Source organism: Aurantimonas sp. C2-5-R2 (genome assembly GCF_036549495.1).
In the GTDB taxonomy this organism is placed as follows: Bacteria; Pseudomonadota; Alphaproteobacteria; order Rhizobiales; family Rhizobiaceae; genus Aurantimonas; species Aurantimonas coralicida_A.
In genome coordinates, this window is the sequence record NZ_JAZHLJ010000016.1 from 1 (window position 1) to 56804 (window position 56804).

57 protein-coding genes (1 of these 57 running past the window's edge) are annotated in these 56804 nt (G+C 63.9%); 29 read left to right on the plus strand and 28 right to left on the minus strand.

Going from position 1 to position 56804, the window contains the following annotated elements:
- The 3 genes from VQ044_RS09690 to VQ044_RS09700 form a co-directional block, all read right to left on the minus strand.
- Positions 1-681: ATP-binding protein (locus tag VQ044_RS09690; RefSeq protein WP_331827666.1), on the minus strand; the 681-nt coding region annotated here is incomplete at its 3' end.
- A 995-nt stretch (positions 682-1676) separates the two neighbouring features.
- Positions 1677-3488: a chloride channel protein gene (locus tag VQ044_RS09695; protein WP_327647024.1), complete on the minus strand. Its 1812-nt coding sequence runs from the start codon at positions 3486-3488 to the stop codon at positions 1677-1679.
- 57 nt (positions 3489-3545) lie between these two features.
- The gene (locus VQ044_RS09700; RefSeq protein WP_327647026.1) at positions 3546-3731 is read right to left on the minus strand and encodes a hypothetical protein; all 186 of its coding nucleotides are present in this window, start codon (positions 3729-3731) and stop codon (positions 3546-3548) included.
- On the opposite strand from VQ044_RS09700, the gene VQ044_RS09705 reads away from it, so the two are divergent.
- Complete coding sequence (locus tag VQ044_RS09705) at positions 3730-4794, plus strand: serine/threonine protein kinase (RefSeq protein WP_327647028.1); 1065 nt, start codon at positions 3730-3732, stop codon at positions 4792-4794. The two genes, VQ044_RS09700 and VQ044_RS09705, sit on opposite strands and share 2 nt — an antisense overlap.
- A 68-nt stretch (positions 4795-4862) precedes the next feature.
- Here the strand turns inward: VQ044_RS09705 and VQ044_RS09710 are convergent, their stop codons facing one another.
- Complete coding sequence (locus VQ044_RS09710; RefSeq protein ID WP_327647029.1) at positions 4863-5897, minus strand: NAD-dependent epimerase; 1035 nt, start codon at positions 5895-5897, stop codon at positions 4863-4865.
- Positions 5897-7183 (minus strand): nucleotide sugar dehydrogenase, encoded by a 1287-nt coding sequence (locus VQ044_RS09715; RefSeq protein ID WP_327647030.1) that lies wholly within the window; start codon positions 7181-7183, stop codon positions 5897-5899. Before VQ044_RS09715 ends, VQ044_RS09710 begins: the two co-directional genes overlap by 1 nt.
- 623 nt (positions 7184-7806) lie before the next feature.
- Between VQ044_RS09715 and VQ044_RS09720 the strand changes: the two genes are divergently transcribed.
- Positions 7807-8295, plus strand: a complete 489-nt coding sequence (locus VQ044_RS09720) for a tetratricopeptide repeat protein (protein WP_327650915.1) — start codon at positions 7807-7809, stop codon at positions 8293-8295.
- 9 nt (positions 8296-8304) lie between these two features.
- Complete coding sequence (locus tag VQ044_RS09725) at positions 8305-8964, plus strand: hypothetical protein (protein WP_327647032.1); 660 nt, start codon at positions 8305-8307, stop codon at positions 8962-8964.
- A gap of 287 nt (positions 8965-9251) precedes the next feature.
- Here VQ044_RS09725 and VQ044_RS09730 read toward each other — a convergent pair whose 3' ends face one another.
- Entirely contained in the window at positions 9252-9641 is a 390-nt protein-coding gene (locus tag VQ044_RS09730) for a hypothetical protein (protein WP_327647034.1), read from the minus strand.
- A 127-nt stretch (positions 9642-9768) separates the two neighbouring features.
- Here VQ044_RS09730 and VQ044_RS09735 point away from each other — a divergent pair, with 127 nt between their 5' ends.
- From VQ044_RS09735 to VQ044_RS09785, 11 genes are all read left to right on the plus strand, one after another.
- On the plus strand, positions 9769-10584 hold the full coding sequence (locus VQ044_RS09735; protein ID WP_327647035.1) for a helix-turn-helix domain-containing protein: 816 nt from the start codon (positions 9769-9771) through the stop codon (positions 10582-10584).
- Positions 10585-10777: 193 nt separating this feature from the next.
- Positions 10778-12295 carry a type II and III secretion system protein family protein gene (locus VQ044_RS09740; protein WP_327647037.1) on the plus strand — a complete coding sequence of 506 codons (1518 nt, stop codon included), beginning with the start codon at positions 10778-10780 and terminating at the stop codon, positions 12293-12295.
- Complete coding sequence (locus tag VQ044_RS09745) at positions 12276-12566, plus strand: hypothetical protein (RefSeq protein WP_327647039.1); 291 nt, start codon at positions 12276-12278, stop codon at positions 12564-12566. Before VQ044_RS09740 ends, VQ044_RS09745 begins: the two co-directional genes overlap by 20 nt.
- A gap of 196 nt (positions 12567-12762) precedes the next feature.
- Positions 12763-13569 carry a Flp pilus assembly protein CpaB gene (gene cpaB, locus VQ044_RS09750; RefSeq protein WP_327647041.1) on the plus strand — a complete coding sequence of 269 codons (807 nt, stop codon included), beginning with the start codon at positions 12763-12765 and terminating at the stop codon, positions 13567-13569.
- A gap of 17 nt (positions 13570-13586) precedes the next feature.
- Complete coding sequence (locus VQ044_RS09755; RefSeq protein ID WP_327650913.1) at positions 13587-14867, plus strand: AAA family ATPase; 1281 nt, start codon at positions 13587-13589, stop codon at positions 14865-14867.
- 90 nt (positions 14868-14957) lie between these two features.
- Positions 14958-15392, plus strand: coding sequence for a TadE/TadG family type IV pilus assembly protein (locus tag VQ044_RS09760; RefSeq protein WP_327624172.1), 435 nt, complete (start codon positions 14958-14960; stop codon positions 15390-15392).
- The gene (locus tag VQ044_RS09765) at positions 15389-15781 is read left to right on the plus strand and encodes a TadE/TadG family type IV pilus assembly protein (protein ID WP_327624173.1); all 393 of its coding nucleotides are present in this window, start codon (positions 15389-15391) and stop codon (positions 15779-15781) included. The genes VQ044_RS09760 and VQ044_RS09765 overlap by 4 nt, the downstream gene beginning before the upstream one ends.
- A 255-nt stretch (positions 15782-16036) precedes the next feature.
- Entirely contained in the window at positions 16037-17458 is a 1422-nt protein-coding gene (locus VQ044_RS09770) for a CpaF family protein (protein WP_327624174.1), read from the plus strand.
- Positions 17459-17460: 2 nt separating this feature from the next.
- Positions 17461-18468, plus strand: a complete 1008-nt coding sequence (locus tag VQ044_RS09775; RefSeq protein WP_327647043.1) for a type II secretion system F family protein — start codon at positions 17461-17463, stop codon at positions 18466-18468.
- A gap of 8 nt (positions 18469-18476) precedes the next feature.
- Positions 18477-19448 (plus strand): type II secretion system F family protein, encoded by a 972-nt coding sequence (locus tag VQ044_RS09780; protein ID WP_442872897.1) that lies wholly within the window; start codon positions 18477-18479, stop codon positions 19446-19448.
- 2 nt (positions 19449-19450) lie between these two features.
- Entirely contained in the window at positions 19451-20836 is a 1386-nt protein-coding gene (locus VQ044_RS09785) for a pilus assembly protein TadG-related protein (RefSeq protein WP_327647047.1), read from the plus strand.
- Positions 20837-20866: 30 nt separating this feature from the next.
- On the opposite strand, the gene bhcD is transcribed toward VQ044_RS09785, so the two are convergent.
- The 4 genes from bhcD to bhcA are packed head-to-tail and all read right to left on the minus strand — an operon-like array spanning position 20867 to position 25198.
- Positions 20867-21832 carry an iminosuccinate reductase BhcD gene (gene bhcD, locus VQ044_RS09790; protein ID WP_327624178.1) on the minus strand — a complete coding sequence of 322 codons (966 nt, stop codon included), beginning with the start codon at positions 21830-21832 and terminating at the stop codon, positions 20867-20869.
- Positions 21833-21841: 9 nt separating this feature from the next.
- Entirely contained in the window at positions 21842-23005 is a 1164-nt protein-coding gene (gene bhcC, locus VQ044_RS09795) for a 3-hydroxy-D-aspartate aldolase BhcC (RefSeq protein ID WP_327624179.1), read from the minus strand.
- Between the two features lie 12 nt (positions 23006-23017).
- On the minus strand, positions 23018-23992 hold the full coding sequence (gene bhcB, locus VQ044_RS09800) for a beta-hydroxyaspartate dehydratase BhcB (protein WP_327624180.1): 975 nt from the start codon (positions 23990-23992) through the stop codon (positions 23018-23020).
- 15 nt (positions 23993-24007) lie between these two features.
- Positions 24008-25198: an L-aspartate--glyoxylate aminotransferase BhcA gene (bhcA, locus tag VQ044_RS09805; RefSeq protein WP_327647049.1), complete on the minus strand. Its 1191-nt coding sequence runs from the start codon at positions 25196-25198 to the stop codon at positions 24008-24010.
- Between the two features lie 218 nt (positions 25199-25416).
- On the opposite strand from bhcA, the gene bhcR reads away from it, so the two are divergent.
- The gene (gene bhcR / locus VQ044_RS09810; protein WP_327647050.1) at positions 25417-26259 is read left to right on the plus strand and encodes an HTH-type transcriptional regulator BhcR; all 843 of its coding nucleotides are present in this window, start codon (positions 25417-25419) and stop codon (positions 26257-26259) included.
- 191 nt (positions 26260-26450) lie between these two features.
- On the opposite strand, the gene VQ044_RS09815 is transcribed toward bhcR, so the two are convergent.
- On the minus strand, positions 26451-27923 hold the full coding sequence (locus VQ044_RS09815; protein ID WP_327647051.1) for an NCS1 family nucleobase:cation symporter-1: 1473 nt from the start codon (positions 27921-27923) through the stop codon (positions 26451-26453).
- A 179-nt stretch (positions 27924-28102) separates the two neighbouring features.
- Here VQ044_RS09815 and VQ044_RS09820 point away from each other — a divergent pair, with 179 nt between their 5' ends.
- The 11 genes from VQ044_RS09820 to VQ044_RS09875 all read left to right on the plus strand — a co-directional run bounded on the left by VQ044_RS09820 (position 28103) and on the right by VQ044_RS09875 (position 37786).
- Positions 28103-28951, plus strand: coding sequence for a MurR/RpiR family transcriptional regulator (locus VQ044_RS09820; RefSeq protein WP_327647052.1), 849 nt, complete (start codon positions 28103-28105; stop codon positions 28949-28951).
- 139 nt (positions 28952-29090) lie between these two features.
- Complete coding sequence (puuE, locus tag VQ044_RS09825; protein WP_327647095.1) at positions 29091-30488, plus strand: allantoinase PuuE; 1398 nt, start codon at positions 29091-29093, stop codon at positions 30486-30488.
- On the plus strand, positions 30485-31351 hold the full coding sequence (locus VQ044_RS09830) for a bifunctional allantoicase/(S)-ureidoglycine aminohydrolase (RefSeq protein WP_327647055.1): 867 nt from the start codon (positions 30485-30487) through the stop codon (positions 31349-31351). Before puuE ends, VQ044_RS09830 begins: the two co-directional genes overlap by 4 nt.
- A complete protein-coding gene (locus VQ044_RS09835) occupies positions 31348-31863 on the plus strand; it encodes an ureidoglycolate lyase (protein WP_327647057.1) in 516 nt (171 codons plus the stop codon). The genes VQ044_RS09830 and VQ044_RS09835 overlap by 4 nt, the downstream gene beginning before the upstream one ends.
- A gap of 332 nt (positions 31864-32195) precedes the next feature.
- Positions 32196-33854, plus strand: a complete 1659-nt coding sequence (ccoN, locus tag VQ044_RS09840) for a cytochrome-c oxidase, cbb3-type subunit I (protein ID WP_327647058.1) — start codon at positions 32196-32198, stop codon at positions 33852-33854.
- A gap of 6 nt (positions 33855-33860) precedes the next feature.
- On the plus strand, positions 33861-34595 hold the full coding sequence (gene ccoO, locus VQ044_RS09845; RefSeq protein WP_327647060.1) for a cytochrome-c oxidase, cbb3-type subunit II: 735 nt from the start codon (positions 33861-33863) through the stop codon (positions 34593-34595).
- 5 nt (positions 34596-34600) lie between these two features.
- A complete protein-coding gene (locus VQ044_RS09850; RefSeq protein ID WP_327624192.1) occupies positions 34601-34771 on the plus strand; it encodes a cbb3-type cytochrome c oxidase subunit 3 in 171 nt (56 codons plus the stop codon).
- Positions 34762-35643, plus strand: a complete 882-nt coding sequence (ccoP, locus tag VQ044_RS09855) for a cytochrome-c oxidase, cbb3-type subunit III (RefSeq protein WP_327647061.1) — start codon at positions 34762-34764, stop codon at positions 35641-35643. Before VQ044_RS09850 ends, ccoP begins: the two co-directional genes overlap by 10 nt.
- Positions 35644-35888: 245 nt before the next feature.
- Positions 35889-36668 (plus strand): DUF2189 domain-containing protein, encoded by a 780-nt coding sequence (locus VQ044_RS09865; protein WP_327647062.1) that lies wholly within the window; start codon positions 35889-35891, stop codon positions 36666-36668.
- 66 nt (positions 36669-36734) lie between these two features.
- Positions 36735-37421: a 5-formyltetrahydrofolate cyclo-ligase gene (locus tag VQ044_RS09870; protein WP_327647064.1), complete on the plus strand. Its 687-nt coding sequence runs from the start codon at positions 36735-36737 to the stop codon at positions 37419-37421.
- Positions 37418-37786, plus strand: coding sequence for a DUF488 domain-containing protein (locus tag VQ044_RS09875; RefSeq protein WP_327624197.1), 369 nt, complete (start codon positions 37418-37420; stop codon positions 37784-37786). Before VQ044_RS09870 ends, VQ044_RS09875 begins: the two co-directional genes overlap by 4 nt.
- 13 nt (positions 37787-37799) lie before the next feature.
- Here VQ044_RS09875 and VQ044_RS09880 read toward each other — a convergent pair whose 3' ends face one another.
- A complete protein-coding gene (locus VQ044_RS09880) occupies positions 37800-38285 on the minus strand; it encodes an Rrf2 family transcriptional regulator (RefSeq protein WP_327647066.1) in 486 nt (161 codons plus the stop codon).
- Between the two features lie 221 nt (positions 38286-38506).
- On the opposite strand from VQ044_RS09880, the gene VQ044_RS09885 reads away from it, so the two are divergent.
- The 3 genes from VQ044_RS09885 to VQ044_RS09895 are packed head-to-tail and all read left to right on the plus strand — an operon-like array spanning position 38507 to position 40581.
- Entirely contained in the window at positions 38507-38674 is a 168-nt protein-coding gene (locus tag VQ044_RS09885; protein ID WP_327624199.1) for a hypothetical protein, read from the plus strand.
- Between the two features lie 10 nt (positions 38675-38684).
- Positions 38685-39380 (plus strand): NnrU family protein, encoded by a 696-nt coding sequence (locus VQ044_RS09890; protein ID WP_327647068.1) that lies wholly within the window; start codon positions 38685-38687, stop codon positions 39378-39380.
- Between the two features lie 13 nt (positions 39381-39393).
- The gene (locus VQ044_RS09895; protein ID WP_327647070.1) at positions 39394-40581 is read left to right on the plus strand and encodes an NnrS family protein; all 1188 of its coding nucleotides are present in this window, start codon (positions 39394-39396) and stop codon (positions 40579-40581) included.
- Between the two features lie 85 nt (positions 40582-40666).
- On the opposite strand, the gene VQ044_RS09900 is transcribed toward VQ044_RS09895, so the two are convergent.
- The 16 genes from VQ044_RS09900 to ahbB all read right to left on the minus strand — a co-directional run.
- Complete coding sequence (locus VQ044_RS09900) at positions 40667-42262, minus strand: gamma-glutamyltransferase family protein (RefSeq protein WP_327647072.1); 1596 nt, start codon at positions 42260-42262, stop codon at positions 40667-40669.
- Between the two features lie 35 nt (positions 42263-42297).
- The gene (locus VQ044_RS09905; RefSeq protein ID WP_327647073.1) at positions 42298-43806 is read right to left on the minus strand and encodes a tripartite tricarboxylate transporter permease; all 1509 of its coding nucleotides are present in this window, start codon (positions 43804-43806) and stop codon (positions 42298-42300) included.
- Positions 43807-43824: 18 nt separating this feature from the next.
- Positions 43825-44346 carry a tripartite tricarboxylate transporter TctB family protein gene (locus VQ044_RS09910; protein ID WP_327647074.1) on the minus strand — a complete coding sequence of 174 codons (522 nt, stop codon included), beginning with the start codon at positions 44344-44346 and terminating at the stop codon, positions 43825-43827.
- A 35-nt stretch (positions 44347-44381) separates the two neighbouring features.
- Positions 44382-45344 carry a Bug family tripartite tricarboxylate transporter substrate binding protein gene (locus VQ044_RS09915; RefSeq protein WP_327650912.1) on the minus strand — a complete coding sequence of 321 codons (963 nt, stop codon included), beginning with the start codon at positions 45342-45344 and terminating at the stop codon, positions 44382-44384.
- Positions 45345-46123: 779 nt separating this feature from the next.
- Positions 46124-46519: a bacteriohemerythrin gene (locus VQ044_RS09920; protein ID WP_327647075.1), complete on the minus strand. Its 396-nt coding sequence runs from the start codon at positions 46517-46519 to the stop codon at positions 46124-46126.
- A gap of 21 nt (positions 46520-46540) precedes the next feature.
- A complete protein-coding gene (locus VQ044_RS09925; RefSeq protein ID WP_327624207.1) occupies positions 46541-47038 on the minus strand; it encodes a hypothetical protein in 498 nt (165 codons plus the stop codon).
- On the minus strand, positions 47035-48606 hold the full coding sequence (locus VQ044_RS09930) for a cytochrome b N-terminal domain-containing protein (protein WP_327624208.1): 1572 nt from the start codon (positions 48604-48606) through the stop codon (positions 47035-47037). Before VQ044_RS09930 ends, VQ044_RS09925 begins: the two co-directional genes overlap by 4 nt.
- Entirely contained in the window at positions 48603-49427 is an 825-nt protein-coding gene (locus VQ044_RS09935) for an SCO family protein (protein WP_327647076.1), read from the minus strand. Before VQ044_RS09935 ends, VQ044_RS09930 begins: the two co-directional genes overlap by 4 nt.
- Positions 49415-50284 (minus strand): heme o synthase, encoded by an 870-nt coding sequence (gene cyoE, locus VQ044_RS09940; RefSeq protein ID WP_327624210.1) that lies wholly within the window; start codon positions 50282-50284, stop codon positions 49415-49417. Before cyoE ends, VQ044_RS09935 begins: the two co-directional genes overlap by 13 nt.
- Before the next feature lie 10 nt (positions 50285-50294).
- Positions 50295-52028, minus strand: a complete 1734-nt coding sequence (locus VQ044_RS09945; RefSeq protein ID WP_327624211.1) for a cbb3-type cytochrome c oxidase subunit I — start codon at positions 52026-52028, stop codon at positions 50295-50297.
- A gap of 11 nt (positions 52029-52039) precedes the next feature.
- Positions 52040-52573: a hypothetical protein gene (locus VQ044_RS09950; RefSeq protein WP_327624212.1), complete on the minus strand. Its 534-nt coding sequence runs from the start codon at positions 52571-52573 to the stop codon at positions 52040-52042.
- A 9-nt stretch (positions 52574-52582) separates the two neighbouring features.
- Positions 52583-52744, minus strand: a complete 162-nt coding sequence (locus VQ044_RS09955) for a hypothetical protein (protein WP_327624213.1) — start codon at positions 52742-52744, stop codon at positions 52583-52585.
- A 236-nt stretch (positions 52745-52980) separates the two neighbouring features.
- The gene (locus tag VQ044_RS09960; protein ID WP_327647077.1) at positions 52981-53712 is read right to left on the minus strand and encodes a sirohydrochlorin chelatase; all 732 of its coding nucleotides are present in this window, start codon (positions 53710-53712) and stop codon (positions 52981-52983) included.
- Positions 53696-55246, minus strand: a complete 1551-nt coding sequence (locus VQ044_RS09965; RefSeq protein WP_327647078.1) for a cytochrome D1 domain-containing protein — start codon at positions 55244-55246, stop codon at positions 53696-53698. Before VQ044_RS09965 ends, VQ044_RS09960 begins: the two co-directional genes overlap by 17 nt.
- Positions 55221-56429, minus strand: coding sequence for a heme d1 biosynthesis radical SAM protein NirJ (gene nirJ / locus VQ044_RS09970; protein WP_327647080.1), 1209 nt, complete (start codon positions 56427-56429; stop codon positions 55221-55223). Before nirJ ends, VQ044_RS09965 begins: the two co-directional genes overlap by 26 nt.
- Positions 56429-56804, minus strand: the 3' portion of a protein-coding gene (ahbB, locus tag VQ044_RS09975) for a siroheme decarboxylase subunit beta (protein WP_327647082.1). Its footprint extends 116 nt past the window's final position; only the last 376 of its 492 coding nucleotides appear in the window; the start codon falls outside the window, past its right edge; its stop codon occupies positions 56429-56431. Before ahbB ends, nirJ begins: the two co-directional genes overlap by 1 nt.

Genomic DNA, 56804 nt, shown 5'->3' on the forward strand with positions numbered 1-56804 from the left:
AATGACATGATACCCGATTTCCGCGGGTTTGGGCGTCCCGGGTGAACCATGGAGGCTGGTCTTGGCAGGGTTTCGAAACGGCCTCTTAGCCTGATCTTTTTCAAGCTCCTTCGCACGGTTTACCGCTCCGACCCGCTGCAGTCGGATGACCCTCAGCGCGTCTGGCGCTGCGCTGAGCAAGCCCAGAAGGAGGTCCGGACTATGAGTTGCTATGAAAAGCTGAGTATTTGGCGCCCGTTCTTTCGCAATGAATTCGCCGATAAGCCGCGCCTGTGGCGGATGTAGAAAGGCCTCCGGCTCGTCGAGCATCAAGATCGACGGATCGTCCATCGCGAGCAGATGGAGGATCATCGTCGCGAAGCTTCGCATTCCGTCGCCCTGTTCGTGAAGAGGCACGGTCTGATCGCGAAGGCGCTTGAGATAGGAGGTCGAAACCCTGTCTTCTCCCTCGGCAGGCCTGGCGGCATCGCCCACAAATAGTGGCACGACGCTACCGCCGCCCCGGAAGACGATCAAATCCTTCCCGAACGCGCGTCGAAAATAGCCACTGATCCGCTGCTCCAGCGCATCGTCGGCTGCAAGCAAATGAATAGGGTGCGACGGATCCTGCTCGAGTGTATTGATCGAGGGGACGGGATCACTTTGCGTTATTCGCGTCTCAGAGTCCGTTTCGAAACTCACTGCGGCGGGTTCAAAGGCCCCTCGGATGGTCGCTCCGCAATGACATGATACCCGATTTCCGCGGGTTTGGGCGTCCCGGGTGAACCATGGAGGCTGGTCTTGGCAGGGTTTCGAAACGGCCTCTCAGTCGACAACCTTCTCAGGAAGATGGCCGTAAATATACTGATATTACTGGACCATTCGCTAATTATGAGCCTTGATAACATTCGATAACCTAGACCAGAATACCAAGTGTCCGCCCCTTCGAAGGTCTCTCGACTACGGTGTTTAACAAATTCTGCGACATCGTCGCCCGTGCCGGACTGCCTGAGTGATACAGTCCGGAATACCTTCCCCTTCTTTTGAGAAAACGCGTCCTCTATCTCTCGGAGCGCCGCGCTCTTAGAGTCCGTTTCGAAACTCACTGCGGCGGGTTCAAAGGCCCCTCGGATGGTCGCTCCGCAATGACATGATACCCGATTTCCGCGGGTTTGGGCGTCCCGGGTGAACCATGGAGGCTGGTCTTGGCAGGGTTTCGAAACGGCCTCTTACCGGCGTTATTCGGTCCAACGAACACAACGATATCGCTCTCGCCAAGCTGTATCTTGGTGCCATCCGAGAATTCCAGTTCGCCAACGTTGACCGACACCGCATCTCGGTCCGAACCCGACATATCCTCCAATCTCCATTCCTTCCTGAGTGCGTAGCCGCTGCATGCAACCACCGTTCTACACCGCCGTGCCCGCTTGCAACATGGCCCGTGCGCTGGCTCACAAACGAACGACCGCTGTCGGCTTCGCATCCAACCGCAGAAACGGCGAAAATGGTCGCCATACCAACGACCGCTTAGAGGCCGTTTCGAAACCCTGCCAAGACCAGCCTCCATGGTTCACCCGGGACGCCCAAACCCGCGGAAATCGGGTATCATGTCATTGCGGAGCGACCATCCGAGGGGCCTTTGAACCCGCCGCAGTGAGTTTCGAAACGGACTCTTAGCCGCAATCCAGCCGCCCCCCTCACCCGTAATGGTTCTGCACCACCGCCTTGGCGATTTCCTCGCGGCTGATGATGCCGGCGATGTCCTCGGGCCGCGGCAGGCCGCGCACGTCGTTGACGACGATCGCGTAGGAGCGGTTCCTGCGGTTCATGCGGGTGACGACGGTGTTCAGGTTGTTCTGCGTCGAGGCGATGATGAACTCGGTCGAGCCGATATCGGCGAGCGTCTGGCTGGCAAAACGGTCGGCGCGATAGGGGATCGTGCCGAACCGCACGAAGCCGGTGATGCGGTTGCCGTCGGTCAGGATCACCCGTGTCGTCTCGACGTCGATGTGCTTGAGCGCGTCGCTCACCGTCATCGACCCCGGCAGTATCTCGAAGCTCGTTTCCATCACCTCGCTGACCGGCTGGACCAGGAACATGTTGGTGGTCCGGTCGGTCGGGATCGGCCGGCCCCGCCGTCTGAGCTTGATGGTGTAGATGTCGGACTGGATCAGCGCGCGGCGCACGCCGATGGCGATGGCGACGGCCAGCACCAGCGGCAGGATGATCTCGTAGTCGCGGGTCATCTCGAAGATCATGACGATCGCGGTCATCGCTGCGCTGGTGGCGCCGCCGACCATGGCGCCCATGCCGATGACGGCGAAGGTCTCGACGCTGAGGCCGGCGTCCGGCGCCACCATCATCCCGAGCGCGCCGACCGCCCCGCCGAGAGTCGCGCCCATGAACAGGCTCGGCGAGAAAATGCCGCCCGAGGCGCCCGATCCGAGGCTGACGCAGGTGGCGACGAGCTTGCCGGCGAACAGCAAAAGCAAGAGCAGCGCGCTGGTGTGGCCGCCATCGATGATGTCCTGGATGGTGGCGTAGCCGACGCTGTAGATGTGGTATTGCCCGCTGCTCAGCAGGAACACATAGCCCATCAGCCCGACGCTGGTCATGCCGATGATGTTCTGGATGTAGGGATTGAGGTTGGACTCCTCGAACACATCCTCGGAGGCGGCCAGCAGCTTTACGAAGAGCCATGCCGCGACGCCCACGACCACGCCGAGCAGCGCCGCCAGAACCAGCTCGGCGCCGTTCACCGCCTCGGTCTGCCCGAAAGCGCCGAGCGGCAGCAGGAACGCCGATTCAATGCCCATGGCCAGACGGAAGACATAGGTCGAGGTCGCCGTCGCCACGACCACCGGCAGGAAGGTGCGGGCCGAGATCTCCGGCAGCAGCACCTCGGAGGCGAACAAGACGCCGCCGAGCGGCGTGTTGAAGGTCGCCGCGATGCCGGCGCCGGCGCCGGCCGACAACAGCGTGATCTTCTGATGCCGGACGAGTCCGAGCGCTCGGGCGAAGGTCGAGCCGAAGGACGAGCCGATCTGGATGATCGGCCCCTCGCGGCCGACCGAGGCACCGGTGCCGATCGAGATCGCCGAGGCCAGCGACTTCACCACGGCGACGACGCCGCGCACGTTACCGCCATTGTGATAGATCGCGTACATCACCTCGGGCACGCCGTGCCCCTTGGCCTCGGGCGCGAAGCTGCGCACCAGCCAGACCACGATCAGCCCGCCGATCACCGGAACCAGGATGATCCCGGCGCCCCACGGGCTGGGAGCGCCATAGGCGTTGGGATCGAAATCGATGCTGATTCGGCCGTAGAAGGCGAAATTGTAGATGAAGGCGATCAGATATTTGAACACGATCGCACCGAGGCCGGCGACGATGCCGACGACCAGCGCCAACAGCAGCATGAGCGGCAGCGCGACCTCGCGCTCCGGCGGCGCCTCCGCCTCCGGTGCGATTGGCGCAACGGAAGGGACGGAGGGACTCTCGACGGACATGGGCTTCGACTGACGGTGACGAGGTTGGTAAGGCGGGCGGCAAGTCTGTCTTGTATTTCATTGTCGCCCCGCGATGGAAAGGGCAGCGGCGCGAAGAATGCCGGTCAATACGAATGGATCGTTAAGTCGGGTCACCCCCGGCTTTCCTTTCGGCGATCCCCGGTCGATAATGGCACCCATATCGAACGTGAGATCCGGCGAGGCGGTCGCCAGTGCGAGACGTTCCGGTTTGACGAGGCCCATGCAGCGATCACACCCCCATCTGCCCTCTCCGTTCGTCGCCGGCACGGTCCTCAAGCGCGACATATTCGGCGAGATCGCCTTCGGCCATCTGGAGAACGCGCCCGACACGGCGGTGACGCGCCGCCGCGTCAGCCGTTCGGCGCGCTGGGCGCGGCCGCTCGCCTGGCATCTGGCCGGTCGTGAAATCCGGGCCCTGGATGCCCTCGACGCGGTGGCGGGAACGCCGAAACTACTCGGCGTCGACGAGAGCGCGCTCTACCGTTCGTGGATCGAGGGCACGCCGCTGCATGTCGCCAAGCCGGTCGGCAACGTGGCTTATTTCCGTGACGCCAAGCGACTTTTGCGGCAGGTCCACCGCGCCGGCATCACCCACAACGACCTCGCCAAGCCGCAGAATTGGCTGATCACCCCCGACGGCAAGGCGGCGCTGATCGACATGCAGCTCGCCACCATCTTCGCCCGCCGCTCCAAGCTGTTCCGCCTCATGGCGCGCGAGGACATCCGCCATCTCCTCAAGCAGAAACGCAGCTTCTGCCCGCAAGCGCTGACCCCGGCGGAAAAAAAGCTGCTGGCCACCAAGAGCCTGCCAGCGCGGCTGTGGATGCAGACCTTCAAGCCGATCTACAACGCCATCACCCGCGGGCTGTTCAACTGGTCCGACGGCGAAGGCACCCATGACCGCATGGATACCGAGGGTAAGGCGATCGGCGCGCGGCTGGCGTCCGACCCGGCGATCCTCGCCCATGCCCTGTCACCCTTTCCCTATCCCAAGCGCCAGGGGGTCGGCATTTACGCCTTTGTCGAAACCGCTCCCGGCAATGACGCGCCCGCTCTGGAAAAGCGGCTGCTCGCCGCCGCCGCGCCGCGCCCGGATGTCGTCCAGGCGGTCGAGCGTCTCCCCCGCGACGCGGGCGGCCGGGTGCGCGAGGACTTGCTGCGGCTGGTCGCGATCAACCAGGTCGACCGCATCGAGGCACTGGCCGGCGACGCCGACGCCCTCGCCGCGACCCGCGCCATCGCCGCCAATCGCCGCAATTTCACTGACCGTCGCCTGAAGGGATAGCGAGGACGATCTCGCCTGATATCCGCGCCGCTTTGCGGCTGAGGCGTGTCCTCGGGGCTCCTATCCTCTCAGCTCCCCGCGCCACCATCATAGTAGCGCCGATACCAGTCCACGAAAGCTTGCACTCCTTCGCGCACCGGCGTCGCCGGCCGGTAGCCGATCGCCCGCTCCAGTTCGCTGACGTCGGCGAAGGTGTCGGGCACGTCGCCCGGCTGCAGCGGCAGCAGTTCACGCTCCGCCTTGCGGCCGAGCGCCTCCTCCAGCGCCTCGACGTAATCGAGAAGTTTCACTGGCGCGTTGTTGCCGATGTTGAACAGGCGGAACGGCGCGTTGCTCGTCGCCGGGTCCGGCCGATCGCTATTCCAGTCCGGATTGGGCTGGGCGATGTTGTCGCTCGCCCGGACCACGCCTTCGGCGATATCTTCAACGAAGGTGAAGTCGCGGGTGTGGTTGCCGCCGTTGAACAGCTTGATCGGCTTGCCCTCAAGGATGTCCCGGATGAACAGGAACAGCGCCATGTCCGGCCGTCCCCAGGGACCGTAGACTGTGAAGAACCGCAGCCCGGTCGTCGGCAACCGAAACAGATGGCTGTAGGAATGCGCCATCAATTCGTTGGCGCGTTTGGTCGCGGCGTAAAATTGCACGGGATGATCGACGCTCTGATGCTCGGAAAACGGCATTGCCGTATCGGCGCCGTAAACGCTGGAGGTGCTCGCATAGGTCAGATGCCGGATCTGATTGTACCGACAAGCCTCCAGGATGTTGGTGAAGGCCACGACGTTGCTCTCGACATAGGCGAGCGGATTTTCCAGCGAATAGCGCACGCCGGCCTGCGCCGCGAGGTGGATTACCCGGTCCGGCCGGTGCTCCGCGAAGCAAGCGTTCACCGCGTCGCGGTCGGCGAGATTGGCCCGCACGAAGACGTAGTCGCCGTTTGATTTGCCGGCCGCCTCTTCAAGAACACGCAGCCGCGCTTCCTTGAGCGCCGGGTCGTAATAGTCGTTGACGACATCGAAGCCGACGACGCTGTCGCCGCGTTCCAAGAGACGCCGAACCACGTGAAAGCCGATGAACCCGGCGTTGCCGGTGACCAGGATCGTCATCAGAGGCGCCCGTCCGTCTCGTGTTCGGCGAAGATGCCCTTGACGTCGTAAAGCACCGCGCCCTCCCTGCCCAAGCGGCGAATGGCGGCCGCTCCCATCTCGGCGAACCGGCGGTGTCCGACGGCGAGAACGATCCCGTCATAGACCGCCTCGTCCGGCGCCGTCGTCAGACAGTCGATGCCGAATTCCTGGCGGCAGTCCGCCGGCGAAACCCACGGGTCCCAGACGTCGATCTGGGCATTGCACTGCCGCAGATCGTTGACGATGTCGATGACCTTCGAATTGCGAAGGTCGGGACAATTCTCCTTGAAGGCGATGCCCATGACGAGGATCCGACTCCCCACGACCGGCAACCCGCGGCGCATCATCGATCGCGCGACCTGGTCCGCCACATAATGCCCCATCCGGTCGTTGATCCGGCGGCCGGCCAGAATGACCTCGGGGTGATAGCCGACCTCCTGCGCCCGGTGCGTCAGATAATAGGGATCGACGCCGATGCAGTGCCCCCCGACGAGGCCCGGCCTGAACGGCAGGAAGTTCCATTTCGTCCGGGCGGCGGCCAGCACGTCCAGCGTGTCGATGCCGAGCCGATCGAAGATGATCGACAGCTCGTTCATCAGCGCGATGTTAAGGTCGCGCTGGGTGTTCTCGATGATCTTGGCAGCCTCGGCGACCTCGATCGAACTCGCCTTGTGCGTGCCGGCGGTGATGATCGAACCGTAGAGCCGGTCGATGGCCTCGGCGGCGTCCGGCGTCGAGCCGCTGGTCACCTTGGTGATCGTCGTCAGCCGGTGCTGCTTGTCGCCCGGGTTTGCTCGCTCAGGGCTGTAGCCAAGAAAGAAACCCTCGTTCAGCGTCAGGCCCGACAATCGCTCCAGGATCGGGACGCAGACATCGCGGGTGCAACCCGGATAGACCGTCGATTCATAGATGACGACGGCCCCTTCCGAGATCGCCTTTCCCACCGTCTCGCTCGCCCGAACGAGCGGGCCCAGATCCGGACGGTTGGCGCGATCGATGGGGGTCGGAACCGTCACGATGAAGACGCCGCAGGCCTTGAGCGCGTCCGGGTTCGTGGTGAAAGTCACCAATTCCGCCGCAGCCAGGCCGGCTGAATCGACTTCCAGCGTGGCATCCCGCCCGCCCTGAAGCTCCGCAATCCGCTCGTGGCGAATGTCGAATCCGACGACCCGGCGCTTTCGGCCGAACTCCACCGCCAATGGAAGGCCGACATAGCCCAGCCCGATGACGGCGATGGTCTGGTCGTCCAGGTCAAGTTTGCGCACGTTACAACCCATTCCAGTGCTCACCGCCGACAAGGATCTGACGGGCAGGCGGATCATGAAGAACCGGGATGGTCTCCATAGACGGCTTCTTGCGGTTTCTGTCGAACCGCGACGATGCCCCGGACAGCGTTATACCAACCTGCGGTGATAGGAACCCATTCGACCGGCCATTCCCCGCACCTTGGCGCCGATGCGTGGCGAGGAGCGGGACGACGCGCGATGCGGCGCATCGGGCGAGGCACGTGACGAAGCCAGGCGCGGCGAGCGCCCGGCCTTCGGTGGGCTGGACGGGCTCGCCGGACGGCGTCGCACCGCTTGCCCGATGCGCCGCATCGACCCGCGCGTCGCTCCTGGCCGGACAAGCCCGTTCAGCGCCATCGAATAGGTCCCTATCGCCGCAGGTTGGTATTAGACGTTCCGCGGCTTGCAGCCAATTCCCTTGCCCGGCGCGCCGTGCCGCAGCATCCAGCCTGCCGCCACCGGTCATCAACGGCGAATTAAGAGAATCCGTGGAAAGGTGTCCATCCGGGGCGCCGAGGTCGACTGTGGACACGGCTCACACGGACGGTGATCGGCGAGAAGGAGCAGCTTTCCGTCTTGATCACTGGAGGGAAAGCATGTCGATGACGAAACATCTGGTGATCATGGCCGTCAGCCTCGCCGCTGCCCTCTCCAGCTGTCGGTCCTCCAATCTGGACGACGCCTTCGGCGCTTCGTCCTTTGGCTATGCCGCCGCCATTGAAGACATTCGTCTGCTGCCCGAGGCCAGAACCCAGTTCAAGGCCCGCAATTACGGCAAATCCTACGCGCTATTCAAGAAATCGGCGGAAGTCTATCCGAACAACCCGGCTGCCTGGCTCGGCCTTGCCGCCTCGGCCGATCAGCTCGGCCAGTTCGACACCGCCGATACGGCCTATGGCGCGCTCGCCAAGCTCATTCCCGGTACGGTCGAGTACTACAACAACATCGGCTACTCGGCGCTGCTGCGCGGCGAATTGCGCTCCGCCGCCCGGCACTTTGCCAAAGCGCAGGCGCTCGCCCCCCGCAGCGTCACCGTCGCCAACAATTTGCGCCTTCTCCGCAACAGCGTCTCTCGAGCCAAAAGGAGCTGAGCGCCCGTGATGAAAGGTCGATCGGTGACTGCCATGCCCGCGTGGGTTCACACAGCCCAGGTTCATGAAAATCAGGCCCCCGCCCCGGTTCCAGCCCCCGTCACGGACCGACAGGAGACGCAAACACCGCCCGAGACGAAACGCTCCTGGTCGGCGATTCTACTTGTCTTGAACGGCGCCTGTCTGTCCGCCACGCTGGCCGTCGCCGTGACGATGATGCTCGCATGGCGCCCCATGCAGGACCTCGACACCCTAGACAACCGCATGGCCAGGCTTGACGGTATCGAACAACGCCTGAGCGGCCGCGTCGACGGCGCCGCCGATCGCGTCGATCGCGCGATCCAGGGCAGGATCGACCGGGTCGACGCCGGATTGGGCGGATTGGCGGATGGGCTGGGACAGCTCCGGGTTTCCGTCGGCCAAAGCGTGGACACACTCGATGACACCAGCGCGAGGCTGGACGAGACCTTTGCCGGCGCCCTTCTGGCCATCACCGAGCTGACCGAAACGGCCAACCCGAGCCAAAACACGGAGCAACGAAGAGCCGTGAAATTCGCCGCGCAAGGTGGGCCCCCATTCGATGAGTCGTTGGGGCCCGCCTCGCCGGAATTCCAGCGACAAGAGCTTCCCGATGGATCCGTGGCCTACCGACGGGTGGATGCCCGCTAGTGATCCAATTTCGACATTTGCATCCCCTTGGAGCACCCTGGCAAGCAAATGTCGAAATCAAAGGACCACTAGCAATTTTATGACTCTAGTGGATTTTTCAAATTTGACATTTGATTTCGAGCCCGCCGCACATGGGTATCAAATGTCAAATTCAATCCACTAGGACTGCTTGGGAGAGTGCGGCGACCACCTGTGTGGCAATAGAGGTCACATCTTTCGGAGAGGCTTGATCGCTCCTCAGACGAGCAATTCGGTGCGATCGCAGACCTTCTGGTTCCGCACTTTCCTCAAGTCGCTACCATCCGGCTTACTGCACCCCTTTCCAGCTTGGCGAGGACGGCCACGACGGCTGCCTGTCCGAGGAGGAAAGCCCATCCTAAAGCATTGGGAGAAATGAGTGTGAAGGGGAGGATGATACTCGCAGCGATCCACGCCAAATTGCCGAGGATGACAGTCCAGACGGCCGCTAGCTGGGGCTGGGGGAATGCGGCGGCTATCGCCATGAAAGCGGCGATTGGGAACAGAATGGCGCCCGCATAGAAAAGCAGCTCCACCGGAATTCGCGTCAATGCTTGCAAGGGACGCGATGATGTCATCAGCAATGTACCCATTAGGCCACAAGCCGCAGCATCGATCATGAGAAGGGACCGGATTGAAAGAGAAGTGATGGCGGTCATGTTTGGTTCTCCTGGTTCTTGAACGGACCATCCGCGAAGGTCCTCGATCCAGTTTCCCGACCGCCGGCGCCAAGTCGATTACGTCAAAGGTAATTGAAAGCCCTGCGCTTTCGGCTAACCTCGCTCAATGACCGAAACCATGATCGCAGTGGGCGACATCTTGCGCGATTGGCGTCAGCGTCGACGTTTGAGCCAGCTTGGACTGGCTGTCGAAGCGGAGGTGTCTCAGCGCCATTTGAGCTTTGTCGAGTCGGGACGGGCGTCGCCCAGCCGGGATATGGTGCTGCGTCTCGCGGAAGGTCTCGCTATGCCGCTCCGCGAACGCAACGCGATCCTGATTTCCGCGGGCTTTGCCCCGCTCTACCGGGAGCGGCCTCTCGATGACGATGCCATGGCAGCCGCTCGACAGGCGGTGGATCAAATCCTGAAAGGCCATGAACCACACCCTGCCTTAGCGGTTGATCGTCACTGGAACATGATCTCCGCCAATGGCGCGATCGCGCCGTTCCTGGAAGGAATAGCGTCGCAGCTTCTGGCGCCACCGGTTAATGTTCTGCGCCTCAGCCTGCATCCCGATGGTCTGGCTTCCCGCATCTTGAATTTCCGCGAATGGCGGGCGCATTTGGTTTCCAGGCTGAAGGAACAGGTGGAGCAGTCCAACGATGCAGGTCTGAAATCGCTGCTCGATGAACTGACGGCCTATCCTGTTCCCAGCGACGCCAAACCATGGCGTCCGAACGATAGAGGCGCGGCACGCGCTCCCATTGCCGTCAGACTTGAGCTTGCTATCAAAGGCGACAGATTTGCCTTTCTTAGCACGACAACTGTCTTCGGCACGGCCACCGATATCACCTTGTCCGAAATCGCAATCGAGACATTCTTTCCAGCGGATGAAAAAACGGCTGCCGCAATGCGGGCAGGTAGTCCCAACGTGCAAGGTTAGCGCATCGAATGGTCCCAGGCGTTTCTCCTGTTGACCCGCCCTTAACCATCTCGTCGCAGACTGCCGCGGCGTGCGGACCGCATCGGGGTCCGACGCCTGTTTGTCGCTTGAACCGCGTAGCGGATCCACGCGCAGATGAGCATACGCCGAACCAACCGGACGACAGCGGAGGCCGGGACGCGAAAGGGGCTCGATGGATATGTTCCATCACTGGAAACCGGCGGTCACACCGCCCCGCGGCGTCCGTGCATCATCGTCGGCAAAGCGACTGCTATGCATCGCGCTGACGACGCTCGCTTGCCTCGCGGTCCTTCCCGCGGCCGCCCAGCAGCGGATGCTCGCCATCGGCAACGGCGGCGTGTCGAATGTGGTCGTGCGGCAAAGCTCGACGGTCACCATCACCACCAACCGGCCCTTCGCCAATCTCGTCGTTGGCGACGTCAAGATCGCCGATGTGGTGCCATTGTCCGATCGTTCCTTTTACATCCAGGGCCGGTCGAACGGGATCACCAATATCTCGATCTACGATGACGGCGACAGGCTGCTCGGCGTCGTCGACACTCGTGTCAGCATGGACTTCGCCAACGTCCATTCCGCGATCCGCGCCGCCGTCCCCAGCGCGAAGGTGAAGGTGACCAATTTCAACGATCGCATTCATCTCAGCGGAACCGTGAAGAGCGCGCCCGACGCGGTGAAGGTGATGGACGTCGCCCAGCAATTCTCGTCCGAGCCGGTCATCAACGCGCTAGCGGTGACCGACGCCCAACAGGTCGCGCTGGAAGTGCGCGTGCTTGAGGCAAGGCGGAGCGCCGGCCGCGATCTCGGCGTTAACTTCCGCGTGTCCGGTGGCACTTCGCTCGGCGTCATCGGCTCCCGCGTCCGGTTGAATGCCGATCCCGACACCGGCCAGCCGAAATCCTATCTCGACGACAATGCCGGGCGCAATTCGCAAGGCACGCCCTTCGGATCGCTAGTCGCTCAGGTTCTCGAGAGCGCCGGCGTTCGCGTCGACATGATCATCAATGCGCTCGAGAAGAAGGGCCTCGCGCGGCGGCTGGCACAGCCCAACTTGACCACCATGAGCGGCGAAAAGGCGAGCTTTCATGCCGGGGGCGAGGTGCCGATCCAGGCGGCCGTCGTCGGCGCCAACGGTTCCTCCTCAACCCAGACCGAATACCGCCCCTACGGTGTCCGTCTCGAATTCCTGCCGACCGTTCTGGATAGCGGCTTGATCAATCTCAGGGTGATGACGGAGGTCAGCGAGATCGATCCAGCCGTCGTCGTCAACGGCAATCCCGGCTTCACGTCGCGCAAGGCGCAGACCGTCATCGAACTGCGCGACGGCCAGAGCTTCGCCATGGCCGGGCTGCTGCAGACGGTGAACGCCAAGACGATCGAGCAACTGCCGTGGATCGGCCAGGTTCCGATCCTCGGCGCCTTGTTCCGTTCGACCAGCTTCCAGAAGCAGGAAACCGATCTGGTGGTGGTCGTAACCCCCCGCCTCGTCCAACCGGCGAGCCCGGGCGAGCAACTTTATTCCCCGCTCGACCAGACCCGCTCTCCCGACGACGTCGAGCTGTTCGCGCTCGGCCTTCTCGAGGTGGATAAGGACATGCTGCGATCGTTCAAGGAAGGCCAAGGCATTTCGGGACCCTACGGCCACATCATCGACATCGAGACGGATAACGGCAATGCGCACGCCCAGCCTTGAGATCGTCGTCCTTGCCGCCGCTGCCCTGCTGACGGGCTGCGCGGACTATGCCAATCAGCGCGATACGATCTCACTCGGCGCGGGCAACGCGATGCAGGCGAACATGGCGGTCCACACGGCGAACGCCTTTCCCCCTCATCGCAACGTCACGGCAATACGGTCAGACGGACAGGTGGCCGAACGGAATGTGCGTGTGTATCGCGGTATCGGGCAGACTGCCGGGCCGGCGCAGCCTGCAGCAACCGCGCCCGCGGCACCCGCGGCGGAATGACGGCTGCCCGGTTCACCCGGCAGCCAAGATAAGATTGAGCCCCCGACGACCACGACAATTCGACCTGTCCCGTTAACGTCCTTTCTTAACGGGTGGTCAAGCTCGCGGCCCTAAGCTCCCTCGGATTATGAGGAAGCAGGCGGGTTCGATAACAACCTTCCCGCACGGTAGGACAATGATTCGAGCTCTCATCTTCGTGGCCGCGCTCAGTTCGGGCGGACTGGCTGCCTGGATCACATTCGCCCAGCCCGACACTCCTGTTCAGGTCGAGCAGGCGCCTGAGATCGCACGGATCGCGATGAGCGAAGTGCTCGTGGCATCCGCCGAGATCGGCCAGGGACGATTGCTGGAAGAGACCAGCATGCGCTGGCAGTCATGGCCCGAAGGTGCCGTGTCCGCCGGTTTCATCACCCGTGCCTCCCAACCCGACGCGATCGAGACGCTCGCCGGCTCGCTCGTCAAAAGCCAGTTCCAGGAAAGCGAACCGATCCGCAGCGACAAGCTGGCCCCGGCCGGCTCCGGCTATATGTCCGCCCTGCTGCCGGCTGGCAAACGCGCGGTCGCGGTCCGGGTCTCGGCGGAAAACACGGCCGGCGGGTTCGTGCTGCCCAATGACCGGGTCGATGTTGTCCACACCTACACGCGACCGAGCATCGGCACCGAGCCGCCGCAGAGCGTCAGCCGCGCGATCTTGAGGAATGTCCGCGTGCTGGCTGTCGACCAAAGCCGCAACGCCGACCCGGCCAACCCGCAACAGGTCGTGGTCGGGCGGACGGCAACCCTCGAGCTGGACATCCAACAGGTAGAATTGATCACCGCCGCCGAGGCCTCCGGGACTCTGTCCCTGGCCTTGCGGTCGGCAGCGGATCTCAACGAACCGAAGCTCGCGGTCAAGCGCCGAGAGCCGACAGTCGGCGTCTATCGTGACGGCAAGATGGAGGTCGTGAAGGTCGCGCCACATACCGCGGGATCGCTGTGGCGAGCTCGCCAGTCGTCGCCTTGACGGACGACGAGGCGCCCATGATGCCTGCTTCCTCCGCTACCGGGGACAAGACACCGCCGAAACAGGCGGCGACGAACGCGTCCGCCACCGGCAGCCTGATCATTCCGCAAATCGCCATCGCGGTCTTCACCGAGACCGAGGAGCTTGCCCGGACCGCCGAGGCGGCCGCGTCGGACCGACGCCTGCAACGGACGCGATTGACGGTCCATGGCGGCGGATTGCCGGCTGCGATCGAGCTTTACGGCAAGGGTCCGACCCCCAATCTCATCATCGTTGAAACGACGGCCGAGAATGCCGCGCTGTTCGCAGGGCTGAACGCGCTGGCCGATGTCTGCCTGACCAGCACCAAAGTCATCGTGATCGGACACCGCAACGACATCACGCTCTACCGGGAAGTGATCGAGCAGGGCATCCACGAATATGTCGTCGCCCCGCTGGACGTAATGTCGCTGATCGCCACGATCGGCCGCCTCTACAAAAGCGCTGGCGCGCAGAAGCTGGGAAAGGTCTGCGCCTTCTTTGGCGCGCGTGGGGGCGTCGGTTCATCGACCGTGGCGCACAATACTGCCTGGTCGCTGGCCTCGTCCTTCGATTCCGACGTTCTTCTGATCGATATGGATCTACCCTTCGGCACCGCCGGCCTGGACTTCAACATCGAGGCGGCACAGGGGGTCATGGACGCGATCAGCGACGCCGACCGGCTTGACGACGTGCTGTTGGAGCGGATCATGACGCAGCGTGGCGAACGGCTCAGCATCCTGACGCCGCCGCTCGCGCTGACGAACGCCTACGATCTGCGGGAGACGGATTTCAACGGCCTCATCGACATCGCGCGATCGAGCGCCAGGCTGACGATCCTCGACCTTCCCCATATGTGGACCGCCTGGGTCAAACGGCTTCTGACCGACGCGGACGACGTCGTCATCACCGCCGCGCCGGACCTCGCCAATATGCGCAACGTCAAGGGCGTCATCGAATTCCTGCGGTCCACCCGGCCGCATGACAGCCCTCCCAAGCTGGTCCTGAACCAGATCGGCATCCCGAAACGCCCGGAGATCAAGGCTCCGGCCTTTGCCACTGCCGTCGCGCTTGAGCCCAGCCTCAGCATCCCCTTCGACCCGGCGCTTTTCGGCAACGCAGCCAATGACGGTCGCATGATCGGGGAAACATCGGCCCGTTCGCCCGTGGCCCGCTCGTTTGACGAACTCGCACACTCCCTGATCAGCGGCAAGGCGGTGTCGCGGCCCGCGAGGAAAGGCATCAATGCTCTTGCCGCGCGCTTGGTCGGGAGGCGTTGAACCGCGATGCGCGCTCTGCCGCCCTTTTCCCGGGACCGACGACGCAGCCGCCCTCGTCTCCGGCGATCGGCGGATCGCTTCCAGGCGCTGATGGCCGGCAGGGACGGCGTCTCGGCGGTCGAATTCGCTCTCTTCGCACCGATCCTGTTCTTCGCTCTCATCGCGACGGCGGATCTCGGCCTGGCGTTGAACGAACGAATGGCGATCGACCACGTCCTGCGCGCGGGCGCCCAGACCGCTATGGCCGATCCGGGTGAGCAGCGTGTCATCGACGTCATGACGGCCACCGCCACGCCGAATTTTCCGCCCCCGACAGACCCCGCGGTCGCCCCCGATCTGGTGATGTCGGTGTCGCGCTATTACGCCTGCCCGGAAGCGCCCGACGTCGCGGTGCCCGCCTCGACCAGTTGCGCCGGATCAGCGCCGACCTACAGCTTCTATCAAATTGGCGGGACAAAGACTTACAGCGGCTGGATCATTCCTGATCTCAACTTCCGGCCGCAGATTCAGGTGCAGGTACGATGAGCCTGCGGAACCGCTTTCGAAACGACGATGTGGGTGCGACGGCCGTCGAATTCGCCATCATATGCTTTCCGTTATTGCTTGTTTCGCTCGGCGTCGTCGAATTCGGGCGGGCCCTGAATGTCCGCAACGACCTCGCCTTCGCGGCGGATTTCGCGGTTCGCTCCGTTCTTAACGACGCGACGGTTCCAAATCCGGATCTGGATTCGACAATCCGCACATCCTTCACCGGCAACCGCCCCGACCTTCTTCAAATTGATTTTGGCACGGCTGCGGAAGCGGGCGTGTCGTTTCGCACGGTCGCGATCACCTATCCCTTTGAGTTCGTGGTTCCGGGGGTGTCGGCAAACGGCATGACGCTGAGCGTGTCCCGTCGCATTCCGCTGAACTGACCGCAGCCCCTTGCGCCGCTGGGTGCATTCCGCCCCGATTTATTCGCTATTGATTACAATTGCGTCGATCGATTTTACGGCGCTGCAATCGTGGTTCGATAGCATCCCCCCAGTCAGGCGATGACCGCTTCGAGATCCTGAGACGGCCGGTTCGCCGCAAGTGCGGCGCAACCGACACACGGCTTCAGGCGTCACAATGGACGTGACCCCATCCTCGGACGTCAGGCCGCCATAGCGTATCGCTGCGGAGGAACCATGTTCGGCAGGAAGACGGAAGAGGAGAGCACTCCAGCCGCGTCCAACGACGACGCTGTGGCTTGCGTCATCCCCACCAGCGAAACCGCCATCACGCCGCCGCGGGTCGTGCGCCCGGAAAAGCAGCCGCGCGGCGAAAAGCACTTTTCCCTGAAGCGAGAGATCTTCGACGCGTTGGTGGACGCGATCGACGTGTCCGTCCTGTCGACCATGAAGACCGACGAAGCGCGCGAGGAGATCGTCCAGGTCGTCAATGACATCATCACGGCGAAGAAGGTTCAGATCAGCATCGCCGAGCAGGAGGCGCTGGTCGGCGAAATCTGCGACGACGTGCTCGGCTACGGACCGCTGGAGCCGCTGCTCGCCCGCGACGACATCGCCGACATCATGGTCAATGGTCGCAACCGCATCTTCATCGAGGTGAACGGCAAGGTGCAGGAGACGGACGTCCGTTTTCAGGACAACCAGCAACTGCTCAATGTCTGCCAACGGATCGTCAGCCAGGTCGGCCGTCGCGTCGACGAGTCGAGCCCGATCTGCGATGCGCGGTTGGCCGACGGCTCCCGCGTCAACGTCATCGCGCCGCCGTTGGCGATCGATGGACCGACGCTGACGATCCGCAAGTTCAAGAAGGACAAGCTGACGCTCGATGATCTGGTCCGGTTTGGCGCCATCTCCCCGGAGGGCGCCACCATCCTGCAGATCATCGGCCGGGTGCGCTGCAACGTCGTCATTTCGGGCGGCACCGGCTCGGGCAAGACGACGCTGCTCAACTGCCTGACCCGCTATATCGACGAAGACGAGCGCATCATCACCTGCGAGGATTCGGCCGAGCTGCAGTTGCAGCAGCCGCATGTCGTCCGGCTGGAAACCCGCCCGCCCAATATCGAGGGCGAGGGCGAGATCACCATGCGGGCCCTGGTCAAGAACTGCCTGCGCATGCGTCCCGAGCGGATCATCGTCGGCGAGGTGCGCGGACCCGAGGTGTTCGATCTCCTGCAGGCGATGAACACCGGCCATGACGGCTCGATGGGCACGATCCACTCCAACTCGCCGCGCGAATGCTTGAAGCGCATGGAATCGATGATCGCAATGGGCGGTTTCTCGCTACCGGCGACCACCGTCCGAGAGATCATCGTCGGCTCCGTCGACGTCATCATCCAGGCCGCGCGGCTGCGCGACGGCTCGCGCCGGATCACCCACATTACCGAAGTGCTCGGCATGGAGGGCGACGTGATCACCACCCAGGATCTGTTCGTCTACGACATGGTCGGCGAGGACGCCGACGGCAAGGTGCTCGGCCGCCATCGTTCGACCGGGGTTGGACGGCCGGGATTCTGGGATCGCGCGCGCTACTACAACGAGGATAAGCGCCTCGCGGCAGCCCTCGACGCCGCCGAGCAAAGCGCGGTGGCCGCCTGACCATGTTGTATGACGGCCTCTCCCCGACCAATTTGATCTACGCTCTCGCGGCGCTCTGCAGCGGTGGCCTACTGCTTTCCTTCGTCTATCCCCTCGGCGCCAAGCGTCGCGCCTACGACAGCCGCTTCACCGCGATCGCCACCAGCGGTCCGGCGTTGGCCGGGCCCAACCGCAACTCCGAGAACGCCCGCCGCAAACGATCTGTCGAGGAGACCCTGCGCGAGATCGAGGAAAAGCAGAAAAGCCAGGCGAAGCGAAACAAATCGAAGCCCCAACTGGTCGTGCGCTTGCGGCAGGCCGAGCTCAGCTGGTCGAAGCGAACCTATTACGTAGTGTGCGTTGCCGCTGCCAGCCTGACCTTCCTTCTCGTTGTCGCGGTGGGAGGCGAGCCGCTTGCGGCTGGCGGGTTCGCGATCGCCGGCGGCCTTTTTCTGCCGCACCTCTTCGTCAATTTTCGCCGCAACCGCCGCTTCAAACGTTTCACGGCGGAATTCACGTCAGCCGTCGACGTCATCGTACGCGGCATCAAATCCGGCCTGCCGCTGAGCGATTGCATGAAGATCATCGCGACGGAAGCGCAGGACCCGGTGCGCAGCGAATTCAAGACGGTCGTCGAGGATCAGACCCTGGGCGTCCCCATGGACGAGGCCGTGCAGCGCCTTGCCGAACGGGTGCCGCTCTCGGAGGCCAACTTCTTCGCCATCGTGATCGGCATCCAGGCCCGCAGCGGCGGAAGTCTGGCGGAAGCCCTCGGCAATCTTTCCAAGGTGCTGCGCGAGCGCAAGAAGATGCAGGCGAAGATCAAGGCGATGAGTTCCGAAGCCAAGGCCTCGGGGGGAATTATCGGTTCCCTGCCGGTCATCGTCGCCGGCCTCGTCTACGTCACCACCCCCGACTACATCTCGCTGCTGTTCACGGAGACCCTCGGCAATATCGTCCTGGCCGGCAGCGCCGTGTGGATGATGTTCGGCATCCTGGTGATGCGCAAAATGATCAATTTCGATTTCTGAGGATGATGATGGACTTCTCATTCATCCCGACCGACCCGAAACCAGTCATCGCCCTTCTGTCGGCGTTCTCGAGCTTTTCCGCCATCCTGTTGGTAAGCTGGCCGTATCTCGCCCGCGATACCCTCGGCGAGCGGATGCGGCAGGTGGGCGACGAAAGAGAGCGCATTCGCCTGCGCGAACGTTCCCATCTTTCCGATCGCAAGGATCCGCTGCTGCTGCGGGCGCCGCCCAAGAAATTTTATCAGGCCATCGTGAATCACTTCAATCTGTCCGAACAGGTCGGGGACGGCGAGATCGCCCGGATGTTCGCGCGGGCCGGCTATCGCGGCCGAGGACCGGTGGTCGGTTTCCTGGCCGCGCGCATCCTCGCTCCAGTCGCCATGTTCGTCGCCGCCCTCGGTTACATGGTGATGTTCCTCAGTGAAGCGACACCACTGCTTCCCAAGATCGCCATCGGTCTGGGGGCCGGCTATTTCGGCTATTACCTTCCGATCATTCTTTTGAAAAACCGAACGACCAAGCGGCAGACGTCGATCCGCCGGGCCTGGCCCGAGGCGCTCGACCTGATGCTGATCTGTGTGGAATCCGGCATGAGCGTCGAGGGCGCATTCCGCAAGGTGTCCGAGGAGATCGGTGTCCAATCCATCGAGCTCGCGGAGGAGATGAACCTGACGACGGCGGAGCTTTCCTATCTTCAGGATCGCCGCAAGGCGTTCGAGAATCTCAGTCTGCGTACAGGCCTCGACGGGGTAAAAGCCGTCGTGACCAGCCTTATCCAGGCCGAGCGCTACGGCACGCCCGTCGGTCAGGCCCTGCGCGTGCTGGCCCAGGAAAACCGCGACATGCGCATGAGCGAGGCGGAAAAGCGAGCCGCCGCGCTGCCACCGAAGCTGACCGTTCCGATGATCCTGTTTTTCCTTCCCGTCCTTTTCGCCATCATCATCACACCGGCGATTATTCGGGTCATGCAGGCGCAATGACCATGCCAAAAGCTCTGAGCACCCCCAAGACCAATCAGCGCCGCGCCGCGGCGACCCCGCCGGCACGCGTCGCGCGCTTGAGAACCGGCCGCGTCCGACGGCTTGCGGGCGAAGCATTGCAACGGTTTGTCGGCGATCGGATCGGCAGCACGTCGGTGATCGCGGCCATCATGTTTCCGGTCGTCATCGGCGGCATCGGTCTCGGCGTCGAGACGGGTTATTGGTACATGACCCAGCGCGAATTGCAGCACGCGGCCGATGTGGCGGTCCATGCCGCGGCCGTCCGCAAGCGTTCCGGAGACACCGCCGACGGGATGCGTACGGCCGCGCTGTATATCGCCAATCAAACCGGCTTTTCGGGTTCGTCCGGCAATTTCATCGTCAATTCGCCGGTCGCGACCGGGCCGAATGCCGGCGATCCGGATACAGTCGAGGTCCTGCTTTCACAGATCGAGCCTCGACTGTTTTCGGCCATGTTCAGCAACGAGCCCGTCGACATCGGCGCCCGGGCGGTCGCCAAAATCAACGAAACGGCAAGAGCCTGTATCCTGGCCTTGTCACCATCCGCGCCGGGAGCGGTAACCGTATCGGGCTCGACATCGCTCAGCCTGACCGGCTGCGACGTCGCTTCCAATTCCAACGCGTCGGACTCGTTCCTGATGAAGGGCGCGGCGACCTTGTCGACCGGGTGCATCTATTCGGTAGGCGCGACCGTGACCACCGCGGCTCTCGATCTGACCGATTGCGACCAGCCGAAGGAATATGCTGCGGCCGTGGCCGACCCCTATGCGTCGGTGGCCGAACCAGTCGTCCAGGGGACTTGCCAAAGCAAGAATGTCGGAAAGCCCAATGCGTCGACGACGCTGACGCCGGTCGAAAACCATCCCAGCGGCGTCGCCGCAATGCGCTTCTGCAACGGCCTCAGCATCAAGGGAGACGTCGTCTTTCAGCCGGGTCTCTACATCATAGAGGGTGGCGACTTCACGGTGAACGGCGGCAGTGTCGATCCCGCTACCGCGGGTCTCGTCGGCTTAGGCGTCACCTTCTACCTGACGAACGGCGCCGGGCTGAAGTTGGGAGGCAACACCCGGATGAACCTGTCGGCGCCGATGAGCGGACCGTTCTCGGGCATCCTGTTCTTTGGCGGACGCGACCAAACGGGCATCACCCACACCGTCGCCGGTACATCCGACTCCATCCTGCAAGGCGCCGTCTATATGCCGGCGGGGGATCTCAAATACCGCGGCAATTCCAGTACCGGTGACGGTTGCACCCAGATCGTCGGTTACACCGTCGATCTCAGCGGCAACTCGACCTTCGAATCGCATTGCGAGGAGGTTGGCGGTAGCGACATCGTCTCCAGCGCGCTCATCCGCATCATCGAATAGGCTCGCACGCAACGCCAGGGGCGCCTGACCTCAGAGCGCCACTTCGGTGGCGTCGCCGGATCGCCGCGAGAGCACGACGGCGGCGGACGCCACCGCCAAATCCTGCAGGCCGACCCCGGTGCCGTCGAACAGGGTAATCTCGTCGTCGGACGTGCGCCCCGGATGAGTGCCGTTGATCACCGCTCCGAGCGGGGTGATCGCCTCCTCCTTGACCAGTCCCGCGGCGACGGCGTGCTGGAACTCGCCGATCGTCACTGATTGGGCGATCTCGTCGGTGAACAGCGTGGCCGCTGCGACCAGCGCCGGATCGACCTCCTGCTTGCCCTTGGTGTCGGTGCCCATGCAGGCAATATGGGTGCCCGGCTTGACCCAGTCGCGCATCATCAACGGCTCATGCGCGGAGGTGATGCTGACGATGACGTCGGCCTCGGCGCCGAGCCGTTCGCGCTCCACCGCCTCGAAGGGCAGGCCGATCTCCTCGGCCACCCCGGCCAGTGCCGGCAGCATCTCGGGGTGGAAGTTCCACGCGACCACCTTCTCGAACGACCGCTGCTCGGCCGCGGCGCGCAGCTGGAACGCGGCCTGATGGCCGGCTCCCACCATGCCCAACACCTTGGCGTCGGGGCGCGCGAGATGGGCGATCGAAACCGCGCTCGCCGCCGCCGTTCGGACCGCCGTCAGATAGTTGCCGCCGACCAGCGCCTTGAGTTGACCGGTATCGGCGTCGAACAGGAAGACGGTCGACTGGTGATTGGTCAGCCCCTTGGCCGCGTTGCCCGGCCAGTAGCCGCCGGATTTCAGGCCGAGCACGAGGCCTGAGCGATCAAAGCCGGACTTGAAGCCGTAAAGCGCGTCGGCGTGGCCGATCGCCTCGCGGATGACCGGGAAATTATACGCGTCGCCCTTGGCCATCGCGGCGAACACCGCCTCGACCGCCTTGAAGGCGTCGGCGCGACCGACCAGTTTCTTGCAGCTTTCCTCGGAAACGATGAACATGCGTCGTCCTCAGTACGCCAGGCCGCGGGCGGTGACCGGCCACAGGCTTTCGACCTTGCCGTTCCGCACGCCGACATACCAGTCGTGGACATTGCAGGTCGGGTCACAATGGCCGGGCACCAGGCGCAGCTTCTCGTTCACCTTCAGGACGCCGTTCGGGTCCTCGATGACGCCGTGCTCGTCCGAGCATTTGACGTATTTGACGTCGTCGCGCCCGTAGATGAACGGCAGGCCGCTGTCGACCGACTGCGCCTTTAGCCCGGCGTCGCAGATTGCCTTGTCCGCCTTGGCGTGGCTCATCACCGAGGTGAGGAGGAAGAGGGCGTTCTCCCACTCGCCGTGGTCGATCCGCTTGCCGTCCTTGTCGAGGATGCGGCCGTAATCGGCATCCATGAAGGCGTAGGAGCCGCACTGCAATTCGTTGTAGACGCCCGAATTGCCTTCGAAATAGTAGCTGCCGGTGCCGCCACCGCCGACGATGTCGCAGGCGAGCCCCTCGACCCTCAGCGCGTCGACGGCGTCCTTCACCATGGCGACGGCGATGTCGATCTTGGCCTTTCGGTCCTCGTATTTGTCCATGTGCTGCATCGCGCCCTGATAGGCTTGGATGCCGGAAAATTTGAGGCCCGGCGCGGCGTCGATCGCCTTGGCGATCTCCACGACCGCGGGCGTCGTCGTCACGCCACAGCGCCCGGCGCCGCAGTCGATCTCGACGAGGCACTCGATCGTCGTGCCATGCTTTTGCGCCGCCGCCGACAGGTCGGCGACGTTGGCGACGTCATCGACGCAGCAGATCGTGCGCGCGCCGAGCTTCGGGATGCGCGCGAGGCGGTCGATCTTGGCCGGGTCGCGAACCTGGTTCGACACCAGCACGTCCTTGATGCCACCGCGGGCGAAGGCCTCGGCCTCGCTCACCTTCTGGCAGCAGACGCCGCAGGAGCCGCCGAGGCTCTCTTGCAGCTTCTGCACGTCAACCGACTTGTGCATCTTGCCATGCGAGCGATGCCGCACGCCCATGTCCTTGGCGAACTTGCCCATCTTCTCGACGTTGCGCTCGAGCGCGTCGAGGTCGAGGATCAGGCAAGGCGTCTGGATCTCATCTTCGCGCATGCCAACGGCCGCGGGAATGTTGTAGCCAACCTCAAAGTCGTCGATCTTGATCGGTGCGTTCATGGCTTTTCTCCCTCAGCTCTGCATCCAGGGCAGCTTTTTCAAATCGACATTGCCGCCGGTCAGGATCACCCCGACCCGTTTACCGGCGAACAGCTCGCGGTTTTTCAGGATCGTCGCCAGCGGCACGGCCGAACTCGGCTCGATTACGATCTTCATGCGTTGCCACGTCAGGTACATGGCCTCGATGATCTCTTCCTCAGTCGCCAGTAGCACGTCGGCCACGTAACTCGATACGAAATGCCAGGTCCGCGGGCGCAGGCTCACTTTCAGCCCGTCGGCCACTGTCTGCGGCGCGTCGTCCTCGATGATCTCGCCGGCATGGAACGAGCGATAAGCGTCATCGGCGTTCTTCGGTTCGGCCGCGTAGACCTTGGTCGATGGAGACATGTGGGATAGGGTGAGACACGTCCCGGAGATCATGCCACCGCCGCCGATCGGCGCCACCACGGCGTCGAGCGATCCCACTTCCTCGTGAAGCTCCAGCGAACAGGTGCCCTGCCCGGCGATCACCCGATGGTCGTTATAGGGATGCACGAAGTCCGCGCCGGTGCTGGCCACGACCTCCTCCAGCATCGCCTCGCGCGCCGCCGTCGAAGGCTCGCACTCTCGCACCTCGCCGCCGTAACCGCGCACCGCGGCCTTCTTGGCCTCGGGCGCGGTTCGCGGCATGACGGCGATCGCCTTGATGCCGCGCCGGCCGGCCGCATAGGAGAGCGACAGGGCATGATTGCCTGACGAGTGCGTGGCGACGCCTTTTTGCGCCTGGTCTTCCGACAGGCCGAACACCGCGTTCGAGGCACCGCGCGCCTTGAAGGCCCCGGCCTTCTGAAAATTCTCGCATTTGAAGAACAGTTCGGCGCCGCTGAGCTCATTGAAATAGCTGGAGGTCAGCACCGGCGTGCGATGGATATAGGGCGCGATCCGCTCCCGCGCCGCCATGACGTCGTCGAATGTCGGTATGTCCGCTTCGCGCACTTTGGTGTCCATGTCCGTTGCCCGTCCTTACGCGGCCTTGGAGAGCGCGGCGCTCTTCGTCGACCGATAGTATTCCTGCGCCGCGGCAACGCCAGAGCCGAGCGTGATCGGATAATCGAGATCCTTCATCGCCATCTCCAACGTGGCAAGACCCGACAGCGCCATCACCTCGGTCAGCGAACCCAGATGTCCGATCCGGAACGCCTTGCCGGCCATTTGCCCGAGCCCGACACCGAACGAGACGTCATAGGCATCGTAGGCATGATTGGTCAGCGTGTCGCTGTTAAAGCCCGCGGGAACCAGCACCGCCGTGACCGTATCGGAATAAAGATGAGGTGCCTGCGCGCAGAGCCGCAGACCCCAGGCATTGACCGCACGGCGGACGCCCTCGGCAATGCGGGCATGACGGGCGAACACATTGTCCAGCCCCTCCTCCAGCAGCATGTCGAGGCTCTTGCGCAATCCCTGGATCAATTGCACCGGCGGCGTGTAGGGAAAGCCGCCCTTGGCGTTGGCGCCGGCCATGTCACGGAAGTCGAAGAAGCAGCGCGGGCACTTGGCGCTCGCGACGGCGTCCATCGCCTTTTTGCTGACGCCGACGATCGCCATGCCGGTTGGCAGCATGAAGCCCTTCTGCGAACCCGAGACGGCAAGATCGACGCCCCATTCGTCCATACGGAAATCCATCGAGGCGAGCGACGAAACGGCATCGACATAGAGCATGGCGAGATGCCCCGCACCGTCCATCGCGCGACGGACCGCGCCGACATCGCTGACCACGCCCGTCGTCGTCTCGTTATGGGTGACGAGCACGGCCTTGATCGCCTGGGCCTTGTCGGCGGCGAGACGCTGACCGATCAGGTCGGCGGGCGCGCCCTGCCCCCATTCGCATTCGATGATCTCGACGTCGAGGCCGTGGCGCTGGCACAGGTCGATCCAGCGATGCGAGAACATGCCGTGCCGGGCCGCGAGAACCTTGTCTCCGGGCGACAGCGTGTTGGTGACCGCCGCCTCCCATCCGCCCGTGCCGCTGGCCGGAAAGGTGATGATGGTGCCGCTGTTGGTTTTGAAAACCTTCTTCAGGTCGCTCAGAACCGGGGCGAGAATGCCGACGAAATCCGGCGATCGATGATCCTCGGTCTGACCCGACAGCGCGAACCGCAGGCGATCCGGGATATTGGTCGGACCAGGTATGAAAACGGGGTTTTGACCGGTCATGTCTCTCTCCCTGACAATAGGCATATCCCAAACTAACGAGGCTTGCAGAATTTGCAATTTTTCTGAAAATGATTTCCGATAGTGCATATTTGTGATATTTTCTGTATATATTTCCGATGCTTATGTTTTTTCATTCTAGAGATGGAATTTTTTGCCCAAAATATTTTTCATGCCAAGATGGGGCTGAATTCTGGCAGGTGGGCCGTGGAGGAGCGATCATGAACAAGACGGACGATCTCCCAAGACGGTCGCGCGGCCGTCCGCGAACCCAGCCGATCGGCGAGCAAGCCGCTCCGGTCCAGGCCCTGGACCGGGGGCTGACGTTGCTGCGGACATTGGCGAAGGATAGCGGCCTGACGCTGACCGATATCGCGCTGCGGCTCGGCATGCCGCCCTCCTCCGCGCATCGGATTCTGGCGACCTTGCAGAAACATGGCTTCGCCGAATTTAATGGCTCCGCCCAGGAGTGGTCGGTCGGCATCGAAGCCTTTCGGGTCGGCAATGCCTATCTGGTGGGCACCAATCTGCTCGAGGCGGCGCGAGAGTTCATGCGGCGCCTGATGGACGAGACCGGGGAAACCGCCAACCTCGCCATCGCCGACAACGGCGAGGTTGTGTTCCTCAGCCAGGTCGAGTCGCACAATCCGATCCGGGCCTTCTTCCGACCGGGCACCCGCGGTCATCTGCACGCGTCCGGCATCGGCAAGGCGCTGCTGGCCAATATGGGGCGCGACGAGATCGAGACGATCCTGCAAAAACGGGGCCTGCCCGAATTCACCCCGAAGACCCTGACATCACCCAAGGCGCTCTATGCCAATCTGGAAACGACGCGGATGCGCGGCTGGTCGTTCGATGACGAGGAGCGCTATCTCGGGATGCGCTGTATCGCCGCGCCGATCTTCAACGGCTTCGGCGAGGCCATCGCCGGCATCTCCGTGTCCGGACCAACAGTCAGGTTTCCCGATGGCAAGATCGCCGAAATCGGTCCCGTGGTTAAACGCGCGGCGGACGAGGTGACTGCCAAGATCGGCGGCAGGGCGCCGGCTTTAGAGAGCGATTGATGCGCGGCGGGGAAACACACGGGCCTTCGTTTCACTGCGGCATGAGGCCGTTCGAATTTGCTGGCCCACTCTTCCGGCTTTGACGGCAAGTTGGCGACCGCACGACCTGACTTGCGTCGGCGGAAAATCAGGCAGGCTTTGCGGCGCTCTCTTCCCCGGCCCTGAACACGTCCGGACCGGGGAGAAACGGATCAGCGAAAATCCGAGACGTCGCTGAGGCTGGTTTCGATCTCGTCGACCTTTCGCATCATCACGAGATGCAGGCCGCCACCGAGCAAAGCGCCGATGAGCCAGCCGAAGCCGGACAGCGCGGCGAGCGCCGGCGTCCAGACCGTCGCCACCGAAAACACCGCCGCGATGGCGAAGGCGATGATCGCTTTCCTGTTCCAACCGGAATCGTAATAGTAATTCCCACTCGGATCACTGGAGAACAGGTCCTGCAGATTGATGCGCTGCTTGCGGATCAAATAGTAGTCGGCGACCAGGATGCCGTAGAGCGGAGCAAGGAACGCGCCGAGCGTATCGACAAAGGCGGCGATCCCGATATTGCTGATCACGGACACCCACAACGCGCCGATGAAGAAGGCGATGACCGCCGTGATGATGCCGCCCGTCTTGGCGCTGATCTTCGACGGCGCGAGATTGGCGATATCATAGGCGGGCGGGATGAAGTTCGCCACCAGGTTGATACCGACGGTGGCGGCGAAGAAGGTGATCGCCGCGATGATCGTCAGCCAGATGTTGTCGACCCGCTCGACGATGTCGGCGGGGTTGGTCAGCCGCTCACCGAACAGCACAACAGTGCCGGCGGTGATGAACAAAGCGATGAGCGAGAAGAACGCCATCGACACCGGCAGGCCCCAGAAATTGCCGGCGCGCATCTGGCCCTCGGTCTTCACGAAGCGCGAAAAGTCGCCGAAATTGATCACCACGGCGGCGAAATAGGCGATCATGGTGCCGACGATCGCGATGAAGGCGCCGACCGTCGAGCGCTCGGTCTCACCCGGCGCCTGGAAGATGTTGCCGACCTCGGTGAGCAGCGCTCCGCCCGCCTGCCACCAGATCACCGCAAGCAGAACGATCATCACGATGTAGACGAAGGGGCCGGCCCAGTTGAGAAAACGGCCGACCCAGTCGATACCCATCATGAACAGCCCGACCTGGAACACGCAAACGATCAGATAGGAGATCCATCCCACCGTCGTCATGCCGAGAAGGGTCGCGCCGTCACCGCCGCCGAAAAGCGAGGTGAGGAGCAGCGCCACGGCGGTGGAGGCGAAGTATGTCTGCACCCCGTACCAGAAGATCGCGACGATGCCGCGAACCAGAGCCGGGAACTTGGCGCCCTGGACGCCCATGGCGACCCGCGCCATGACCGGATAGGGCACGCCGTACTTCACGCTCGCGCGGCCAGTCAGGTTGACCAGCGCCATCACGATAAAGCCCGCCACGACGATGGCGGCGAAAGTCAGCCAGCCATTCAGCCCGTAGGTGAAGAAAAGCGAGGCGGCCAGAGTGTAGCCGAACAGGCTCTGGATGTCGTTGTTCCAGACGTTGAAGATCTCGAAGGCACCCCATTTGCGCTCTTCCGGCGCAAGCGGTGCCAAATCCTCATTGTAGAGCGCGCCATCCTGTGACGCGATGCGAAACTGGTTGTCGGTCATCTCAAATCTCCTCCCGACCCGCCTGGCGACGCGCGTTTTGTCCGCGCTCTCCCTCTGCGTCCAAGCCCGCATTGCACGCGAGATTGCAAGATGATTTCCAGTATGTCAATATTTATGGAAATGAGTTTCCACAGACTTCCGTGCGTAGTCTGTGTCGCCGAAAGGGAGACGAGGAGCCGATGAAACCGTTCGTGGAATCGATCCATCGGTCATATGAAAGCCTGAGTTCCCGCGAGCGTCAGGTCGCCGATCTCGTCCTGGAGTCGCCCGGCGAGGTCAGCATGTATCCGGCATCCGAACTGGCGAAGCTGGCCGGCGTCTCGAACTCCACCGTCACGCGCTTCGTGCAGCGCATCGGGTTCGACAATTATGACGACATGCGCGTCGCCGCCCGCGAGGCGCGCAACTGGGGCTCGCCGCTCTTCTTGGCGTCGGGGCGCTCCCCCGAAAGCGGCGACGCGCCCGCAGATCCGATCGCACGGTTCGCCGAGCAGGAAATGGCGACGGTTCGTCTGGCGCTGGAAGGCTTGGACCAAGCGCGGCTCGACGAGATCTCCGCAGCGCTCTGGCAGGCACGCAATCTGGGCTTCATGGGGTTCCGGAACAGCCATTACTTTGCCGGCTATGCCCGCTGGCAGTTCATCCAGTTTCGCGAGCGCACCCGCTTGATACCCGGCGCCGGCGAGACGGTCGCCGAACGCATCGCCGATCTCGGGCCGGATGATGTCGTCATTGTCGTCGCCATCCGCCGCATCGTCGGCAAGCTCAAGCGCTATCTTGAGGCGCTGTCGGGCCGCGGCGTCAAGGTGCTGCTCATCACAGACCCATCGGCGCGGGTGACGCCGGCTTACGCGCGGTGGACGATCATCTGCCCGGTGGAAAGTTCCTACCCTCTCGATTGTTATTCGGGCGTCCTCGCCGTCATCCGCCTGCTGGCGCTGGAGACGTTCAAGAAGTCCGGAAAACCCGGCCGCGACTATCTGGAGAAGATCGAGGCGCAGCACGAGATTCTGGGAGAGTTCGAATGAGCCGATCGAAGCAAAGCGCGGTGCGGCATACGCGCAAGCCACTTCGTGGATTATGTGACGATTCGCCCTGCGGTTTCGACGTAATGATGGAAATCGCGACCGAGCCAAGGAGCCGCCTTTGACACGTTACCCACGCGATATGGCCGGCTACGGGCCGACGCCGCCCGATCCGAGGTGGCCGAATGGCGCCAAGATCGCCGTGCAGATCGTCCTCAATTACGAGGAGGGCGGCGAGAACAACGTCCTGCACGGCGACGCGGCGTCAGAAGCATTTTTGTCCGAGATCGTCGGTGCCGCGGCCTGGCCGGGCCAGCGCCACTGGAACATGGAATCGATCTACGAATATGGCGCGCGCGCCGGCTTCTGGCGGCTGCACCGACTGTTCACGGGCATGGATATTCCGCTGACCATCTACGGTGTCGCGACCGCCTTGGCGCGCTCGCCGACGCAAGTTGCCGCGATGCAAGAAGCCAACTGGGAGATCGCCAGCCACGGCCTTAAATGGATCGAGTACAAGGACTTCAGTCCCGAGGACGAGCGTACCCACATGGACGCGGCGATCCGCCTCCACACCGAGGTGACCGGAGAGCGGCCGCGCGGCTGGTACACCGGCCGCTGCTCGGAGAACACGGTGCGGCTGGCGGCGGAGGAAGGCGGCTTCGATTACGTCGCCGACAGCTACGCCGACGACCTGCCCTACTGGCTGCGCACCGGCGGCCGCGACCAGTTGATCGTCCCCTACACGCTCGACACCAACGACATGCGCTTCGCCTCGCCACAGGGCTTCAATTCCGGCGACCAGTTCTTCGCCTATCTGAAGGATAGCTTCGACGCGCTTTATGCCGAGGGCGAGGCCGGCAGCGCGAAGATGCTGTCGATCGGGCTGCATTGCCGCCTGGTCGGGCGGCCAGGCCGGGTCATGGCGCTGAAGCGCTTCCTCGAATACGTCAAGGACCACGCTGGTGTCTGGTTCGCCACGCGGCTGCAGATCGCCGAGCATTGGGCGGAGCACCACCCAGCCGTTTCCTTCGCGCAGCCGTCCGAGATGGAACGCCAGGCGTTCGTTGCGGCATTCGGCAGCGTGTTCGAGCATTCGCCCTGGATCGCCCAGGGCGCCCAAGCGCTGGAACTCGGCCCCGCGCACGACAGCGCCAGCGGGCTGCACAACGCGCTTGCCCGTGTGTTCCGTTCCGCCGATCCAGAGCAACGTCTCGCCGTGCTCAAGGCCCACCCGGATCTCGCTGGTAAGCTCGCCGAAGCGAAGCGGCTGACGGCCGATTCCGCCGCCGAGCAGGCCTCCGCCGGCCTCGATGCCCTGACCGATGCCGAGCGCGCCAATTTCACGCGGATGAATCAGCGCTACGTCGAAAAATTCGGCTTCCCGTTCATCATCGCCGTGCGCGACCACGACAAGGCGGGCATCCTCGCCGCCTTCGAGCGGCGCGTCGAACACGACCGCGACGCGGAACTCGCCGAGGCGTGCCGACAGGTCGAGCGCATCGCGCGCCTTCGCCTTTCCACCATGCTACCCGAATGAAGGAGAGGCCATTGGCCGAACGCAGCTACTACGCGCCGAAGGGCGGCTTGCCGAAGCAGACCGAGCTGATGACCGACCGCGCGGTGTTTACCGAGGCCTATGCGGTCATCCCTCGCGGCACCATGCGCGACATCGTCACCAGTGCGTTACCCTTCTGGGACGGCACCCGCGCCTGGATTCTCGCTCGCCCGCTGTCTGGCTTTGCCGAGACTTTCTCCCAATACATCATGGAAGTCGCGCCGGGAGGCGGCAGCGACCGGCCGGAACCCGACGCCGGGGCCGAGGCCGTGATCTTCGTCGTCGAGGGGCAACTGACCCTGACGCTCAGTGGCGAAAAGCATGTGCTGGAGGTGGGCGGATACGCCTATCTTCCGCCGGCAAGCGACTGGACCGCACAGAACCGCGGCGACTCCGCCGTCCGCTTCCATTGGATCCGCAAGGCCTACGAGCCGGTCGAGGGAATCGCCGCACCCGATCCGATCTTCGCGAACGAAAACGACATCACCCCGACGCCGATGCCGGACACCGACGGCGCCTGGGCGACGACCCGCTTCGTCGACCCTGCCGACCTGCGCCACGACATGCATGTGACCATCGTCACCTTCCAGCCCGGCGGGCTGATCCCGTTTGCCGAGACGCATGTCATGGAGCATGGGCTCTATGTGCTGGAAGGCAAGGCCGTCTATCGGCTGAACCGGGACTGGGTCGAGGTCCAGGCGGGCGACTTCATGTGGCTGCGCGCCTTCTGTCCGCAGGCTTGCTACGCGGGCGGGCCCGGCCCGTTCCGTTACCTCCTCTACAAGGACGTCAACCGCCACGCGCGGCTCGGCCTGCCGGGTGGCTTCGGCGGACAGCGCCGATGAGCCGGCGGATCGCGATCGAGCCGTTGACGGCGGGGGCCTTCACGCCCTTCGGCGACGTGCTGGATACGGCGGGTGAGCCGGACAGGCTGATCAACCAGGGGCTTTGCGGCCGCTGGCACGACCGCGCCCGGCTGGACTTTTCAGACGGTCGCGCCGGCATCAGCCTGTTCAAGGCCGAGCCTCGCGCCCTGCCCTATTCACTGGAAATGGTCGAGCGGCATCCGGACGGCTCGCAGGCGTTCCTGCCGATGTCCGAGCACCCGTTCCTGGTCATCGTCGCCGAGGACGACGGCGGCCGGCCAGGCCAGCCGCGCGCGTTCCTTACCCGGCCCGGCCAGGGCGTCAATTTTCACCGCGGCACCTGGCACGGCGTGCTGACCCCGCTCCATGAGCCCGGCCTCTTCGCCGTCGTCGATCGGATCGGGGACAGTCCCAATCTGGAGGAACATTGGTTCGACGCGGCCTATACGATTGGAGCCGGCGCCGGAGACGAAAGCCGCGCAATCGTGTGATCTCCGCAATGGCCGCGTGATTATGGTTCGGGACCGACGATCGCCCGGACCTGACACCCGATGCCGCTTCGGGTTCGATGCAGAAAGCCGAGAAACGGCCCCTTGGTTCTGGAAATATGCTGTGTAATGTCACGCTGGGGGTCACGAAAAAATTCAAAGACCCCCGAGACCGATTGGGGATTTTGGCATCCAGCTTCGTCTTTCACGAGGATGAACATATCAGAATCCGGATTTTTTCGGATTGTCGTCGGCAAAGTTTAAAGATATACGATCGATGCATCTTTCTTGAGCAATGACCGACGGTGGTCCCGCACCGACAAAGCGATGGCGATATGATCTCGCAACTGACCCGGAACGAGCGACAGCTTTCGATCGTCATTCTGGCGGTCCTGGCGGCTGTTGGGCTGACCATGGCGGCGGCGGGTCGCGCCGATCCGCTCGGCATTCACGGCGCCTTGGTGCTGGTCGCCGCCGCGGCGATGATCCTTCTGCTCCTCGCCCACCACGACAGCCCGGAGCCGGACGCGGAGCGTCTGTCCCACTATTACGATGATCCCAGCAAGGTCGGCATCATCCTGACCATGGCCTGGGCCGTCTTCGGCATGTTCATCGGCGTGTGGGTCGCGGCCCTGCTGGCCTGGCCGGACCTGACCTTCGACGCCGCTTGGGCGAGTTTCGGGCGGCTGCGTCCCGCCCATACGACGGCGGTCATCTTCGGCTTCGGCGGCAATGGCCTCATCGCCACGTCCTTCCACGTCCTGCAGCGCACGTCGCGCGCGCGGTTGGCCGGCCAGATCAGCCCGTGGTTCGTCCTGCTCGGCTACAATCTGTTCTGCGTCCTGGCGGTCACCGGCTATTTCATGGGCGTGACGCAGTCGAAGGAATACGCCGAGCCCGAATGGTATGCCGATATCTGGCTGGTCATCGTGTGGGTGACTTATCTTGTGCTGTACATCCGCACCCTGGCGCGCCGCAAAGAGCCGCACATCTACGTAGCCAACTGGTACTTCCTGGCGTTCATCGTCGTCGTCGCGATACTGCACATCGTCAACAACCTGGCGATCCCGCTGTCGCTGGCCCATGCCAAGAGCTATTCGGCCTTTTCCGGCGTCCAGGACGCGATGACGCAATGGTGGTACGGCCACAACGCCGTCGCCTTCTTCCTGACCGCCGGCTTCCTTGGCATGATGTATTACTATCTGCCGAAGCGAGCCGGCCGGCCGATCTTTTCCTACCGGCTCTCGATCATCAGCTTCTGGGGCATCACCTTCATGTATATGTGGGCGGGCTCGCACCATTTGCATTACACGGCCCTGCCCCATTGGGTTCAGACGCTGGGGATGACCTTCTCGATCATGCTGCTGGTGCCGTCCTGGGCCTCGGCCGGGAACGCGCTGCTGACCTTGAACGGGGCGTGGCACAAGGTGCGTGACGACGCCACCTTGCGCTTCATGATGGTCGCGGCCGTGTTCTATGGCCTGTCGACGTTCGAGGGCTCGTTCATGGCAATCCGCCCGGTCAATTCGCTGTCCCACTACACGGACTGGACCATCGGCCACGTCCATGCCGGAGCGCTCGGCTGGGTTGCGATGATCACCTTCGGCTCGATCTACAGCGTCGTTCCGTGGCTGTGGAAGCGCGAACGCATGTATTCGGCGGCGCTGGTGGAATGGCACTTCTGGCTCGCCCTAACCGGCACCATCGTCTACGTCTTCGCGATGTGGAACTCGGGCATCATCCAGGGCCTGATGTGGCGCACCTATACCGAGGAAGGCACGCTCGCCTATTCGTTCCTCGACTCCCTTCTTGCCATGTACCCCTATTACATAGCGCGGACCTTCGGCGGCCTGCTGTTCCTGATCGGCGCGATCGTCGGCTCCTACAATATCTGGATGACGATCCGCCACGCGCCGCTGGCAGTCGCGGACGAAGCCAAGGATACGCCTGCCACCCGCACCGCCGCCCCCGGCGCCTTCCAACCGGCGGAGTGATCGGACATGGCTGAGTTCTTCCACCGCAAGCTCGAGCGGACCGCCATCGGTTTCGTCGTCGCCATCATCGTCGTCGCCAGCATCGGCGGCTTCATCGAGATCGCCCCGCTCTTCACCATCGACGAGACCGTGGAGGAGGCGCCAGACATGCGGCTCTACACGCCGTTGGAGCTGGCCGGCCGTAACATCTACATCCGCGAGGGCTGCTATGCGTGCCACTCGCAGATGATCCGCACACTGCGCGACGACGTAGAGCGCTACGGCCCTTATTCCCTGGCCGTCGAATCCCAATACGACCACCCGATGCTTTGGGGCTCGAAGCGGACCGGTCCGGATCTGGCGCGGATCGGCGGCAAATATTCGGACTTCTGGCATGTCGCGCATCTGACCAACCCACGCGATGTCGTGCCGCAGTCCAACATGCCGGCTTATCGATGGCTGATGCGCACGGGGCTGGAACTGGATGACCTACCCCTGCACCTGAAGGCGCAGCAGCGGGTCGGCGTCCCCTACACCGACGAGATGGTGAAGAACGCCGCGGTGGACGCGGTCGGTCAGGCGACGCCGGACGGGCGCTACGCCGCCGGCGTAACCGAGCGGTACGGCGCGGCGACGACGATCAGCACCTTCGACGGAGTCACGACGGAAGTCACCGAGATGGACGCGCTCGTCGCCTATCTTCAGATTCTCGGCCGGCTCACCAATGCCGCCCACGAGCAAACAGCGGCCGCGAGCGAGTAGGGAGCATGGATTTCGATCACGACACCGTCGTCGCCTTCTCCAAGAGCTGGGGCCTGTTCTACCTGATCGCACTGTCGATCGGCGTCCTGGTCTACGTCTTCTGGCCGTCCAACAAGAAGCGGTTCGACAAGGCCAAGAAGGACATCCTCGATAAGGACGATACGCCATGGACGTAGGCGAATACGATCCGGTAACCGGGCGCGAGACTACTGGGCACGAGTGGAACGGCATCAAGGAACTCAACACGCCAGTGCCGCGGGTGGTCCTGTTCTTTCTTGCCGCCACCGCCACTTTCGCGGTGCTGTGGTGGTTCTTGATGCCGGCATGGCCATTGGGCTCGACCTACACCAAGGGTCTTCTCGGGATCGACCAGCGTGAGATCGTCACCGATCAGTTGCAAGAGGCCAAGGTCGAGCGGGCGGCGTGGGTGACCCGGATCGAATCGTCGAGCTACGACGAGATCCAGGCCGATCCGACGCTGATGCGGATCGTTCAGGAAACCGGCCCCCGGCTATACGGCGACAATTGCGCCGCCTGCCACGGCGTCGACGCCAAGGGCGCCGCCAACTATCCCGACCTGACCGACGATGACTGGCTTTGGGGCGGCGAGCCGGAGACGATCGCCGAAACCATGCGCGTTGGCATCAACTCGCCGCATGACGAAGGCAGGCTCGCCCAGATGCCAGCGTTCGGACGCGATCAGATGCTGGATCGCCCGCAGATCAACGATGTGGCGGCCTATGTTCTGTCGCTGAGCGATCCCGCTGCCTCGACCTCCAGGGACGCCGAAAAGATCGCCGCCGGAAAAGACGTCTTTCTGGCCAACTGCGCCGCCTGCCATGGCGACGACGCCACCGGATCGCGAGATCTCGGAGCGCCCAATCTGTCCGACCAGACCTGGCTTTATGGCGGCAATCTCCAAACCATCATCACCACGATCCACGGTGGGCGGCAGGGCCACATGCCGACCTGGGAGAATCGTTTGAGCCCCGCTGACATCAATATCCTCGCGCTGTATGTCCACTCCCTCGGCGGCGAGGCACCTTGAGGCGAAAGGAAAGCCGATGATGACGCGCGCTCGCAAAGCGAAATGGCTGATCGGGCTGGTCGTTTCTGCGGGCGTCTTGCTTCTGGTGGGGGTCAACGTGCATCTTGTCTACGTGGCATTCGCGTCCCAACCCGAATGCGTTTCTCATCTGAAGGAGAACGGTTCGGATTCGAGACGCTATCGAGCGGCGAAGTCCGCTTGCTGAAGGAGATCCGCGAAACCAACAAGTCGAACGGGAGGCAAAGATGAACGCGGCGAAAGTGACAAGCAGCGTAACGCAGGGCGCGAGGTGGCGGCGTGATCTGCCGGCATCCGCCGCTCTCGACTGGCTACGACGCGGCTGGAGCGATTTGACGGTGCGTCCCGGTCTCAGCCTGTTCTACGGCGTCGGAGTCCTGGCGGTTTCCCTTCTGGTGGTCTGGGGAATCTTCACTCTGGATTGGGGCTTTGTGCTCTTCCCCGCCTTGGCCGGCTTCATGATCGTCGGTCCGCTGCTGGCGATTGGTCTCTACGAGAAGAGCCGGTCGCTGGAGCGGAACGAGCCGGTGACGATGAAGCGGATGTTCCTCGTTGAGGCGAAATCCGGCGGCCAGATTTTGTTCATCGGCGTTCTTTTATGTCTGTTGATGCTGGTATGGATGCGCACTGCGGTGATCGTCTACGCGCTGTTCTTCGGTTATCGGCCCTTCCCCGGCTTCGACAACGTTATCCCCATGCTGGTCACCACCTGGAGCGGTTGGGGAATGCTGATCGTCGGCACGATCGCCGGTGGGCTGTTCGCCGCCTTCTCCTTCGCGATCAGCGCATTCTCGATCCCCATGCTGCTCGACGAGCGTAGCGACGCCTTCACCGCGATGGGAACCAGCATGGCCCTGGTCTGGAACAATCTGCCGGTGATGCTCGCCTGGGGCGCGATCGTCGTCGCCCTGTTCCTGGTATCCGCCTTGACCGGCTTGCTTGGGCTGATCGTCGTGTTTCCGCTTCTCGGCCATGCCACCTGGCATGCCTACAAGGCGGTTCGATGAGGAGCTGACGCGCTTTCGCATCCGGCACTGCTGCCGACAGAAGCTGATCCACGAGGGAGGACTGAGATGACCGAGGAGAACGATCAGCCGGGGGAATTCGCCTCACCGCCCTGTTTTGCCCATGAGCTGCGGGAAACCCCGGAGGGCTTTGTCGCGGGCGACGCGGCGGCCGCGGCCGACCTCGCGCGCTGGCGCAAGGCCGAGCGCGAGCGGCTGATCGCGATGCGCCTGGCGACGGCCGTCGACGAGCGCAGCCGCGTCGCCGACGAGGTCGCCGCCGAGCTCGACGGGCTGGTCGATGTGCGGCCCGGGTTGGTCGTCAGCCTTTATTGGCCGATCCGCGGCGAACTCAACCTGTTGCCCTGGATGCGTTCCATGCATGAACGCGGCGCCCATATCGGCTTGCCGGTGGTGGTGGCCAAAGGCCAGCCGCTGATCTTCCGGCGATGGACGCCGGAAGGGCGAATGGAGCGTGGCGTCTGGAACATCCCGATCCCCGCCGATGGTGAGGAACTGACGCCCGACGTAGTGCTATCGCCGGTGGTCGGCTTCGACGCCCAGTGCTACCGGCTCGGCTACGGCGGCGGTTTTTACGACCGCACGCTGGCGGCGCAGCCGCGAAAACCGCTGGTGATCGGCGTCGGCCTACCGACGATGCAAATCGCGACGATCTACCCGCAGCCCTACGACATCCCCATGGATGTGATCGTCACCGGAAAAGGCCAGATCGCCCGGCCCGAGACGCGTGGATGACCAGCCTCTGGGTGCGGCGGGCCTATGACACGCCGAGCCGGTCGGACGGCCAGCGCGTCCTGGTCGATCGCCTGTGGCCGCGCGGGGTCTCCAAGGATGCCTTGAAGCTCGATGACTGGGCAAAAGACATCGCGCCAAGCGAGGCCTTGCGCGATTGGTTCGGCCACGACGCCGCCAGATGGGACGAATTCAGACGGCGCTACGCCAAGGAACTCGACGCCAACCCCGAGGTGGTACAGGCGTTGCGTGACCGTCTCGCAAAGGGCCGCGTGACGCTCGTCTACGCTGCGAAGGACACTGCCCACAACAACGCCGCCGCACTGAAGGCGTATCTGGAAAAGCGCCAAGCCAGCGCTACTAAATGAGCGATGCCGCCCGCTACCCCGGGGCAGCGGTTGCGGGCGCGGCCTTGCCCGGACCGCCCGGGTCGACCGGAAGCCCGAGGATGTCCTGGAGCGGCGTGCGAGCGACGACGAGATCGGCGAGGGTGAAGCGGTCGAGAACCGCGAGATAGGCGTCGAGCGCCTCAGCCAAAGCGCCCCGCAACCGGCACGGGCCGGTGATGACGCAGCGATTGCGGGTCGGATCGAAGCACTCGACGAGACGGAAATCATCCTCCGTTGCCCGGACCACATCGCCGATGACGATGCTGGCGGGGTCGGTCCTGAGCCGCAGGCCACCACCCCGCCCCCTGACGGTTTCGACGAAACCGCCCCGTCCAAGTTCCTGGGCAATCTTCATCAGATGGTTGCGCGAGATCCCATAGGCCTCGGCGACCTCCTGGATGGTCGCCAGCGCATCCGGCTTCACCGCCAGATACATCAGGAGCCGCAAGGCGTAGTCCGTATAAAGGGTCAGGCGCACGGGAATCCTCCAAAAGATGCATGTACGGTATTGCTTTAATCGCGGCGGCGCAATATCCTTTGAAAAGATGGATTGGCAGCGCATCTTTTGGCATCGAGCACGGCGTCACCAGCCGGACCAGCGCGCCACGCCCACTCGAAAAAGGCGACGCCCGCGCGGCAGGAGCGACTTGTCATCGGCCCCGTGGATGGCACCCGCGTCGCGGAAATGAGGACGAAGCGATGAGATTTCTGCACATCCTGCTGGACGTATTTCTATTTCCCGGCAATCTCATGCTCCGCAAATGCGGCATCAGCATCGAGGAGGACGGAGGGCTGTTCCGGTCCTTCGTCAATATGTGTGTCTGGGGCGCCGCCAGCCTGGCCGTGGCGATGTATATCTTCCTGTAGAAGCGCCGCCGTGGTTCAGTTCGCCCTCGCCTATGTCCTGTTCATGACCGCCCATCTCGTGCCGGCGGCGCCGCATCTGCGCGGCTTCGCCATCCGCACGCTCGGTCGCCGGACCTATCTCGTCCTCTACTCCCTCGCTTCCCTTCTCCTGCTGATCTGGCTGATTGCCGCCGCACGCTCGGCGCCGACGCTGTTTCTGTGGCCGCTAACGCCTGAATTGGTGCTGATTCCGCTGATCGCCATGCCGTTCGCCTTCATCCTTGTCGTCGCCGGGCTGCTCCAGCCCAATCCGCTGTCGGTGTCATGGCGAGGCGGCGTGTTCGACCCGGCCCGGCCGGGCATCGTCGCCGTGACCCGTCATCCGGTGCTGTGGGGTTTCCTGCTCTGGGCGCTGTCGCATGTCGCGGTGAACGGCGACATGGTCTCGGTCGCGTTGTTCGGCGGGCTGGCGCTCTACGCCGTGGTCGGGTTCGGCCTCGCCGACAAGCGGGCGAAATCCCGGCTCGGACCCGATCGATGGAACACCTTGGCTGCGCGCACATCGATCATCCCGTTCGCCGCCGTTCTGAACGGCCGGGTCGGTCTATCTCCCGACATGTCGACGCTCGCCGGAATTCTCGGCGGACTGGCGCTCTATGTCGCGTTTCTCGCCGGCGGCCATTTCTGGCTCTTCGGCGTCGACCCGCTCGTCTTCCTGAACCCCTAATCGAGGTCGCCCGATGTCGATGCCGCCGCTTCTCAGTTACGGTTTCCGCCCGTTCTTTCTGCTGGCGGCCCTATGGGGCGGGGCGGCGGTGCCGTTGTGGCTCCTCGCCTATCGCGGCTCGATTCACATTTCAAATGCCTATGGCGACCTTGCCTGGCACGCGCACGAGCTGATCTTCGGCTATGCCGCGGCCGTGATCTGCGGCTTCCTCTTCACCGCCATCCCCAACTGGACCGGGCGCTTTCCGGTCAAGGGTGGGCCGCTCCTGTTTCTGGTCGTGATCTGGGTGTTCGGCCGCCTCGCCATGCTCGGCGCCGATTGGATCGGCCTCGCGGCCGCCGCCGTGATCGATGTCCTATTTCTGGTCGCCGTGATCGGCTTCGCCGCCCGCGAGATCATCGCCGGCAGCAATTGGCGGAACCTCCGCGTGCTGGTGCTTGTCGGGGCGCTGCTCGCCGGGAACGTTCTCTTCCATGTCGCGATTCTGCGTGGAGATCCGACCGATCTCGCGCTGCGTCTTTCGATCGCCGCACTGATCGCGCTGATCACGCTGGTCGGCGGCAGAGTGACCCCGAGCTTCACCCGTAACTGGCTGGTCAAGCGTGCCAAGCCCCTGCCCTCATCCTTCGGCCGACCCGACGCGCTCGCCATCGGCGCGACCGTGGTGGCGCTGCTCGCCTGGGTCGTCGCTCCCGAGGCGATCGTCACCGCCGGGCTGGCGCTGCTGGCCGCTGCGCTGCTGATTGTCCGACTCCTCCGCTGGCGCGGCTGGCCGACCTGGCGCGAGCCGATCCTCGCCATTATGCACATCGCCTACGCTTTTGTTCCGGCGGGATTCCTCTTGCTCGGCGCCAGCGTCGCCTGGCCGGACGTGGTGCCGGCAAGCGCCGTCATCCACAGCTGGACGATCGGCGCGATCGGCACGATGACGCTCGCGGTGATGACCCGCGCGAGCCTTGGCCACACCGGCCGGTCGCTCAATGCGTCTCCCGCGACCATCATCCTCTACGCCGCCATGCTGATCGCCGCGCTGGCGCGCATCGCTGCGGCACTCACACCGGAATTCGCACTGCCGCTTCTCAGCCTTGCGGGCGCCGGCTGGAGCATCGCCTTGCTCGGCTTCGCGGTCGTCTACGGGCCGATGTTGGCGGCGGCACGGCCGCGCCGGGCAAAAGCCGAAACGTCACCGGCCGTTCGATAATCCAGCGTGGCATCGGCGGGACCTTGCCGCGACGCGATGCGCCAAGGACAGATTTCCGGCGAAACCACGTGTTAAGGCTCGATCTCTAGAAGCCGACCGCTTGGCCATCCTTGCGGGGATCGGAGCCCGCAACATAACCACCCGCGACGCGATGGACGAGTTGCGCGCCGCCAAAGCCGAAGGCGACGGCATCGCCGGTTTCGCGGACCACGCGATGCCCCTTCGCCTCGAGGGCTGAAAGCACGTCGTCGCCGGCCGCTGCCTCGATCGCCACTTCGAGACCCTCCATTGCCCGCCAGCGCGGCGCGTCGACCGCCGTCTGCGGATCCTGCCCCCAGAGCTGGGTGCGCAACACCATCTGCACATGCCCTTGCGCCTGGATCGGCCCCCCCATCACGCCGAAGCTCATCAACGGCTGACCGTCCTTCATCACGAAGCCCGGAATGATCGTATGGAACGGCCGCTTGCCGCCGGCGGCCTCGTTCGGATGTCCCTTCGCCAAGGAGAACCCATGTCCGCGATTTTGCAGGCTGATCCCGGTTCCCGGCACGACCACGCCAGAGCCGAAGCCGGAATAATTCGACTGGATGAACGAGACCATCATGCCGTTCTCGTCGCACGCCGACAGACAGATGGTGCCGCCGTGCTTCGGCGCGCCGGCCTTGAAATCCTGTGCCCGATCCGGGTCGACCAGCTTTGCCCGATCCGCCAGATAGCTCTGGTCCAAAAGATGGGTTTCCTCGATCTCGCGCATGTGCTCGCGATCGGCGACGAACGTCCACATGTCGCGGAAGGCGAGCTTCATCGCCTCGATCTGAAGGTGTAGCGCCTCGACGCTGTCGGGTTCGAAACGCTCGATGCCAAGGTGCTGGAGAATGCCGAGCGCCATCAAGGCGGCGATGCCCTGACCATTCGGCGGAATTTCGTGCAGATCGACCTCGCCGAAGCGCTGATGGATCGTTCCGCACCAATCGCTTGCGTGGGCGGCAAGGTCGTCCTCGGTCATGGCGCCGCCATGCTCCTTGGCAAACGCCGCGATGCGGGCCGCGAGTTCGCCGCGATAGAACGCCTCGCCCTTGGTCTCGGCGATCAGCCGCAGGGAACGCGCGAGATCGTCGCTGCGAAACAGCGTGCCGGCGGCAGGCGTGTGTCCACCTGGCATGAAATGTTCGGCGAAGCCCGGCTGCTTGTGGAGAATTTCACCGCCCATCGCCCAGAGCTCGGCGATGATCGGCGAAACCAGAAAGCCGTTCTCGGCATAACCGATCGCCGGCTCGATCAGTGCCTCGAACGGCAGTTTGCCGAACCGCGCCGACAGGTCGTGCCAGGCGGCGACGGCACCGGGAACGGTGACGCTCTCCCAGCCGCGCAACGGCATCGCATCGCTTCCGGCGAAGCGATCGGGCGTCCATGCCGCCGGGCTGCGGCCGGACGCATTGAGGCCATGCAGTTCCTTGCCGTCCCACAGGATCGCGAAGGCGTCGCTGCCAAGTCCGTTGCCGGTCGGCTCGACCACGACGAGCACGGCCGCCGCCGCGATTGCCGCGTCAACGGCGTTGCCGCCCTTGGCGAGCATCGAGAGACCCGCTTGCGAGGCCAGAGGCTGCGAGGTCGAGACGACATTGCGGGCGAAGACGGGCGAGCGGCGGGACGCATAAAGTGGGTCATGGCGATATTGCATGGGTCAGGTTTCCTCGCGGGTAATATTGCCGGACGTCAGGATGAACTCGGCGCCAGCATGCTCTTGCGACCCTTCATGTAAGCGCGAGCGCTCCAGACGATCGAAAGAACCGCAGCGACCAACAGAAAGGCCGAGATCGGGCGGGTGAAGAAGGTCGTCCAATCGGCATCGCTCATCAGGGCGCGGCGCAAATTGGTTTCCGCTATCGGGCCGAGGATCACGCCAAGCACCAGCGGGGCCAAGGGGTAGTCCAGCTTCTTCAGGACATAGCCCAGCAATCCGACGAAGCCGAGCAGATAGACGTCGGTGATGCGATTGTTGAGCGCGAATGCGCCGACCACGCAGCAGACCGTGACGACGGGCACGATCACAAACTTCGGAATTTCCGTGACGCGAAGGAAGAACCGCATCGTGGTGATGCAGATGATCAGCATCATCAGGCTCGCCACCACCATGGCGATGAACATGCCGTAGACGAGGTCGCCATGTTCCATGATCAGACGCGGGCCGACGCTGACCCCATGCACCATCAGCGAGGCCATCAGGATCGCGTCAACCGCCGATCCGGGAATGCCGAGCGCGATCATCGGAATGAGGCCGCCGCCGGCGGTGGCGGAGTTGCCGGCTTCCGAAGCGACGACCCCGTCGGCTATACCGGTGCCAAATTTCTCCGGGGTTTTGGAGGCCCGCTTGGCCTGATCGTAGGTCAAAAGATTGGCGATCGAACCGCCGGCTCCCGGCACGGCGCCGACGAAAACGCCGAGCAGCGAGGACCTCAGGAGGTTCCCCGGGCGGCTGAGCACCTCCTTCATGACGGTCCATGTGTGGAAATCGATCCGGCCCGAGATCAACGCGGCATTCGTCTTGACCGCCGTGGGATTCTCGAGTTCGCTCATCAACTGGCTGATCGCGAAGATGCCGATGAGAACCACGAGAAACGGTAGCCCGGGCGCCAGCATCTCGATATCGAAGGTGAAGCGCGGCCGCCCCATCATCGGGTCGGGCCCGATCACAGCGATCGCGAGGCCGATGACGCCGGCGATCAATCCGCGCAGCAACGACGCACCGACCAGACTGGCGACGATCGTCAGGGCAAAGACGATCAGCGAAAAATATTCCCAAGGCCCCAACCGAACGGCAACGATCGCCAGCGGCGGCGCGGCGACGATCAGCACGAGGGTGGAGATGATCGTCCCGAAGAACGAGGCCCACACGCCGAGTGAGAGGGCGCGGCCCGGCTCTCCATTGCGCGCCATTGGAAAGGCGTCGAAGGTCGTGGCGACCGACGAGGGCGTGCCGGGAATGCCGAGCAGCGCCGCCGAGATGAGCCCCCCGGTGTAACCGCCGACATAAACCGACAGCATCACCGAGATGCCCTGCAGCGGTGGCATGGTGAAGGTCAGCGGCAGCGTCAGCACGATTGCCATGGTGACGGTGAAGCCGGGTATCGCTGCCGCGATGATGCCCGCCAGTGAGCCAAGCGCCATGTAGAGAAGCGTGTCGGGCGCCAACACCTGGACGAGCCCGAGCAGAAAATCGTCCATCTACGATGTCCCTCCCGCTCAGCCCAACAGGCCGCGAGGCAGAAAAACGGTGAAGCCTTCGGCAAACAGCCAGTTGAGGCCAAAGGAAAAGACGATGGCAACCAAAAGCGCGGTCACGATCGTCCGTCGGTCGCGCGGCGCCGCGATCAATTGCGCGACAAGCAGGAAAAGGAAGGTCGCGATCGAGAAGCCGAGCGTCCTCAGTCCGGCGAGGTAGAGGCCGAAAGCGAGAAAAACCAGGATGACCAGACGGTGCGAAAAAGCGAAGGCGCGGAGGCGGGCAGCCCAGCCTGCCGGCAGACCCCAACGCGACAAACGTCTGGCCGACAGAAAGATCGCGACCAGACACAAGGCGGCGAGCAGCCCCATCACCAGCTTCGGGAACGCGCCGGCCCCGAGCGGCTCCCATCGCGATACCGGCAGGCCGATAGCGGCGACATACAGGCCGGCGGACACGATCAGAAAGACGACGTAGGAAGCGAGTTTGGCGACTTCGCCAGCGACCTCCTCGTCGGAAACCTGCGGGGATGCCGCAAGCATGGCACCCCCGTCAGAGATTTTCTTGTCCGGAGTGATCATCCCGCGAGACGGCCCACCAGGCGGTCGATCGTCGCGTCGAGTTTTTCCAGATAGGTGCGGTATTCTTCCTGGCCGCGGAAATCGACCTCGGCCCCGGCATTGTTGATCTGTTCGACGAACGCCGCATCCTCGGACAGTTTCTCCAGCGCCGATTCGAGGGTCTTGCGCGTCTCTTCCGGCGCCCCTTTGGGCATCACGATCCCGCGCGTGATCGTCAGTTCGAGATCATGGCCCAGTTCCTTCAGCGTCGGAACGTCGGGCGTGGCCTCCAGGCGCTCGGCCGCGCCGGTCGCCAGGAAACGCAGATCGCCGTTCTTGACGAATTCCAGTGATGAAGAAACATCGCCGATGGCCGCGTCGAGATTGCCGCCGACGAGAGCCCGGATACGCTCGCCGGTTCCCTCGTAGCCGACATAGGACAGCTCGATACCCGCCGCGTCCTCGATCATCGCCGCGTGCAGATGCGGGACGCCGCCGAGCGTGACGCCGGTCTTGATCTCGCCGGGGTTCTCCTTGGCGTAGGCCACGAACTCCTCGAACGTCTTCCAGGGGCTGTCGGCGCGCACGACCAGATATTGCGGCGACGACGTCATCAGCGCGATCGGGTCGAACGTATCCCAGTTGATATCGGTCAGGCCGGTCTTGTTGGCGACCGGCAGGCCTTCGTGCACCTGGCTGATCGTGTAGCCATCGGCCTCGCGCTTGCTGGCCTCAGTCAGGCCGACGGTGCCACCAACGCCTGGCATGTTGATCACCGCGAGCGGCTGACCGAGAAATGGCTCGGCGTTGTTGGCAATAATACGCATCAGCGTGTCGCTGCCGCCCCCAGGTCCCCAGGGAACGATGAACTCGACCGCACGCTCGGGATATTCCTGAGCCTGGGTGGACGATGCCAATCCCGTCAGTGCGGACAACGTCATCGCACCCGCGATGGTGAGGTTCCTCAGTTCGGCCAGCATAATCGCATTCATCCTTCTGTCTTGGAGTGCCCGCCCTATTCGACGGCCCCAAGGGTTGCGGTGGAAAATGGGCTACGCCCTCAATCGACAGCGCTGCCCGGCAGCTGTTGGGACGGAGCCTAAGAGGAGTGCTTGAGGATGGCAAGCAAGTTTGACAAATGCGTGGGATACCACCCATTTGCGCGGGGAACCTCTGCCGGCGACGATGTCGCATGCGGATTTCGATCCACATTGGCTGGGTAGCATCGGAATTGGCGACATGCCTGCGGGCGCGGACCAGCGTCCGGTCCGGCCATCTCATGTCTTGACCGGCTGCAGGATCGTGAAATCGCCCCCCCTCATCCGCCTGCCCCCTCATCCGCCTGAAGGACCTCCTGGGCACAAATCTGATCATAAGCCGCGCCGCCCGGTCGCCGGGTCCGACGGCGATCGGAAGGTCCGGCGCCGCCGTTCCAGCTCGTCGTCATCGACCTACTTTTCCGCACGAAGACGCGCCTTCCCGAGACAGCCGCGTCTTTGGCGTCGTTGAATCGGCTGCGCGACACATGTGTCCGCCACATCGTCGGGGACGCGCCGCACATATTGGTAGACCCGTTTTGCACGGTCACAGGGTTGGGCAGAGGAAGGGAATCCTCATCCATGTGAAGCATGTCGGACGGGGCCCGGTCCGAATGTCGACGGCCGTCGGGCAATTGCAATGACTTGCGGAGATTTTGGTGGGCCCGGCAGGTGGCCTTGGCCCAATGGATCATGACGTGCGGTCTCCTGCGGCCCACCCGTCAATGCGGATGCTGGCCGAGGCGGGAATGGAGCCGGGCGTCATGCGTCTTGAAGTGCTCGGTGAACCAGGGATCCAGTGCCGCGACCAGCCGGTTGGCCTGAGGCCCGGTGCCGGATTCGTAATCGCTCATGATATCCCGCAACTCGTCGAGCAGCCGCTCGTGATCGGCCTTGTGCTGCGCGATCTGGTCGTAGTCGTGCTCGCGCATGAACTTCTCCTCCAGCGCGAAATGAGCAGATATCCCGCGCAGCAGATCGCCGAAGGCGGCGACCGCATCGCCGTCCCCGGTCAGCGCGTCGCCAAGCCGGTTGACGAGATCGATCAGCTCCTTGTGCTCGTGATCGACGGCCGGAACGCCGACGCTATAGCTGTCCTTCCACTCCATCCGAGGCATCGGTACTCCTCCCACAAACAATCAGTTGAAGACAAAGCCGCCCTGCTCGGGGCGAAAGTCGATGGCGAGATTTTGCTCCGCCGTTAGGGTAATGCGGCGCGCGGCCTCGTAGTCGAAGCCCTCGGCGCGCCCAGTGTCGGCCAGGCGGACGGCTATTTCATGATCCCCCGCGCCAAGCGGGAAACGCTGGTACACCCGAGCCGGGCCGTCGCCGGCCAGGCCGCTCGGCGGCAGTTCGGCGCGAAGCGCCGGCTCACCATCGATGTCGAGTTCGAACCGAAGCGCCGCGCGCTCGCGATCGCAGATCTCACGCTTGCGCATATTCGCCGGCAATCTCGCCCGTTCCTCTGCGTCGAGCTGTCGGCAGTTACGCGCGCCGCCATGGGTGAAGCTGAGTTTTACCACGCCGGTCCCTTCCGGCAGGCTCCGCCATGTCGGCGCGGCCGAAAAAAACGCGGCGCCAGTGGCGACCACCGCCGTCACAGCGCTGCCGAGGATCAGGCGGCGAACCCGGCTCATTGGTCGACCTCCTCGATCGACTGAGGGAACTGCCGCGTCGCTCCCGCTGGCAAAGCATCATCGGCTGGCAGCGCGGCGAGACGATCCTGGAAGGTCGCCAATTCGCGCGCAAGCCGCGCCGTTTCCGTCGGCCCCGCCCAGACCGTCGCCAGCCGGGCGCGCGGCACCCGGGCGCGCAGATAGGGATCGCGGGTCGCCGCGATACGCTGCTCGGTCCATTCGATGCCGAAGCGATGCTGGCATTCTCGCTCGGCGCAACCGGCGATCGCCACACCATCGGCCAGATCGCGGGACAGGATGAAGTCGATCAGCGATGGCGGGGCCATGGCGACACAAGGCAGCACGACCCGTCCCGGCAGATCCCTTCCCGCCGCGCCATGGGCGCAGGCCAGCGTCAGCACCCGCCCCGGCCCCTCCAGCGCCACAGCGGCCTCGATCACCTGTTCCCGCACCATCTTCAGCGACAGGTCGGGCAGGTCGATCCCGGTCACCAGATCGATGGAGCGGCGGAACGGCGTCGAGGACGGGCATGACCCCATGCAGATACCGCAGGCGACGCAGCGATCGGGATCGACTTCGGCCTGGTGGGGAAACGGCGCGCCATCGGTGCGCGGCACCAGTGTGACCGCGCCGTAGGGGCAGTCCTCGACGCAACGGTTGCAGCCATTGCAATGGTCGAGGAACACCTCGACCGGCGCCGGACGGGGCTTGGGCGGCAACCAGGGAAGGGCCGACATTCCGACGCTGAAGAGCACCAACCCGGCCCAGATCGCGCCCGCCGGCACCAGATCCATCACCGGATAGAGCGGCAGGATGAACCAGTCGATACCGACCTGCGCCGGCACCATCGCCAGATCGGCCGCGGCTTGCGAGCGGGCCGGCAACAGCAGCGAGGCGATCAAAAGGCCGGCCAGAACGATGCCGCCGAGTTCCCGCGACGGCGCGGTCCGGGCATTGGTGATCCGCTGGATATGGATCCACATCACCAGCAACAGGATCAGCGGTACCGCGATATGGAGGAACACCAGGAGGGTGAAGAACCGTCCGCTCAACGCCTCGGGCGTGAGAAAATTCCGCGCGATCGGCTCGCCGAAGATGGGCAGCCAATCGAGCAGCTCGGTGCTGGCGATGGCGACGTATTGCGCCAGGCGGTCCCAGACCAGCCAATAGCCGGTGATGCCGGAGATATAGACCAGCCAGATCAGCGGCACGCCGGTGATCCAAGAGAACCATCGCGCGCCGCGATGGCGCCCCCTGGCGAACTCGCGAACCAGATGAACCAGCATGACCGCGATCATCAGATCGGACGCGTAGCGGTGAAAACTCCGCGCGATGCCGGCGTGGAACCAGTGGTCGTTGGTCAGCCACTCGATCGACGTATAGGCGTTCACCACGCCGGTATCGAAGAAGATGAAGAGATAGACCCCGGTCGCCGTGACGATCCAGAACAGGAACCAGCCGAGCGTGCCAAGCTGGGCCATCGGATTCCACTCGGGTCCGAAGATGGCGTCGAGTGCCCGTTCGACCCGGTCGAAGCCGCGGCTCAGGGTAGTACCGACGGCTCTCATACCTCGTCCCGACATCGCCCCACCGGCCGCCGGTTGCCCAGCCAGAGCCGCAGGATGACGATCCCCGTCAGGATCAGCGAGAGCCCGCCGAGCACGATGCCGAAGCCGATCGCATAGTCGAATTCGTAGACGCCGGTCGCCGGGTTGTAGGTCGTGCAGATGAACTTGATCCGATCGATCAGGCCCTCGCGGGTGATCCCGCGCAGGCTCGTGCCGTAGATCAGGTCCTTGAGCGGTTCCAGCAGCATCTGGATCGGAAAGTCGTCGCCATAGATATGGCGGTAGACGCGTCCCTCTGCGTCGAGGATCGTCGTCTGGGTGATATGCTCGAAGCCGCCGGCGGCGGCGCGATAGCTGAAACCGACATCGGCGAGAAGCCGCCGCAGCGTCGCCGCGTCGGCGCTGGCGAGCCGCCAGTCCGCCTCGGGAATACGCTGTGTTTTGGCGAACGCGTCGAGCCGGGACGGCGTGTCGTTGCGGGCGTCGAAGCCGAGCGTCAGCACCGAGAATTGCTGCGCGCCGAAGACGCGACGCGCCTCCTCGACCGCCTCGATTATCCGCTGCGTCGTCGGCGGACAGACCGACGAGCAGCTCGTATAGACGATGCTGACCACCAGCGGCCGGCCGCGAAGCTCGGCCAGCGGGAGCGACGCGCCATGACGGTCGACCAGCGTGTAGTCGCCCACGAGTCGGCCCAACGCCGCCTCGCTCGCGGCTACCACCGCGATCGGATCAAAACTCTCGGCGCCTTCGGCCCGGAGCGGTATGGCCACCGCGAACAGGAGCGCAATACCGACAAAGCGGCGGATCAGGTCGCCCATCGGACCGCGGCGTCGAGATAGACGCCCGTGACAAGCAGCGCGAATTGCACGAGCGAAGCGCGAAAATTGGCCATCGCGGTTTGCCGCGACGGCGCCGCCCAGAGCTGGGCCGAGCGCCACAGGAACAGCCCGCCGCCGGCCAGCGCGAAGACGCCGTAGACCAGACCCATGCCGGTGGCGAGCGGTAAGAGGGAGAGCACCAGCAACACCGCTGCGTGACCGAGGATGATCGGCGCCCATACCTTTTCGGACACGATCACTGGCAGCATCGGCACGCCGCACCGCCGATAGTCGTCGCCCTTCGCCGCCGCCAGCGACCAGAAGTGCGGCGGCGTCCAGAAGAACATGACGAGGGCGAGGATCACCGGCGTCGCCTGCATTTCGCCGCCGACCGCCGCCGCGCCGGCGAGGATGGCGAAACTGCCGGACGCGCCGCCGACCACGATGTTCCACACGCTCCGCCGCTTCAGCCATACGGTATAGACCCAGCCATAGGTGATGGCGCCGAGAAACAGCCAGAACGCCGCCAGTGAACCTCCGACCGACCAGGCCATGACCAGCGAGGCGAGCAGCAGGCCGGCGAAGGTCACCGGCCAGATCGGACCGGGCTTCAGGCGGCCGCTGGCGAAGGGCCGGGCGTGGGTCCGCCGCATGTCCCGGTCGCTCTCGCGCTCCCAGTAATGGTTGAAGGCGCCGGCCGCCCCACTGGCGCCGAGGACCGCGAGCAGGAAGACGCCGGCCTGGAGCGGCGACAGCGTCCCTTCGCTGGCCAGCATCCCGGCCAGCGCTGCCAGCGCGACGGCGAAGCCTATCCTCAGCTTCAGGATCGAACCGGTTATGCGGAGCGCGGCCAGCATCGCTTCGCCCTCACCGGAACAGCCAGAGGTCGGACAGATACTTCCAGTTGACGAAGTAGTAGAGCACAAAGGAGACGAAGAAGATCGTCACCAAAACGATCGTGCCCGGCAGCTTGACCGCCGCCTCGCTGCCGTAGTGCGATGCCGCATACGGTCCCTGTGCGTGCAGCGGGAAGTGCATCGGCTGCGCTCCTGCGGTGTCGAGCTTCTTGCCGAACAGCACGGTGCCAACCGTGATCAGGATGTAGAGCGCGCCGCCCAGGCCCGCGATGAGAGCGAAGATGCCGTTCAGCCCCATCATCAGGAAGGCACCGGGCGCATACTCGAAGGCATGCGCTGCATCGGTCAGGGTGATGTCCCAGTGCCGCCGCGCGACGCCGAGGGTGCCCGCCCCCATCATGAACAGCGAGATGCCTCCGGCGCCGATGCCGAACAGATAGGGCTGCCACTTCGCCAGCTTCGGCCAGATGACCTCGCGTTGGAAGATGAGCGGCAACAACAGATAGGTCACCGCCATGAAGGCGAGCGTGGTGCCGGCGACGACCGTGCCGTGGAAATGGCCGGGCACATAGATGGTGTTGTGCATCAGGACGTTGAGCTGTTCGGTGCCGAGCACGACGCCGGAGATGCCGCCGATGAAGCCGAACATGACGAGGCTGAGGAACATTCCCGAAAAGGCCGGGTTGCCCCAGGGCGCCTTCTGCAGCCACTCGAACCAGCCCTTCCGGAAGCCGTTGCGCCGCTGCGCCGCCTCGATCGCGCCGGGCACAGTCAGTCCGTGAATCATCGAGCCCATGACGGCCAGATACATCATGTAAGAGGTGTTGATGATCTTCCACTCGGCGCTCATGCCGGGCTCGGCGAGCAGATGGTGCGCCGAGGCGAGCTGCAGGAACAGGATGTACATCAAAAAGGCGGTCCGGCTGACCTTCTCGGACAAGGGCTTCGCCCCCACCACCAGCGCCGCGATCAGATACCAGACCGAAACATGCGCCGAGACGTTCATCTGCTGCGAGGAGTGGCCCATGCCCCACCAGATCACCTTGTACATCAGCGGATCGATATTCGAGATCAGCCCGAGCGACCAGAGCCAGGTCGGGATCAGGATGATCGCGCCGGAGGCGATGGTGAATACCGCGATGATCGCCGCGGTCAGTGCGCCGAAGGTGACCAACGGTATCGATCCCTCATAGGTGCGCTCGGCGCGGGCGATGACCAGAGTACCAAAGAAGACCGCGACCCCGATCAGTGCGCCGACCGAGAAGAGAATCAGCGATAGATAGAACCAGGACGACGCCATCATCGGCGGGTAGGATGTGAACATCACGGATGAGTCGCCGCGCAGCACCGCGTAGTTCGCCATCAACGCGCCGACGATCATCAGCACGAAGCCGAGCCAGGCGAATTTGGGTGCCGCGAGACGCGAGTTCAGGAGAACCGCCGAGGCTAGATAGAGAATCGCGATCTCGAAGAATATGATCCAGAAGAGCAGCACATTGGCGCCGTGCCCGGTCAGGACCAGATAGAACCACTCGGCCGGCAGAAGATGCACCGCCGGCCAGCGGGTCAGCGCCACCGCCACCCCCATCAGCCCGCCGAGCATGAGAAAGACGACGGCGGCCACCGCATTGGCCTTGATCAGTCGCTGAGCGGCGACGTCCACCTTCAGCCCGGTGTAGCCGCATTTGCGGAACACGGCCTCGGAAAAAGCGCCCGGCGCGATGCCTGCATCGATCGTGGTCATGGCGCTCTCCTTTATTCAGTCACGCGAATCCGGCCGGTCATCTGGTGATGACCGATGCCGCAATACTCGTTGCAGACGATGCCGAACTCCCCCGCCTCGGTCGGCGTCAGGGTGATGACATGCTCGTATCCAGGCTGGACCTGGATGTTGATGTTGGTCGGCTGCAGCGAGAAACCGTGCTGCCAGTCGGCCGAACTCATATGGATGCGGTAGCTCTGGTCCTTCTTCAGCTCGAGAATCGGCCACCACTCCCAGAGACGCGCGAGTAAATAGACCTCCTCACCGGCCGGCGGGCGGACCACCGGCACGCCCTCCTCCTCGCCGACCTGCCACTGTTCGGCGAACGCCTCGACCTTTTCGACATATTTGTCCGGGTTGATCCGGTAGGTCTCATTCGCAAGGTTCTGGTCGCCGATGAAGTGCCAGGCGATCATGAAGAAGAACATGAACAGACCCCAGAGGAAGGCGATGACAATCCAGCTCAACTCGATCTTGTGGATCGGCTCGTTCCACCAAATTCGGTTCTGGGGAGGAGTTATGGCCATGTTGGACTCCTATTGGGCGAGCGGAATTGTGACGATCTCCATCACGCCCCAGATCAGATAAAGAACCGTGGGGATGGTGATCCCGAACACCAGCAGCAGGAAAGGGTTGTCGAGAAGCTGCTGCATGAATGGGATACGCTCCGGGCGCGGGGTTTCCTGTTCGTCGGCCATTGCAGAACCTTCCCTAAGGACCTCGAATCGAGACCTTTCAAGAATACCGACGCCCGGGCAGCGGCGGCTTGACGAAAGTCAAGTATTGGAAATTCTCGTGCCGAAAGCGCCTGAGCGCGGCACCGAAGGCGAAGGTGGGCATGAACATGGCCAGCTACGGCGGGAGGCGATTGCCGGCTCCGGGAACAGACGAAAAACCGATTATGCCAACCTACGGTGGTCAGCGGCGGAGGCTTTCAAGCCGCGATCCGCGCGGCATGCATCGACAGCGCGGCCGCGACGATCTGCGCGATCTCCGGCCGCATCCCCACGGGATCGAGCATCGGGCCAGGAAAGGCCGCTTCGGCGAGAGCCCGGGGCAAATCGACATCGACATGCCCCGCATGCCCGGCAAAGAACGGCAGGCACAGGGCCGGGCCATTGAGCCGCGCCGCCTCGGCAAGATACGGAACCTCGTCCACGAAGCCGACGCGAACGTCGCGAAACAGCCCGGCGGCGGCGATAAAGCGCGCGGCCTTCTCGGCGGCTTCGCGTGGCCGGGGATCCGACGGCGATCCATGCGCGGCGAGAAGGATCGTGGTCTCCTCCAGCGATAAATCTCGCTCCGACGCAGCGCGGCGCACGCAATCGAGGCAGAACGCGTGCAGAGACGGATCGAGGCCTAGCGGCGACAGCATCGCGAAGGCGCCGTCGCAGAGCTCGCCGATCCGCCGCGGCAACTCGCGGCTGACAAACCAGCCGTCCGACATGAACAATGGATAGATCGACACCTGCTGGCTTCCGAGCGTGTCGAGCGTGGCTTTGAGCGTGCCGCGACCGGCGAGCGTCGCGCCCCGCACGGTCCAGCCGTGAAGCCTCGCCGCCACACGATCGGCCAGCGCGTGCAGGTCCTCCTCGGGCCGCCCGGGCGCCGAGGGGGAGCCGTGCGCGACGATGAGCGCGGCGCGCGACTCAGTGGCTGGTGCCATCCGAAAAGCTGATCTTGTTCCAGACATTGTACTTCCCCGAGGGCTTTCTCATCGGCAACCGGGTGACTTCCTCGAGCGTTTGCGCATCGTAGACAATGACCGCGCCCTCATCCTCCCAGACGCTGACCAGCGCATACTTGCCGTCCCGATCGAACTCGACATGGGCGACGGTGGCGCCGGGAACCGGACGCAGGGTCTTGACGATCTCCAGCGTCTGCTTGTCGATTACATGCATCGCGTCGCGGTTCGGGCCGAAGAACACATCGGCCCAGACATAGCGGCTGTTTTCGTGGCTGCGCAGGAAGAAGCCGGGACCGAGGGTCTCGATCGTCTTGACCACCTGCCAGGTCTCGATGTCGATGACCGACAGCCGCGCCTGCTTCAAATGTGGCGTCGCCATCACCCGCCGGCCGTCTCTGATCCAGGAGATGCCCGAGCCGAGATGCGGCAGGCCGGGCAGCGGCAGTTCCGCGATCTCGCGACCGACGGTCAGGTTCACCACCACCCCGCGTTCGCCGTCGCGCGCCGCGCCGATCAGGTGGCGATAATCCGGCGTGAAGAAGAAGTCGTCGAGCGGGCTCGTCACCGCAATCCGGCGCAGCGCGAACAGCCCCTCGGACCCCGCGATCGCTTCGACCATCCCCTTCTCGTAACTGTGGACATAGCCCTCATAGACCGGTGCGGCATTGGGATCGGTCGCGATTTCCCAAATCTCCGGCGCATCCTTGAGCGCCAGGATGAAACTGTCGCGCTGCGGCGCCTGATAGACGGCGGATACCCGCGAGGGCGTGCCGTCCTTGTCCGCCACCTCAAAGACTTTCTCCACCGACAAATCGGCGGTCGCAAGGATGGTCAGGGTGCGCGGCAGATAGTTCGCCACCGCCAGATGCTTGCCGTCCTTGGAGATCGCGATGTTGCGGCTGTTCAACCCGGCGCGGACACGGCCGATCTCGGCAAGGCTCCACAGATCGTATTTCTGCACCCAACCGTCGCGCGACATGATGAAGACGAACCGCCCGTCGGGCGTGAATTTCGGCCCGCCATGCACGGCAAAGGGCGTCGGGAAGCGATCCAGCACCGTAAAGCTGTCCCCGTCGACGACACTGACGTGATGATCGCCGGTCTCGACGACGAGGAACAGGTTCAAAGGATCGGCGTCGAAGGCCGGGGCCGTGACGGGCACATAGTCCGGGTCGAGCGTCCGGGTTTGTTCGATCTGCCCCGGACCCCAGTCCGGGATTTTCGCCAGCGACGTGGTCAGGTAATCGCCGAGAGCGGCGATCTCGTCCGGGCTCAGGGTGTCGGCGAAGCCGGGCATTTGCGTCGCGGCGCGGCCTTCGGCGATCACTACGCCAAGCTTCGGCCCGCGCATGCGTTTCAGCGTCTCCGGGATCAGCGCCGGCCCGGTGCCGCCGAGTCGGTCGGCGCCGTGGCATTCGGCGCAATACCGCGAATACTGCGCCCGCGGCTCGCCCTGCACCGCCCCGGCGAAGGCCGTCAGCAGCAGGCTAGTGAAAACGATGAACCGGATCATGGCTCTTTCCCCGAAACGGCGTGACAGTCAGGCGCCCACCCGCTTTGACCCCGATCTCAGCGTCGCTCATGTAGCAGGCAGGATCCTCGGCCCAGGGGTCGCCTGTGAGCTGCAATGCACGGATTCGAGTATTGCCGCCGCACACGCTCTGATAGGCGCAAGCCCCGCAACGGCCCTTCAGCGGGCGCGGACGGCGGTGGAGCTGCGCCAGCATCGGGTCGTCACCGGTCCACAGTTCGGAGAAGCGGTGCTCCTTGACGCTGCCGATGGTGTAGTCCGACCAATAGGTGTCGGGATGCACGTTGCCCTGCGGGTCGATGTTGGCCACGCCCAGACCGGAGGAATTGCCGCCCCAGGCCTCCAGATGCGCGCGCAGATGCGCGACCCGCTCGGCCGGGAATAGGCGTTCGGCCCAGCGCAGGAAATAGACCGCGTCAGCGTCGTTGTTGCCGGTGACGATCTCCAGCGGCATGCCTTCGGCCGCCGCGACCCACGCGCGATCGATCAGAAGCTCCATCGCATGGCGCGTCCGCGACCAGCCAACGTCCTCGCCGCGGTGCTTGTCGCCCCGCCCGGCATAGACCAGATGCGACAGGTAGAACTTGTCCACGCCTTCCGCATCGGCCAGCGCCAGCATTTCGGACAGCTGATGGGCGTTGTCCTCGGTGATGGTGAAGCGCAGGCCGACCTTGATGTCGCGCTCCTTGCAGGCACGGACGCCCGCAAGGGCCTCGTCGAAGGCGCCGACCTTGCCCCGGAACCAGTCGTTGGTCTCGCCGATCCCGTCGAGGCTGATGCCGACATAGTCGAAGCCGATCTCGGCCACCCGGTCGGCCGTCGCGCCGACGATGGCCGTGCCGTTGGTGGAAAGCGCGAGATACATCTTCATCTGTCGCGCACGCTCGGCAATCTCGAAGACGTCGCGGCGAGCCAGCGGTTCCCCGCCGGAAAGGATCAGCGCGGGGATACCGAAATCGCCGAGATCCTCCAAGACGCCCATCGCCTCCTCATGGGTCAGCTCGCCGGGAAACGCCACATCCGCTGAACTGGTGTAGCAGTGGCGGCAGCGCAGGTTGCAGCGCCGGGTCAGGTTCCAGATCACCACCGGCTTGACCGGCCCGCGGCGCGCGCTCACCGGGGTCGGGTCGACCAGTTGACGCATATAATGCGAGAGGCGGAACATCAGCGCCCTCCTTTGCGGCCGAGCCGCAGACCGGTTTTCTTCAGGATGCGGGTCGAATAGAGGATGTCGCCGCTGCGGCGGGCGGGACCGAGCAATGCCGCGATGCGCTCGCGTTTCGCCTCGACCTGGTTGCGATCGCTGCCATGCACCATGGCAAAGAGATTGTAAGGCCAGACGGGTTGCGCGCGGGGCCTCAGATAGCAGTGCGAGACGAAGTCGAGCGCGCCCACCTCGGCGCCAATCCGCGCCGCGGCGCTGTCCTCCACGTCCCAGACCGTCATACCGTTGGCGGTCATGCCGAGCGCGTAATGATTGGGCGCTGCCCCGATGCGGCGGATCACGCCGCGTTCCCGCATGGCCGTCATGCGCGCGATC

Coding starts and splice junctions, on each gene's coding strand:
- VQ044_RS09695 (WP_327647024.1), bottom strand. CDS start 3,488: ATGTCCGTCGAGAGTCCCTCCGTCCCTTCCGTTGCGCCAATCGCACCG.
- VQ044_RS09705 (WP_327647028.1), top strand. CDS start 3,730: ATGCAGCGATCACACCCCCATCTGCCCTCTCCGTTCGTCGCCGGCACG.
- VQ044_RS09700 (WP_327647026.1), bottom strand. CDS start 3,731: ATGGGCCTCGTCAAACCGGAACGTCTCGCACTGGCGACCGCCTCGCCG.
- VQ044_RS09710 (WP_327647029.1), bottom strand. CDS start 5,897: ATGACGATCCTGGTCACCGGCAACGCCGGGTTCATCGGCTTTCACGTG.
- VQ044_RS09720 (WP_327650915.1), top strand. CDS start 7,807: ATGACGAAACATCTGGTGATCATGGCCGTCAGCCTCGCCGCTGCCCTC.
- VQ044_RS09725 (WP_327647032.1), top strand. CDS start 8,305: ATGAAAGGTCGATCGGTGACTGCCATGCCCGCGTGGGTTCACACAGCC.
- VQ044_RS09730 (WP_327647034.1), bottom strand. CDS start 9,641: ATGACCGCCATCACTTCTCTTTCAATCCGGTCCCTTCTCATGATCGAT.
- VQ044_RS09735 (WP_327647035.1), top strand. CDS start 9,769: ATGACCGAAACCATGATCGCAGTGGGCGACATCTTGCGCGATTGGCGT.
- VQ044_RS09740 (WP_327647037.1), top strand. CDS start 10,778: ATGGATATGTTCCATCACTGGAAACCGGCGGTCACACCGCCCCGCGGC.
- VQ044_RS09745 (WP_327647039.1), top strand. CDS start 12,276: ATGCGCACGCCCAGCCTTGAGATCGTCGTCCTTGCCGCCGCTGCCCTG.
- VQ044_RS09755 (WP_327650913.1), top strand. CDS start 13,587: ATGATGCCTGCTTCCTCCGCTACCGGGGACAAGACACCGCCGAAACAG.
- VQ044_RS09760 (WP_327624172.1), top strand. CDS start 14,958: ATGGCCGGCAGGGACGGCGTCTCGGCGGTCGAATTCGCTCTCTTCGCA.
- VQ044_RS09765 (WP_327624173.1), top strand. CDS start 15,389: ATGAGCCTGCGGAACCGCTTTCGAAACGACGATGTGGGTGCGACGGCC.
- VQ044_RS09770 (WP_327624174.1), top strand. CDS start 16,037: ATGTTCGGCAGGAAGACGGAAGAGGAGAGCACTCCAGCCGCGTCCAAC.
- VQ044_RS09775 (WP_327647043.1), top strand. CDS start 17,461: ATGTTGTATGACGGCCTCTCCCCGACCAATTTGATCTACGCTCTCGCG.
- VQ044_RS09780 (WP_442872897.1), top strand. CDS start 18,477: ATGGACTTCTCATTCATCCCGACCGACCCGAAACCAGTCATCGCCCTT.
- VQ044_RS09785 (WP_327647047.1), top strand. CDS start 19,451: ATGCCAAAAGCTCTGAGCACCCCCAAGACCAATCAGCGCCGCGCCGCG.
- bhcD (WP_327624178.1), bottom strand. CDS start 21,832: ATGTTCATCGTTTCCGAGGAAAGCTGCAAGAAACTGGTCGGTCGCGCC.
- bhcC (WP_327624179.1), bottom strand. CDS start 23,005: ATGAACGCACCGATCAAGATCGACGACTTTGAGGTTGGCTACAACATT.
- bhcB (WP_327624180.1), bottom strand. CDS start 23,992: ATGGACACCAAAGTGCGCGAAGCGGACATACCGACATTCGACGACGTC.
- bhcA (WP_327647049.1), bottom strand. CDS start 25,198: ATGACCGGTCAAAACCCCGTTTTCATACCTGGTCCGACCAATATCCCG.
- bhcR (WP_327647050.1), top strand. CDS start 25,417: ATGAACAAGACGGACGATCTCCCAAGACGGTCGCGCGGCCGTCCGCGA.
- VQ044_RS09815 (WP_327647051.1), bottom strand. CDS start 27,923: ATGACCGACAACCAGTTTCGCATCGCGTCACAGGATGGCGCGCTCTAC.
- VQ044_RS09820 (WP_327647052.1), top strand. CDS start 28,103: ATGAAACCGTTCGTGGAATCGATCCATCGGTCATATGAAAGCCTGAGT.
- puuE (WP_327647095.1), top strand. CDS start 29,091: ATGGCCGGCTACGGGCCGACGCCGCCCGATCCGAGGTGGCCGAATGGC.
- VQ044_RS09830 (WP_327647055.1), top strand. CDS start 30,485: ATGAAGGAGAGGCCATTGGCCGAACGCAGCTACTACGCGCCGAAGGGC.
- VQ044_RS09835 (WP_327647057.1), top strand. CDS start 31,348: ATGAGCCGGCGGATCGCGATCGAGCCGTTGACGGCGGGGGCCTTCACG.
- ccoN (WP_327647058.1), top strand. CDS start 32,196: ATGATCTCGCAACTGACCCGGAACGAGCGACAGCTTTCGATCGTCATT.
- ccoO (WP_327647060.1), top strand. CDS start 33,861: ATGGCTGAGTTCTTCCACCGCAAGCTCGAGCGGACCGCCATCGGTTTC.
- VQ044_RS09850 (WP_327624192.1), top strand. CDS start 34,601: ATGGATTTCGATCACGACACCGTCGTCGCCTTCTCCAAGAGCTGGGGC.
- ccoP (WP_327647061.1), top strand. CDS start 34,762: ATGGACGTAGGCGAATACGATCCGGTAACCGGGCGCGAGACTACTGGG.
- VQ044_RS09865 (WP_327647062.1), top strand. CDS start 35,889: ATGAACGCGGCGAAAGTGACAAGCAGCGTAACGCAGGGCGCGAGGTGG.
- VQ044_RS09870 (WP_327647064.1), top strand. CDS start 36,735: ATGACCGAGGAGAACGATCAGCCGGGGGAATTCGCCTCACCGCCCTGT.
- VQ044_RS09875 (WP_327624197.1), top strand. CDS start 37,418: ATGACCAGCCTCTGGGTGCGGCGGGCCTATGACACGCCGAGCCGGTCG.
- VQ044_RS09885 (WP_327624199.1), top strand. CDS start 38,507: ATGAGATTTCTGCACATCCTGCTGGACGTATTTCTATTTCCCGGCAAT.
- VQ044_RS09895 (WP_327647070.1), top strand. CDS start 39,394: ATGTCGATGCCGCCGCTTCTCAGTTACGGTTTCCGCCCGTTCTTTCTG.
- VQ044_RS09900 (WP_327647072.1), bottom strand. CDS start 42,262: ATGCAATATCGCCATGACCCACTTTATGCGTCCCGCCGCTCGCCCGTC.
- VQ044_RS09905 (WP_327647073.1), bottom strand. CDS start 43,806: ATGGACGATTTTCTGCTCGGGCTCGTCCAGGTGTTGGCGCCCGACACG.
- VQ044_RS09910 (WP_327647074.1), bottom strand. CDS start 44,346: ATGCTTGCGGCATCCCCGCAGGTTTCCGACGAGGAGGTCGCTGGCGAA.
- VQ044_RS09915 (WP_327650912.1), bottom strand. CDS start 45,344: ATGCTGGCCGAACTGAGGAACCTCACCATCGCGGGTGCGATGACGTTG.
- VQ044_RS09920 (WP_327647075.1), bottom strand. CDS start 46,519: ATGCCTCGGATGGAGTGGAAGGACAGCTATAGCGTCGGCGTTCCGGCC.
- VQ044_RS09925 (WP_327624207.1), bottom strand. CDS start 47,038: ATGAGCCGGGTTCGCCGCCTGATCCTCGGCAGCGCTGTGACGGCGGTG.
- VQ044_RS09930 (WP_327624208.1), bottom strand. CDS start 48,606: ATGAGAGCCGTCGGTACTACCCTGAGCCGCGGCTTCGACCGGGTCGAA.
- VQ044_RS09935 (WP_327647076.1), bottom strand. CDS start 49,427: ATGGGCGACCTGATCCGCCGCTTTGTCGGTATTGCGCTCCTGTTCGCG.
- cyoE (WP_327624210.1), bottom strand. CDS start 50,284: ATGCTGGCCGCGCTCCGCATAACCGGTTCGATCCTGAAGCTGAGGATA.
- VQ044_RS09945 (WP_327624211.1), bottom strand. CDS start 52,028: ATGACCACGATCGATGCAGGCATCGCGCCGGGCGCTTTTTCCGAGGCC.
- VQ044_RS09950 (WP_327624212.1), bottom strand. CDS start 52,573: ATGGCCATAACTCCTCCCCAGAACCGAATTTGGTGGAACGAGCCGATC.
- VQ044_RS09955 (WP_327624213.1), bottom strand. CDS start 52,744: ATGGCCGACGAACAGGAAACCCCGCGCCCGGAGCGTATCCCATTCATG.
- VQ044_RS09960 (WP_327647077.1), bottom strand. CDS start 53,712: ATGGCACCAGCCACTGAGTCGCGCGCCGCGCTCATCGTCGCGCACGGC.
- VQ044_RS09965 (WP_327647078.1), bottom strand. CDS start 55,246: ATGATCCGGTTCATCGTTTTCACTAGCCTGCTGCTGACGGCCTTCGCC.
- nirJ (WP_327647080.1), bottom strand. CDS start 56,429: ATGTTCCGCCTCTCGCATTATATGCGTCAACTGGTCGACCCGACCCCG.